Genomic DNA, 57,671 nt, shown 5'->3' on the forward strand with positions numbered 1-57,671 from the left:
GTTGGGCATGCAATTAGTCAAAGCAGCATGATTTTTAGAAGCAAAAACAATGGGTTATTTTTTGTTTGATAAGAGCTTGCTCCCGCTGGACCGCGCAGCGGTCCCAATTCTGGTGGGCGCTTCGCACCCAAGCGGGAGCAAGCTCCCTCGCCACAGGTTTATCGCCATCGCGATTGATCACCAACAAAATCCCATCCCCAGCGAGTCTGTATACTGCGCCCTCGTCTTGAACACTGAGGTCGCTGCATGCCATCCGTTATTTCCACCGACATCCTGATTGTCGGCGCCGGAGTCGCCGGCCTCTGGCTGAACGCGCGCTTGCGCCGCCTGGGGTTTTCAACCGTGCTGGTGGAAAGCGCCAGCCTCGGTGGCGGGCAGAGTGTCAAATCCCAGGGCATCATCCATGGCGGCGCCAAATATGCCTTGCATGGCGCCCTGACCGGGGCCTCGGAAGCCATCGCCGACATGCCGCGCCGCTGGCGCGAAGCCCTGACGGGTGACGGTGAGCTGGACCTGTCCGGCGTGCGCACGCTGTCCGATGCCCATTACCTCTGGTCCCCCGGCACCCTGGCCGGCAACCTCACCAGTTTCTTCGCCAGCAAGGCCGTGCGCGGACGGGTCGACCAGGTCAAGGGCGACCAATTGCCGCCGGCCCTGCAAGACAAGCGCTTCAAGGGCAAGGTCTATCGCCTCGCCGAGCTGGTGGTGGATGTTCCCAGCCTGATCGAGCGCCTGGCGGAACTGGCCGGCGACAGCCTGCTGGCCGGGCAGCACATCGAGCCACTGCGCGAAGCGGGTGAATGGGTCGGGCTGAAGGTCGACGACCGTGAGATTCGGGCCCAGCGCATTGTCCTCAGCGCGGGCGCAGGCACCGCTGACCTGCTCAAAGCCCTGGGCCTGGACAAACCGGCCATGCAGACCCGGCCGTTGCACATGGTCCTGGCCAAGGGGCCGAGCCTCAAGCCGCTTTACGCCCATTGCCTGGGCGGCGGGCCGAAGCCACGCGTCACCGTGACCACCCACCCGGCCGCCGATGGCCAATGGGTCTGGTACCTGGGGGGCGACCTCGCCGAGGGCGATGCCATCGCCCGCGAGCCCGCCGAGCAGATCGCCGTCGCGCAGAAAGAACTTGGCCAATTGCTGCCGTGGATCGACCTCAGCACCGCGCAATGGGCCACGTTGCGGGTTGACCGCGCCGAACCGTTGCAGTCGGGCCTGACCCGCCCGGATAACGCCTTCCTCGCCGAGCAGGATCGCCTGCTGGTGGGCTGGCCGACCAAACTGGCCCTGGCCCCGGACTTCGCCGATCGGGTGGTCAACGCGCTGCAACGTGATGGCATCCAGCCCAGTCACCCGGCTCCGCTGCCGAACCTGCCGAAGCCGCCCATGGGCGTGCCTGCCTGGGAGCAACTGCTGCCATGAGCCAAGCGACCCTGCATGACCTCTATCGCCCTCTGGGCCATAACGGCCCGCGGGTTTCGCCCTTGGGCCTGGGCACCGTCAAGCTGGGCCGCGACCAGGGCGTCAAATACCCCAACGGCTTTCAGATCCCCGATGACGACGAAGCGCGCATGTTGCTCAAGCTCGCGCGCGACCTGGGTATCAACCTGATCGACACTGCGCCGGCCTATGGCCGCAGCGAAGAACGCCTCGGCCCGCTGCTGCGCGGCCAACGTCACGACTGGGTGATTGTCAGCAAGGTTGGCGAAGAGTTCAGTGACGGCCAGTCACGCCACGACTTCAGTGCCGCCCATACCCGACTCTCGGTGGAACGCAGCCTCACGCGCCTGGAAACCGACTATATCGACCTGGTGCTGGTGCATTCCGACGGCAATGACCTGGCGATCCTCAACGACAGCGAGGTCTACCCGACCCTGGCGGCGCTCAAGCGCGAAGGCAAGATCGGCGGCTTCGGCTTTTCCGGCAAGACCGTCGAAGGCGGCTTGAAGGCCTTGGAGCAAGGCGATTGCGCCATGGTCACCTACAATCTGAACGAACGAAACGAAAAGGCGGTCATTGACTACGCCAACAAGCACGGCAAAGCGATCCTGGTGAAAAAGGCCCTGGCCAGCGGCCACGCCTGCCTGAGCCCTGGGGTAGACCCGGTTCGTGCCAGTTTCGAACTGTTGTTTGAGCATCCTGGGGTCGCCAGTGCTATTGTCGGCACCATCAATCCGCTGCACCTCGCCCATAACGTCGCGACCGTAGCCACGGTCCTGCGTAAACACTGACGCCGCCCTACGCGGCCTGAAGGAAGGAGCCGACATGCCGCGTACGCTCATCAGAAAAAACCCCAGTAACTTCAAGACCCTGTCCCTGTTCGTCGAAGCGACCCCCGAAGGCCTGACTTACCAGAGTGTCGGGATGCCGCTGAATTTTGCCCAGACCTTGCAGCGCCGCCGTCCTGTCGCGGTGGCCGATGCCGAGCGTTTTTCCCTGGAGCTGGCGAACCTGGGCGTCTCGGTGCGCCTGACCCTGCATTGGCAGAACCGCGACTATTGGGTGCTGGTGCGCCAGCGTCGGCAGGATCGCGGCGACGTGGTGCTCAAGCTGATTTCCGGCTATGTCCCGGCCCACGAACTGAACCTGCCGCTGCTCACCGCCATCAACGAGATCGCCGAAGAGTGCCTGCTGGAAACCCCGGAAGGCTGGCTGGGCGGGCGCTTCAACGACACCTGGCTGCCCGCCCCCTACGCCACGGCCTTGCACTACCGCGAGGCCTTGCCGTTTCGCCTGACGCCCCTGTCGGGCTCGGCCCGCCCAGTGCGCAGCGCCAACCTGCAACTGATCGAACGGCCACGGGCCTACGTGCACCTGCCGACGGCATCGCTGCAATTGATCTACGACTTGCGCCTGGAGGTGCCCAAGGAAGCCAAGTCCTTGAGCCTGTTTCATGTCGATGAGCGACTTGAGGGCGATCAGTTGGTCGCGCGCCTGGATCGCAAACGCCCGGACTTGTACCTGATGCCACTTGAAGACGGCAAACCGGTGGGTGAGCTGTATACGCTCAAACGCGATCAGCTGGTGCCGGCCAGTACGCGCGGCCTGCACCTGGCCGAAAGCTTCGCCAGCCAGGACGGCTGGGTGGTTCGCGACGAGCGCATCCGCTGGAAGGATTGGACCGCGCAGCAAGGCCTGGAGCCCCCTTCTCCCCATCGCCAGGGGCTGACCAAACTACGCAAGAAGGCCCTGGGTCTCATGCGTTTGGTTCGCGGGACGCTGCAAAAATAGCGTCAGGCCGAACGCTGTTTATCGATATAGGTGCGCCACCGGGCAAGCAGATGGAAATAGCGATTTTCACGCTTGCCCATACCCCGTTTGGACGAGAACGACTCCTCGGCGAAGGCGCCGTCGATGCGCACCCGTGACGCAGTGGTTGGCAGGGTGCAAACCTTGACCCCTGACTGCTGCAGGGCATATTTGAGCAGTCGTTCGGAATGCAGCTTCCTGCCTGTCGCCTGGCAAAAATCGAAAATGCGCTCGATACGCTTGCCGTAGGCACGGTAGGCATCACGCCCGCAGATCGAGAAACGATCATTCAAACCACCCCACCATTGCCAATCGGGAATATAGGCATTGGCCCTGCGAGCAACGGGATGATCGAACACGTAAGCCGGAAGCGCCGTGTGGTAGAAATTGTCGGGCCGTACGAACACGACAAAATCCGGATCGAACGACTCCATCATTTCCGTCACGGTGTGCAGGGAGTTGAGCTGATAAATCAGGTTTCTGAGCGAAGCGTATCCGTCTGCCCAGGTATCGCCCTGGGCCTTGACCCGTTCGAAGTCCCAACGCTCCAGAACCCCCTCGGTGGAATGGAGTTGGCCGGTCATGGTGCTGAACGGTGCGTAGTTGTCGGTGCTCAGCTCACCCCGCTCGCCAGAACGCGGATTGTGCACTTCGTCGATTTTGTACAGGTGGTAGAAACACTGCACTTCGCTTCCCGGGGGGATCTGCCCCAGGACATTATCCCGGATGGAGGGAAAGCAAATCTGCGAGTTTCTCGGGATACCAAAAAATGCCACCGCAACTTTCAACACGCGTTCTGCCCTGTCGTATAAAAGAACTTGTCCCAACGGCGTCGCATCAGGTCATGGGACCTTGCCCGGCGATTCATCGACGACCAAACCAGCCTTGCCACCAACGTCTGGGCGTTAATGGCACTACGATCACATCTGCTTCAAGCAGCCACTTGCGCTCATAATCCCAGGCGTGCCCGCCCCAGAGTTTTCCAGCCTCGTTGGAGAACCCCAGGGTCATCATCTGATAGGTATAACCTGCATGAGTGCGCAGCCAATCGAATACAACCAGCGCATTGAACCCCGTCGAAGGCCCGACATAGCGCTTGCCTCCCGGCCTATCCACCGGGTAGTTCCACAAGGGCGGCAACGGGATGCGCTCCCGGTACAGGACCACACCCGGCAGCGGCGACATGGCTCCGGTAACCCCCACCAGCATCGTGACGCAGCGCGCACCGGGTCGCTCGAACAATCGCTGTACCTCGGGTTTGTATGGCAAGCCGAAAAAATAAGCGTCGGGGGCATTGAACCCGTGGACGAACACATTGACGCTTTGCGGGGTGAGCAGCGCCGACTTTACACAGGTATTGAACGTCACGACCACATCGTCGCTGCCGATATTAAGCGCCTGGAAGTCGGCAGCGGTGATCGCGGGATTATTCGCCACCAGCACCACCCGCGCGGCCTTGCCCAGGTAATCCTTCAATGCCTGGGGCAAGGCACCGAGTACCGACTGATCGCCGCCAGGCAGTTCGTCGAGCGCCATGTCTTCGCTCGGTTGAGACGCACCATCATCCATGTCGTCTACCCCGGTACCTTCATGCCGTAGCGCAGCTTGACCCACCAGCGGGTGAGCGTCGAAGGCGCTTGCCAAGGGCGCATTTCACGCTGGATTTCGGCTGCCAGGAGCTGTCCGACGCGGGCAAAGGAATATTGGCTCTCAGCGAACGCCTGGCCGTTACGGGCGATCCGCGCCGCCAGTTCCGGCTCACGCTGCAGCAGTTCAAGTTTTTCTACGGCTTCGTCCTCGGAGCAGTAGAAAACCGTGTTTTCCATGTCCTTGAAGCCCAACAAATGATCTTCTTCACCCTGACTCCAGGCCAATAACACGCAGCCACAGGCCATGGCTTCGAAGTTCTTGATCATGAACTCCCCCATACCCAAGTCAGCACTGACGAATATCTTGATGCGATTGAGTGTTTCCACGTACTCGCTGCCTGACTTGGTACGCGTCACCAGCATCCCGGTGCGCCGGGACAGGGACTCGAGCAGCGCCTTGCGCTGGGCGTATTCGGTACTCTTGAGGCTACCGAGGAAACCGACGGGGATATCGCGGACACTGTTGGTGTTACGCAACATCTGCTCGTCATAGCCCTTGGAAACAAACACGGCATCGATGTTCTCGGCCTGCATCCGACGAGCCACGACGGCGCCCGATACCAAGGCACGACAACTGGGTAACCGACTGTACAAACGCGAGTAAACGCCTTTGTACTTACTGTCGCCCATGTAGTTCTGATAAGCGTCGTGCTCCAGGAAGACCAACCCGGGAATGCACTTCAACACATTCAGTTGAGGAGCCAAGCGTTTGATCCGAGAGAAAATCACCACCCGATCGAAATCTTCGTGATTGACCGAAGCCAGGAACCTGCCAAGGTTCATCTGCTGCTGTTTGCTCAAGCGATAGATGATGCAGTCATTGCAGTTCTCCCGCACGACTTCATAGAGACGATCAAGTATCACTCTCTGTTCATCCATCACCAGCAGCATGACTTTCATAAACTAATCAACCAAGAAGCAAAAATGGGACCTGTAGGAGGATTCACTGCCCTGGACAGCCGCTCGCTGGAGCCCCAGGGGCTGGGGCATGACGCTGTCAACGGCCACGGATCTTCTCGACAATCGCCGTCGTCGAGCTGTTTTCCACCAGCCCCAGCACCTTCACGGTGCCGCCGTAGGCCGCAACGATGTCTGCCCCCACGACCTGGTCGATCCCGTAGTCACCGCCCTTGACCAGCACATCCGGTTTGACCTGGCGCAGCAGGTTTTCCGGCGTGCCTTCGCTGAAGCTGATCACCCAGTCCACCGCGCCAAGGCCGGCCAGGACCGCCATGCGCCGGTCGACGCTGTTGATCGGGCGACCCGGCCCTTTGAGGCGACTCACGGAGGCGTCGTCATTGACCGCGACGATCAGGCGATCGCCCTGGGCCCGGGCCTGCTCGAGGTAGGTCACATGGCCAGCATGCAGAATATCGAAGCAGCCATTGGTAAAGACGATCCTCTCGTTATGGGCACGGGCATCGTCCACGGCCAACAGCAATTGCTCCAGGCCCAGGACGCCGCGCTCGGAACCTTCTTCGCGCTGGATGGCACGCCGCAGTTCCGGGGCACTGATGGCCGCGGTACCGAGCTTGCCGACGACGATACCCGCAGCGAGATTCGCCAGGGCTACTGCATGGGGCAATTCCTCGCCGGCGGCAATCGCGGCGGCCAGGGTGGAAATCACGGTGTCGCCGGCACCCGTCACGTCGAACACTTCACGGGCACGCGCCGGCAAGTGCAGCGCGGGGTGATCAGGACGCAACAGGGTCATGCCATGCTCGCCACGCGTCACCAACAGGGCACCCAGATCAAGGTCGTGCATCAACTGCGCGCCTTTGCTCACCAGGTCGTGCTCATCGACGCAACCACCAACAATGGTTTCGAACTCGCTGAGGTTCGGCGTGATCAGACTCGCCCCACGATAGATGGAAAAATCCTTGCCCTTGGGATCGGCCACGACCGGAATACCACGGGCGCGAGCGGCCTGGATCAGCACCTGATGGTTTTTCAACGCACCTTTGCCGTAGTCCGACAACACCAACACCTTGATGCCCTCGAGCAGGCGATCAACCTCGGCACCGAGGGCCAGGGGATCGGTGGCAAAAGGTTCTTCGAAGTCGATCCGAAGCAGTTGTTGGTGACGGCTCATGACCCGCAGCTTGACGATCGTCGGCTGGTGCGCAATGCGTTGGAATATCGCTCGCACGCCCGCGCCCTTGAGGCTGTTGGTCAGGCTGTTGGCGGCTTCATCGTCGCCGGTTACACCCACCAGGGAGGCCGGCGCGCCGAGAGCCGCAATGTTCAGGGCAACGTTGGCGGCGCCACCGGGGCGATCCTCGATGTGTTCGACCTTGACCACCGGTACCGGCGCCTCAGGGGAAATCCGTGAGGTACCGCCATGCCAGTAGCGGTCGAGCATGACATCGCCGACCACCAAGACAGGGGCTTGATCGAATCGCGGCATGGACAACTTCATGGAGCATCCCACATACAAAATGAACAGGGGCGCGATATTAGCACAGGGTTGGTGAAGGCTTGTCCATGGCAGTAAACGGATGTATCGCTCAGCTTTGCAGCAATTCAACGAGGCGGGCGCTGGCTGCGGCCAACTCCAGTTCGCAAGTATTGATCACGCACTCAGGTGCCAGTGGCGCTTCATACGGACTGTCTAGCCCGGTAAAATTCTTCAGCCGCCCCGCGAGGGCCTCCCGATAAAGGCCCTTCGGGTCACGCTGGGCACAGACTTCGAAAGGGGTGCTCACATAAACTTCAAGAAAAGTACCCGGGGCAAACAATTGCCGTGCGTTCTCACGATCGACCCGAAACGGAGAAATGGCCGCGACAATCACAATCAGGCCCGCGTCCACCATCAATCGGGCCACCTCGGCAATACGCCGGACATTCTCTTTGCGAGCCTCGGGCCCCATGCCCAAATCGCGACACAAACCCTGGCGCAGGTTGTCGCCATCGAGCAGGCAGGTGTGCAAACCCTGTTCGTGCAGCCGTACTTCCAGCGCGTTAGCCAATGTCGACTTGCCCGCACCAGAGAGCCCGGTCAGCCAGAAACACTGCGGTCGCTGAGACTTGATCGTCGCTCGAGCCCGCGGGGAGACCGTCTGTGCGCATGGTGAGGTCGACGACTGCTGCGACAACACCTCTGACATCCTGTCCATACCGAGCATCTCCAGAAATCGAAATCGCCGTCATGGTCTACCCGTTCGCGCACCGTTGGATCACGCATGCCAACCTGTTCAACGGGCAAGCCATGGAATGAGTCATTTCAACCGATCGCCGATCAGGGGGTCAATGGTCATCCGACCGCGGGACGTCGAGGGAGCGTACCCAGAAAAGCTCATGCCGGCGCACTGCCTTGCGGAAAAACTCATCTTCCCCCGAGCGAGGCCAGCGACGTCCGGCCAGCAGCCGCTGGATCATTCGGCGCAGCCGCCGCTTGAACGGCGGACGGCCTTGCAGGTCGTGCTGCATGCCCAAGGCCATGCTCTTGTCCATCCGAGTGGACGCATCCAGCAAAGGGCTCCATAACCCATCGGCCGGCAACGGCTCGATGGCCGGCGGCAGGGCAATGCCATAGCCCGCCGGCCCCATGGGCCAACGATCGTTGTCGTGCAGATGGTTGGCATAGAGCAGCAGTGTACGCGGACGCCAGCTACCGAGTTCAATCGCCTCCATCAACGCGCGAGTGCTGGCGACATGATCGCTGTGGGGGTCCAGTTCGGGATGAGGCGTCAGGACTGCTTCAGGTCGATGATGCTCAAGCAGACGCGCCAGATCAGCCACCAGGTTGCGCCAGGACGGTTCACCATCGACATCCCCCGGCAAACTCAGGGCATTGAAACGTCGTACGCTACGGATATCGTTTTCGCCAGACTCCAGGGAACCGAAGCTTTGCTCCGGGTGCCTAGCCATGGCATTCAATTGCAGGCAGTAGTACCCCAACTGCGTGCATTGCCGTTGTGGCACGCCGCCCCACAGGGGGACCGCCAGGCTGTCCCAACTGCGCAAACGCCCCTTGAGCCGAGCAGCCTGAGTAGCATCCAGGCCCAGGTCACGATACCTTTCGGCCTCGATTTCACCTTGGGTCAGCGTGACGATAGCTACGTCGGACGCCCGGCTATAAAGACCGAAAGCCGCGAGTTCGGCATCATCCGAATGGGGCGCGATGATGAGCAAACGTTGCTGGCCAAAGTCTGGACAGCTCAAAACATGTAGCGTCGCCTGCGGCGCCAGGCTGCAAAAACGCCCTCGTATTTTCAGGCCACCAGCCATCAATACCGCGTCTTGTCCGGACAGGTTGAGAAAGCGCTCGCCCGCGACACCGCGCTCCATATCCTGCCGATCGTCGCCAATCCAGACCTGCGGATCAAGGAAACGCCCCAGCCAGTGGCTCTTGACCCGCACTTGCAAGATCAGGGTCCGCCCCGCATCGAACTCGCCCGCCACCTGCAGGAAGCCATCGACCAGTGTCGCGCAGAACTGCGGCGTACCCTCCGGAAAGTCGTAGCGATAATCATCGCCTGGAGCGTAGAACAAATGATCGGAAAACCAGGCTTCATGCACGACCCAGCCCAGCAGCAGAAACAATGGCAATGGCCACCAAGCCACAAGAATACCGAACAGCAATGCGATGGATAATGCACCGACCAGTAGTATCCGCTTGCGTTGGCGGTGGCGTTTAAGCAACTGTTGCTTGCGTCCACTCATGACGGCCTGACCTCGCTCACACCTGATAAACCGGAACCCGGTGACACCAACGATCCTTGTATTCGCGATCGGCGCGGCCGAAGGAATACCGCAGGGGCTTACCCAGCGCTCGCGCCTCTTCCCATGCCGTTTGGGTGTTGACGAAGCTGAGCACGCTGCCGGGACTGAATTCGCGGTTTTGTGGGTCCACCCCGCCGTTGATGTATTCCAGGCTGATCCACTTGGGCGCCTCGACCCGATACAGGATCTGCACGGCCATCGGCTCGTCATTCAGATAAACCAGCGAACCGGTCATGAATTCGCGCAACAGGCTGAACACTTCCTTCAGGTGGGCCTTTGCCGGCACCTCGAAGTTCCAACGGCGCTCGAACAGGTCGGCATAGATGGTCGCCTGTTCGCTGGCGCTCAGTTCCAGCATCGGACGGATGCTTCCACCGGCCTCTTCCAGCAGACGCTGTTCACGGCGCTGGTTGTAGCGGAACTTCTTGCTGTAATCCTCAGGCTCACGAGCCAGCGCCAGCCCTTCAGGCTGGGCCTTGAGGGTGATGACATTCGCCGCATTATGCTCCGAGACATAGCGCATGCGCTGGCGCACCGGGACTCGAACGTTCTCGGCGATGGGAAGGATGACCTCCGCATTACCCAGGTCGAACACGCCGCGCTTGCCTTCGCGCTTGAGTACTTCCTTGGACAAAGCCAAATGCCTACCCCAGCAAGGGATCGCCGCAACCATCTGGCCGTCGTGTTCCCAGCCCAGATAGCGGACCGGCAGCCCGGCAAGCCCGGCAAGTCGTTCAACCACCTCGGGATGCGTCGCCACGCTGCCGCCGAAACGATGCCAGGCCTGGGCATAAGCCGTGGAGTCGATCGGTGTCCAGCCCCGTTCACGCCACCAGCGCAGCCTCCTCAGCATATTCCGACCGAATGCGTGTCGGCTTCGTCATCGCGCTCTTTGAAATTGCGGGCATGCAAGCGCGAATAGAAGCCGTTCATGGCCAGCAATTCCAGATGGGTGCCGCGCTCGACGATCTTGCCCTGGTCCATGACCAGAATCAGATCGGCCTTTTCGATGGTCGTCAGGCGGTGCGCGATCACTAGCGTGGTCCGGTCGGTCATGGCGTTGTCGAGAGAAGCCTGGATGTGGTGCTCCGACTCGGTATCCAACGCGGAAGTCGCCTCGTCGAGGATAAGAATCGGGACGTTTTTGAGCAGTGCCCGCGCAATCGCGAGACGCTGCCGCTGACCACCCGAGAGCAGCACGCCATTTTCGCCAACCAGGGTTTCGTAGCCCTGGGGCATCGTCACGATGAACTCATCGGCATACGCAGCTTTCGCCGCCGCTTGGATATCGGCCAATGGCGCACCCGCCAAATCGCCATAGGCAATGTTGTTGGCCACCGTATCGTTGAACAGCGTGACCTGCTGGTTCACCAGGGCGATCTGACGGCGCAGGCTGCGCAAGGTCAAGTCCTGGATAGGCATCCCATCAAGCAGGATCTGCCCTTGTTCATGCTGATAGAAACGCGGCAGCAGATTGGCCAGGGTCGACTTGCCACTACCGGAACGTCCTACCAGTGCGACCACCTGCCCGGCCTCGACGACAAAGCTGATGTCATCGAGCACCTGCTTGTCGGAGCCTGGGTACTTGAAACTCAGATTGCGGACTTCCAACCGGCCGCTGGCACGATCCAGGAAGAGAGTGCCCTGGTCGACTTCCGGCGTCTCATCCAACTGTTCGAAGATGCTTTCGGCGCCAGCCACACCTTTCTGGATCGTCGAACTGACTTCCGACAGCTGGCGGATCGGCTTGGGTAGAAGCCCCGCCATGGTGATGTAGGCGACCAGATCACCGGCCGTCGCATCGCCACGAAGGAAAAGAACCAGAAACATGACGATGGCCATGCCTATGTAGGTAACCAGTTGCAGCATCGGCGTGTACACCGCGCCGGTCTTGGTCATCTTCAACTGTTTGTCGGTGTTGCTCTGGCTGGCGCGCTCGAAACGGTTCTTTTCGTACTCTTCACCGCCGAAACTGCGCACGACGCGATACCCCTGAACCGTTTCGGACACCACGTGAGTGATGTCTCCCATGGCTATCTGGATCTTCTTGCTCTGCTTGCGGAATTTCTTGCTGGTGCTGTTCACCATGATTCCGATCAAGGGCAGGATCGCCAGCATTACCAGCGTCAGCCGCCAATTCATCCACAACAGCGAGACGAACAGAAACACTACAGTCAATCCTTCGCGGATGACGACTTTGATCGCATCCGTCGCCGCGCCGGTGACCATGGTGACGTTGAAGGTGATGCGGGAAATCAGATGCCCGGAGTTATGGCTGTCGAAGTAGCGGTTGGGCAATTCCAGCAACTTGTTGAACAACACCACGCGCAGGTCGTGGACCAGTCCCAGGGAAACCCTGGCGAGAAAGAAGTTGCCCAGGTAGGACCCGACGCCCTGCCATAACGCAATGAGCACAATCATTATCGGTACGGCTTGAAGCAGTTGCAGGTCCTTGAGGTACGGGTTGTTCGGAAAGAGACTCGCCTCCGGGTTCGCCAACCCGTCGACGAAGTACTTAAGGATGTAAGCCAGAACCGGCTGGGTCGAGGCGAAGATCAAGAAGCCCAGGATGCTCAACAAAAAAAGACCCAAGTAAGGGCGCACGTAGGACAACAGGCGGAGATAGATCTTCAGCGTTGACTGAGCGGGAACATCAGGATTGCTCATGGGAATCCGTACTTTGAAAAAAGAAGCAATGCTACCACATCCCACCGCCCCTTTAATGAAGGCCACGACAGGTCAATCGGGACCAAGTCGGTTAAGATGCGGGTCAATTTTGGGGGATGACGAATGCAAACACTCAATCACTCTTCCTACCTCGCGCTTCGCGAAGGTGCGAAAGTGCTCGAGGCTGACGGCAGCGGCGACAAGGTATTGTTGCTGCGCGACGGGCGCTACCTGAAACTGTTCAGGCGCAAACGGCTACTCACATCGGCACTGCTGCGGCCATACGCTCAGCGCTTTGCCCACAACACCGATGCCTTGCTCAAACGTGGCATACCCTGCCCCACCGTACTCGGTGTCTACCGGATAGCCAGCATCGCCCGCGACGCGGTGTACTACAGCCCGCTGGAAGGCAAGACCATCCGCCAGTTGAAGGCCTCCGGGGAAGACGCGGATGCCTTGCGGTTCGAACTCGGCACTTTCATCGCCCTATTGCACGAGAAGGGCGTGTACTTTCGCTCATTGCATTTTGGCAATGTGGTGTTGACACCTGAACACACCCTGGGCCTCATCGACATTGCCGACCTGCGCTGCCAGCGTCGTGCGCTGAGCGACGGCAAAAGGCTGCGCAACTTTGCTCACGTGTTGCGCTACAAGGAGGATCGCCACTGGCTGCTCGAACAGGATGGCGGGACCGCCTTCATTGAAGGCTACAGCCAAGGCCTGCCAGCCAATCGACGAACATCGCTGACGAATGCCTTGCGCCTGTTGCTGGCATGAGGCTCAGGGACCGATGACCAGCACCGTAGCGCCTTTGCGATTGGCAAATCGGGCGATGACTTTGCGCTTGTGCTGCGCCAGCCACTCAACCAGCCATGGCTCGTTTTCACGGGCCTCGATCAAAAAATAACGAAACTCACCGGCGTGCTCGCTCATCGCCTGCTCGCGGGTCAACACTGGCAACGAGTACCCTCGGCCAGCGTAGTAGCTGATGCGTCCATCTTCGAAGTAGGCCGGGGCGCCTGCCTCCGTATTCGCCGCCATCCAACGGCCGGCCTCCACGAAATGTTTTTTTCCAGGGCCGGTGGAGATCACGTTGGAGAGCATCACCAACAAACCCAACACTACGACGACCTTGCCCAGGCGTGGAAACTGTCCAACGAAGGCCGACAGTGCCAGGGCCAGGAATGGCATGCACAATAGATTCAGGAAGCTCATGTACCGTGTATTCATGAACTGCTGGCGCATGAAGAACAACAGCAACACCAATACGTACAACAACGCCGCCCAGGCAAATGGACGATAGTCGCGCCAGTACACCCGCAATACACTCCAATTGCGCCGCAGGACAAAAGGCGCAGCAAAAGGCCCCATCAGCTTGACGAATGTGATAGTCAGCGTCGCCAGAATACCGAAGAAAATGATCCGCCCCGCCTCGTCCTGGGAGTACTTGGAAATAAGGGAGTTGGCGAACTGCTCGCTCAGGGCGTTGAACGAAGCGAAAACCGTGCGAACATCGATCATGCTCAGATAGGCAACCAGCCGGGGCGACGAAAATACGTCGAGCATGGACAGCGCGATGCCCCCCACCGCCACCGGAATCAGACTGAACTGGACGAAACGGTGGCGCTGCGTGGACGAAAACAGGTTGGGCAGCTGCCACAGCCCCAGCGCGGGAAGTAGCAGAATCGCTTCCAGACGGAACAGTACCGCCGCGGCAATAGCCAAATGAATCATGCCAGCGCGAACCCAGCCGCCGCGCGCTTGCCAACGCAAGGCCAGCCAGAGCGCCAGGGCACAGAAAAACCAGAAACCGAATTCACGAATGATGTCGTTTCGAAAAGCGTTGACCGCCGGCATCGCCAGCATCACCAGGCAAGCCCAGCCGGCAGCGTGTGGCGTCTGTCGACGGACGCAGTCCACCATCAGCGCGCAGGTGCCGGCAAGAAACAGTCCGCACCAGAGATAGGCGCTCAGCTCCAATGGAAGATGCAGAACGGAGTGTGTACCGGCAAGGAGAAAGGAAAACCAGGGCCAGTCGAATGACTGCCAAGCGACTTTGCTCCCCTGCTGAGTAACATGCTGGGCGATATCGATATATAGCGCGGCGTCACGCCCGACCGTTGCAGTCCCCCAAACCGCGATCAGCGAAAGCAACAGGCTGCCCCAAAACGCAACCTGGACAGGATACTCGGAAACTACTTGTCGAACCCGGGCTCTCACATCACCGCCACGATCAACCACTGAACCCCCTTAAAATCAAACCCGCACCATGCAAAGCTATCCAGCCCATGGCTCGTGGCAGCACAAAAAACCGCTCGACACTTCAGGCGCTCGCCTGATGTTGCTGCCTACTTGATAAGCAGGCGCGCCGCCTTTCGCGTGTAAGACCAGCGCATGACGGCGCGCCAATCCGTCTGCAACGCCTGCAGGTAAAACTGCCTGGCCAGCTTGTATCTACCGCCAACATAACAGTCGCGAAACAGCGACAGGCAACGCTGCGCCAAAAAACGCTGACGCAAGTCATGCAGGTCCGCCGGCATGCGCTCAAGAGAAAAGACCTCGTCGACAATATCCGTACCTGCGGCAAGACTTTGGACCAGGTCATTGCGCATGCTATCGGCATGCTTGTGAATATAGGCCAGGGGCAGATCCAGAACCGTGCAGGTAAATCGCGCCAGCGCCTGAGCAAACACGGGAATATCTTCGACGTTGCGAAAGCGCTCGGGATACGTTCCGGGGCCGAATACCTCCCGGTGCATCGCGCAGGCGCCATTGGAAATCGGCAGGGTTTTGTCCAGCAGATACCCGCGGACCCTCTGGCGCGCCGTGGCCGGCAAATGCTTCACGCACTGCAAACTGCGCTTGCCATCCGGGAACACCGACCAGTATCCGCCAATGATCATCCGGCTCTCAGGATGCAGGTCGATATGCTGTTTCAGTACCGCCAACGCATTTTCCGTCATCTCATCGTCGGCATCGAGAAAAACCAGGAAGTCTCCAGTGGTTTCTTCTATGCCTCGATTCCGAACGGAAGATAACCCGCCATTAGGCTTGCGCAGGAACCGAAACCGCCCGGCATGCTTGATCGACAACGCTTCCAGTACCTGCGGCGTTGTATCAGTGGAACCATCATCGATCACCAGCAATTCAGCCTGGGCATCCCCCAACTGTTTCATTACCGAGTCGACTGCCCGCGGCAATGTTCCAGCGTAATTGTAAGCGGGGATGACGACGCTGATCAGCACTTCAGTCATAAGCATCCACGCCGTCTTTGACGACCAGGATATCTTCCATGATCAAGTACTGCAGGTCGGAGCCATAGAACATATTCAGCGCATCGGTCGGCGAACAGATCATCGGCTCGCCACGACGGTTGAGCGAGGTGTTCAGCGACACGCCGTTGCCGGTCAGCACTTCCAGGGCCTTCATCATGTCGTAGTAGCGCGGGTTGTATTCGCGCTTGAGCACCTGGGCCCGGGAGGTGCCGTCTTCATGGACGACTTCCGGCACGCGGGTTTTCCATTCTTCGGCGACTTCGAAGGTGAAGGTCATGAACGGTGCCGGGTGATCGACCTTGATCATCTGCGGCGCAACGGTGTCGAGCATCGACGGGCAGAAAGGCCTCCAGCGCTCGCGGAACTTGATCTGTTCGTTGATCCGATCGGCCACGCCGCTGGCGCTTGGGCACCCGATGATCGAACGACCGCCCAAGGCACGCGGGCCAAACTCCATGCGGCCCTGGAACCAGGCCACCGGGTTGCCGTCGACCATGATCCTGGCAATGCGCTCGGGGGTGTTGTCGATCTTGCGCCAGGCAGGCTTGCTCGGATGACGGGCGCACGCGGCGATCACGTCTTCGTTGCTGTAGGCCGGGCCGAGGTAGACGTGCTCCATCTTTTCCACGGGCACGCCACGGGCATGGGACACATACGCCGCCGCGCCCACCGCCGTACCGGCGTCACCGGAAGCCGGTTGCACGAACAGCTCCTTGACGTCGTCACGGGCGATGATCTTCTGGTTCAGCTTGACGTTCAACGCACAGCCGCCGGCGAAGGCCAGCTTGCCGGTTTCCTTGAGCACGTCGCCCAGGTAGTGGTCGATCATTTGCAGCGCGAGCTTCTCGAACAGCGCCTGCATGCTCGCCGCGTAGTGGATGTACGGCTCGTCGGCGATGTCGCCTTCGCGCTTCGGGCCGAGCCATTCGATCAGCTTCGGCGAGAAATAGAAGCCCTTGCCCTTCTCTTTATAGCGGCGCAGGCCGATCACGTTGGCGTAGTCGGTATTGATCACCAGCTCGCCGTTTTCGAACGAGGCCAGGCGCGAGAAATCGTACTTGGTGGCATCGCCGTAGGGCGCCATGCCCATGACCTTGAATTCGCCGTCGAGCATTTCAAAGCCGAGGAACTCGGTGATCGCACCGTACAGGCCGCCCAGGGAATCCGGGTCGAAGAATTCCTTGATCTTGTGGATCTTGCCGTTTTCGCCATAGCCGAAGAAGGTCGTGGCGTATTCGCCCTTGCCGTCGATGCCCAGGATCGCGGTTTTTTCCTGGAAGCCCGAGCAGTGGTAGGCGCTGGAGGCGTGGGCCAGGTGGTGCTCGACCGGCTCGATCTTGATTTTCTTCGGATCGAAGCCCAGTTGCTCCAGGCACCAGACGATCTTGCGGCGATAGCGCTTGTAGCGACGGTTGCCCATCAGGATCGCGTCGAGGGCCCGGTCCGGGGCGTACCAGTAACGCTTGGCGTAGTGCCAGCGCGCCTCGCCGAACAGGCTGATCGGGGCGAACGGAATCGCCACCACATCCACGTCGGAAGGCTTGATGCCGGCTTGTTCCAGGCAGAACTTTGCCGACTCGTAGGGCATGCGGTTCTTTGCATGTTTATCGCGTACGAAGCGCTCTTCCTCGGCCGCCGCGATCAGCTTGCCGTCTATGTACAGCGCTGCGGAAGGATCATGGCTAAGGGCGCCGGACAGGCCAAGAATCGTCAATGCCACAGGGTCTAGCCTCTTATGTCTGCATACGGGCGACAAGCGCCGCGAAAAATGGATGTGCCCGCGCGCCAGGGGTGCGGGGCAGCTAAAGGGCGGGATTATAGCTTAAAAGCAATCTTAAGCCTCTAGCGGTGAGTGGCGGGCCGCTGTCCGGTGTTAATTGGGAAGGCAGAGCACCGCCCCAGTGGCGAGGGAGCTTGCTCCCTCGCCACTGGACTCTACGAGGCGCTATCGACTGTTTTGGGCAACCGCTGGTCAATCACCCGATACAGCGCACTGTCCTCAGGCCAATTACGCATGAACCGTGCCCGATCCCGCGCATACGCCGGGGCGAAGCTGGCCTGGGTGCGGTGTTGGCACATCGAGTCGAGGTCGATCAGCGCCCAGCGGTCATGCTGCCAGAACAGGTTGTGGCCCTTGAAGTCGCCATGGCTGATACGCTCGCGGATCAGTTCGGCGAACAAGCGATCCAGCGCCAGCAACTCAGCTTCGGGGGCTTCACCGCTTTCCACGTAAGGGCCGAAGCGCTCGATGATGTCCGGCCCCGACAAGTGCTCGGTGACCAGGTAGGCGCCACGGCGCAGCCACAGGAAACGCTTTTCCAGCAAGGCCAGTGGCTTGGGCGTGGCAATGCCGAGGAAGGCCAGGCGATGGCCTTCGCGCCACGAATACCAGGCCCGGCTCGGGCGCCAGAAGCGCTTGAGCCAGTGGGCGAAGTTCTTGATGTTGTAGCGCTTGATCACCAAGGTGCGACCGTTCGCCTCGACTTTGCCAACGCTGGCCGCGCCGCCGGTCTTGTACAGATGTCCCTGGTCGAGCAGCGCATCGGCCTGCTCCAGCACCGGCGTCATGGCCGCTTCTTCATCCCGACGGATCGCCCGCAAACCGAACGCCCCGCGCTGTACGCTGAACAGGCTGCACTCGCGCCCGACTTTTTCGAGAAAATCCTTCAGGCGCCAGGCCTGCACCTTGTCGATCTGTTTTTGCAGTGCTTCCATGGGCAGCGCGTGTTCGGCGTTGCCCAACAGGTAATACACCAACAGCTCTTCATTGAACGGCTGGAGGGCCTTGGGAAGCTGGGCGAAAAACACCCCCAGGTTTTCCAGGACTTTCTGCCGCGACAATGGTTGCCCCGGGGTTTCAGCGCGGATGCCGGCACCGTCGATCAAGTAGAGCTTGCCGTCGTGGCGCAGCAGATTGTCCAGGTGCAGGTCTTCCTGCCACAGGCCTTTGCCGTGCAGTTGCGCAATGGCGCCCAGGGCTTCGGCCAGCACCGCCGTCTGTTCGTCGGCCAGCAAGGGCAGGTGTTCGACCCGTTGCCAGGCATCCCCCAGGCTCTCGGCGCCTTCGAGCAATTCGAACAACAACCAGCCGCCTTCAGCCTCGTTCAAGCCATCGGCGAGCAACAGCGGCGTCGTCAGCCCCTGTTCCGCCAGCAAGCGCACGCCTTGCAGTTCCCGCTGGAAGTGCCGGGCGGCTTTGTTGCCCACCAACAATTTGGCCAGCACCGGCCGACCACGCCAGATGCCCGCCCCGACATAACGCTGCCCCGGCAACACCCGCAACAGCGAAAGTAGCTGCAATTGCGCCGGTCCGGCGGCGTCGGCCAGTTCCAGGCTCAATGGCAGGCTGGGACTGCGGCCGGCATTCTTCAATTCGGACAAATGCATCAACGGGCTCCCTTGTGGCTGCGCCGGGCGCTCAGGCGCTCCATCCAGCTGTCGACCAGCCCGGCGTCGAGCGGTTGGGCCAGGTAGACAGACAACAGCTGGCGTACATCGGCCTCACTCCAGATGGACGCGCGCCGCAACAACGGCTCCAGGTCCTTGACCCGATCACGCCGACCAAACAGCAGCGGCCGAGTCTTTTCCAAGTCGATCAATTGCGCTTGATAACCGTCGGCGGTGGCTTGCAGGAAGATGTGTTTGGGATAGAAGCAACCGTGCACCTGATGCATGCCATGCAGGCGCCGCGCCAACTGCCCGCAGGCGTCGAGGACGGTGGTGCGCTGCGTCGCCGTCAGGCTCGGCCAGCGTTGCAACAGCGAGTCTAGGTCGTCCCAGCCATCCAGGGCTCGGGTCAGCAGGATCGCCCGCACCTCGCCCTCCACCTTGCGCTGGCCATAGAACACCGCTTGCAGGGCCGGAATCCCCAACTGCCGATAACGGCTGATGTTGCGAAACTCCCGGGAAAAACTCGGCTCGCCAAAGGGGTGGGTCCAGGTCCGGGTCAGGTAATTGCTCTGGCGCTTGAGGTAATAACCCTGCCCTTCCAGTTCAAGCCGGAACACGCTGCTCCAGCCATCGCCCGACGTATTGGGCTCGTCCACCGCGTCCAGTTGGCGAGCCCACAAGGCTTCGAAGCTGTCCAGGCCATGGCGTTGCAATAACGCTCGGTCTTCAGCGGCCAGAAAGTCAGTCATTCACGCCCCTCGAAAAATCTCACCACGTGACGGATGCGTTTCTTGTCGCACGCATCGAGCCGGTCGCGTTGGCGGTATTGCAGGTAAAAACGCAGGCGCTGGGTGGCCGACAAATGGTATTTGGCCACTTTATCCAGGCATGCCAAATCCTTGGTGATGCGGTACTTGAGCCAGAAACCACGCCAGAAGTCCCCGTTCGGGCAATCGATCAGAAACAGTCGCGACTGGTCATCGATCAGCAGGTTGCGCCACTTCAGGTCGTTGTGGGTGAAACGATGGTCGTGCATGGTCCGCGTGTAGCCGGCCAGTTGCCGACTCACGCCATCGACCCAAGTGCGGTCCGCCAGCCTCGGATCACGACGCTCGGCCAGGGCGGAGAGGTCTTCGGTATGGGGCAGCTCACGAGTGATCATCGCGCCACGGGCATAGGTGGCGCCGTTTCGCTCCAGTCCCCAGCCCACGATATCAGCAGTGGGAATGCCCCATTTGGCGAATCGCTTGAGGTTCTGCCACTCGGACTTGACCCGCGGCTTGCCCAGATAACGGCGCAAGCCCTTGCCGGCACCGACGTAGCGCTTAACGTAGTAGTTCACGCCGCTGCGCTGCACCCGGATCACCTCCGACAACGGGTCACGGGTCAAGCGCTCCCCTTGCAGGGCAAACACCGCGTCGAGACTGCCAAAGTCCCGCGCCAGGTCGGCATAGGCCGGTTCCAGATTCCAACCCGACATCAGAGCGCGTCCCCGTACCGCTGCTTGCGGGCATACAGCTTGTTGGCCTTGCCTTCGAGCCAGGCCAGCAACGAAGCCTCTTCGGCGAGGATCCGCCGCAGCGGCTGTTGGAAATACCCCTTGAGAAAACGCAGCTTGTCGCGGCGGGTCAGACCGATGTCCAGCGCAGAGAAATACAGCGCCGCCAGGTCCTTGTTGCGCCAGCGAGTGGTGATGGCGGGACGGGTCTGGGCGCGGTGCAGGTCGATCACCGAGAGTTTGAAATCCCCAGGGGTCACCGGCTTGTCGGTGTGCAGCAGAAAGTGGCAGATGTAGCAGTCACGATGGTTGACACCGGCGCGGTGCATCATGCTGGTCATACGCGCCACTTCGGCAATCAGCGCACGCTTGAGCGTCGGTTGCGGCGGCTGCTTGACCCAGTCGATGCTGAAATCTTCGAGGCTGACGGTCGGCGCCAGCTCTTCGGTGACGATGAACGAGTGCTGGTCCGCCGGGTTGCTGCCCTTCTCGCCGTAGGCGACAGCGGTCATGGTCGGCACGCCGGCTTCCTGCAAACGCTGGATAGCCTTCCACTCCTGCCCTGCGCCGAGGACCGGCAGCTTGGCGGTGAACAGGTTTTTGAAGATCTCGCCCCAACCGATGCCACGGTGGATCTTCACGAAAAAGCCGCGACCGTCCACCTCCGTGCGCAAGGTGCGCCGGGCCTCCAGTTCACGATAGACCTCGCCCTTGAGCGCTTCGACTTCGGTGAACGCATCGCGCCCGGCCCAAAGGCTCTTGAACGGTTCGGCCAGCATCAACTTCATTGTGCGTGCTCCGCCAATATCACATCGGCCGCGTGCTGCGGCATGCTGTAGAGGTCGGCCGTCTCGGCGAAGGCCAGACCGTTGCGGCTCCAGGCCGCCCGGGCATCGGCATCATTCAACATGCGGCCCAGGTATTCGTTGAGCTGGGCTTGTTCGAACGGCTCATCCAGCACCAGGCCACTGTCGGCCTCGGCGATGTAATGGGCGTACCCACACACCGCGCTGACCAGTACCGGCAACCCGGCCACCAGCGCTTCGAGCAGTACGGTGCCGGTGTTCTCGTTGTACGCCGGATGGATCAACAGATCGGCGCCCAGCAGGAAACGCGGGATGTCGCTGCGGCCCTTGAGGAACCGCACATTGTCGCCCAGACCCAGCGCGGCGCTCTGCAATTGGAATACCTTGGGGTCGTCCTGGCCAATTACAAATAGCCGGGTGCGTTTTCGCAGCTCGGCTGGCAACGCGGCCAGGGCCTTGAGGCTGCGATCCACGCCCTTGGTCTTGAACCCGGAGCCAATCTGCACCAGCAGCAGGTCGTCGTCGGCCAGCTCGAATTCGGCCCGGAACGCGGCGCGGATCTCATCGGCATCGGCGGGCCGCCGGCGGTCCTGGGCAATGCCCGGTGGCAGCAGGTGAAAGCGTTCCAGCGGTGTGCCGTAGTGCTTGATGAACAGCGGCTGCTGGACTTCGGAAATCATCAATACGTCGGTTTTTGCATCCTTGGCGAACACGGCCCGCTCGTACTCGGCGAAATGCCGGTAGCGGCCCCAGCGCCGGTACAGCGAGTTGCGCAGATTCTGCGCCTTGTCTTCGAAGCAGCCGTCGGCGGCGTAGTACACGTCCAGGCCGGGCATCTTGTTGAAGCCGATCAAGCGGTCCACCGGGCGCCTGGCCAGGTCGGCCTCCATCCACGCACTGAGTTTCTCGTTGCGGCGATGATTGAACAGCGCCTTGACCGGCGCCACCAGCACCTCGAAGCCGGGCGGCACGTCACCTTCCCAAATCAGCGTGTAGACACGGATCTGGTGACCGCGTCGCTGGCATTCCAGGGCGATGCGCATGAAGTCACGCTGCAGGCCACCGAAGGGGAAGTACTTGTAAAGGACAAAAGCCAATTGCATCAGCGCGGCTCCTCAGCCAATAACGTGCTCAGGTGGCTGGCAACACGCTCGGGGTTCAGACGCGTGAAGCACAGGGGCTGCTCGCGTTTCAGGTCAAACCGCCGGGCATCTTCGGCGGTCGGCGGATAAGTGCAATGTTTCTGCATGCACGGCGCGCAAGGGAAATCACTGGCGAGGTGAATCTGGCCCTTGCCATAGGCACCGGTCAGCACCGGATTGGTCGGGCCGAGCAGCGAAATGGTCGGCACGTCCAGGGCCGCGGCCAGATGCCCGAGGCCGGTGTCCACGGCCACGCAGGCCTGGGCGCCGGCAAGTACCTTGCCCATGCCGCCGAGGTTCAGCTTCGGCAGGACCAAGGCGTTGCGCAGCCCGCTGGCGATGCGTTCGGCCCGGGCCTTTTCGGCCGGGTTGCCCCACGGCAGTTTGACGACCACGCCGAACTGCCCCATGCGCTCAGTGAGCTGGCGCCAGTAAAGTTCGGGCCAATGCTTGGACTCCCAGGTGGTGCCGTGCAGGAACACCACGTAGGGATAGGGGCGTGGCAACTCCACCAGCCGGTCGACATCGAGGCCGTAGTTACCCAGCGTCTGCGGCAAGTCATACCCCAGCGCCACGGCAAACAGCTGGCGCACGCGCTCGACCGCATGCTGACCACGAGCCACCGCCAGGCGCCGGGAATAAAAGCGCGCCGCCAGGGGCTCACGCGCCGAGTTTTTATCCAACCCGGCCACTGGCGCCTTGATGTAACGGGTCAGCCAGGCGCTTTTCAACAGGCCTTGGGCGTCAATCACCAAGTCATATTTTTCGGCGCGCACGCTCTGCTTGAAACGTCGCCATTCGCCGCTCTTGATGGTTTGCCAGAGGTTCTTGCGCCAGCGCCGGATCGCCACCGGGATGACCTTGCCCACGGCCGGGTGCCAGGTGGGGATTTCGGCGAAGCCTTCTTCCACCACCCAATCGAACTTGATACCCGGCATCGCCCGTGCCGCATCGGTCAGCGCCGGCAGGGTGTGGACCACATCCCCCAGCGAAGAGGTCTTGATCAGCAATACCCGCAAGTTACCGAACCTCCACGGGTGTGCCCTGCAAACGCTCCAGGGCCTCGCTCACCGACGGCGGCATGAGCTGGCGCAGGCAATTGTAATGGCCGAAACGGCAGGTACGGTCGAAGCACGGGCTGCATTCGATGCCCAGACGCACGACTTCGACCTGGTCGGCCAGCGGTGGCGTGAAACCTGGCGAGGTGGAACCGTAGACCGCCACCAGGGGGCGGTTAAGGGCTGCGGCCACGTGCATCAGGCCCGAGTCGTTGGACACCACCGAATCGGCGCAGGACAGCAGGTCGATGGCCTCGGCCAGGGATGTGTCGCCACTGAGGTTCACCGACTCTTCCCGAAGGCCCGGGATCAACCGCGAGCGGATGTCCTCGCCCACCGGGTGATCTTTTTTCGAGCCGAACAGCCAGACTTGCCAGCCTTCGCGAATCTTCGCCTCGGCCACCTGGGCGTAATGCTCCGCCGGCCAGCGCTTGGATTCGCCGAACTCGGCCCCTGGACACAGGGCCAGCACCGGACGGTCCAGGCTCAGGCCGAACTTGGCCAGCGCCGCGTCACGGGTCACCGGGTCGATCCGCAGGCTCGGGCGCGGATACGGCTTGGGCAACTCGGCCCCCGGCGCGTAGGCCAGGGCCATGAAGCGCTCGATCATCAGCGGGTAGCGGTCTTTATCCAGGGCGCGCACGTCGTTGAGCAGGCCGTAGCGAAACTCGCCGCGCCAGCCGGTGCGTTTGGCAATACCGGCGAAGAACGGCACCAGCGCCGATTTCAACGAATTGGGCAACAGGATCGCCTGGTCGTACTGACCGGCCAGGGATTTGCCGATGCGTCGACGGGTCGCCAGCTCCAGCACGCCGTGGCCGAGCGGGAAGCTCAAGGCCTTGCGCACTTCGGGCATGCGCTCCAGGATCGGCCGGCTCCACTCGGGGGCCAGGACATCGATTTCGCACTGCGGATGACGCTGCTTCAGGCACTGGAACAGTGTCTGCGCCATCACCATGTCACCGACCCAACTGGGCCCAACGATCAGAATATTCATGTGCTTTCCAAAAACGATACGGGGAGGCCTACGCCTCCCCGCCTCGAGAATCACTGTGGCTTAGGTCGTTGCCTGTTGCCTTCAATCTACACTGTGGGAGCGAGCTTGCTCGCGATGAGGCCAGCCCATTCAACATCAATGTCGCCTGACATTCCGCTATCGCGAGCAAGCTCGCTCCCACATTTAAAGCCTCAGCTCAGCCCCAGCTCCCGCCAGATCCGCAATACCTGCCGACGCTCATCCACGAACTGGTCGCCTGCGATCACCCCGGCATCTTTCTGCAAGGCCTGGCGGTGGGCGGCGGAGCGGTAGGCTTTGTAGGCTTCGCGCAACAGCGTGGCATCTTCGGCCGACATCAACCCGAGCGCTTGCAACCCGTCCAGGATGCGGATGTTATCGGTATAGCGCACCAGCGATGGATGCTCTTGCGACCACGCCAGGGCCGCGTATTGCACCATAAATTCAATATCGACGATACCTCCGGCATCCTGCTTGAGGTCGAAGGGCGCCGTGGCCTCGAAGGCATTCGCCGCGGTCCCGGCGGCAGTGGCCTTGCTGCCAAGGTTGTCGCGCATCTTGGCGCGCATCTCGCTGACTTCCTGGCGCAGCGTCGGCAAGTCACGCTTGCGTCCCAGTATCTGGACGCGGACCTTCTCGAACGCTTGGCCCACATCCTGGCTGCCCACCAGCACGCGCGCTCGCACCAGCGCCTGATGCTCCCAGGTCCAGGCTTCGTTCTCCTGGTAACGGGCAAACGCCCCGAGGGAGCTGACCAGCAACCCCGACGCCCCGGAAGGCCGCAAGCGCATGTCCACTTCATACAGCTGCCCGGAGTTGGTCTGGGCCGTCAACAGGTGAATGATCCGCTGACCGAGCCGGGTAAAGAACTGCGCGCCGTCGATGGGTTTCGGGCCGTCGGTTTCCGCCTGTGGGTCGCCATCGTGGATGAACACCAGGTCCAGGTCGGAACCATGCCCCAATTCCAGGCCGCCGACTTTCCCATAACCGACAATAATGAAGCCCGGATCGCACAGGCTGCCGTCGGTGCGCAATGGCACGCCGTGCTTGGCGGCCGTCTGGCGCCAGGCCAGGGCCAGCACTTGCTCGAGAATCGCCTCGGCCAGCCAGGTCAGATAATCGCTGACCTTCATCAGCGGCAGGCTGCCGGCGATTTCCGAAGCCGCCACCCGCAGGCGGTGCGCCAGCTTGAAATGCCGCAACGCCTCCATTTGCTGCTCCAGGTCATCCTCGGGAATGCGTGTCAGGCGCTCACGCAACTCCGCGGCCAACTCCGGCGCCAGGGGTGGCTTGAACAGCCGACCCTCGTTGAGCAACTCATCGAGCAGCAACGGGAAACGGGTGATTTGCTCAGCAATCCACGGGCTCGCCGCGCACAGCGTCAGCAAGCGTCGCAGGGCGCCAGGGTTTTCCGTCAACAACACCAGATAGGCCGAACGGCGAGCCACGGCCTCCACCAAGGGCAGCACTCGCTCCAGCACCAGGTCCGGATCGGCATGTTCCACGGCCTGGGCCAGCAGGCGTGGAATGAACGCATCCAGGCGCTCGCGCCCCAAGCGCTGCATGGCGCGCAATTGCGGGCTGCCGCGCAGGGCAGCCAGGGCCTTGAGGGCTTTGGGCGCATCGGCGAAGCCGCCCTCTTCCAACTGACGGCACGCCGCCCCTTCATCCTGGCTGTCTTCCCACAACGGCAACCATTCGCCGCCCACCACCACTTCGCTTTCGCCGCCCTCGTCTTCATCCGGGTCGGCGATGACCTGGCCGAAATGCCAGGCCACGCGTCCGCGCCAGTGCATCAACTGCTCATGAAAGGCCGACCAGTCGGCGAACCCCAACATGAATGCAATGCGTGCCTGATCCTGCGGGCTGTCCGGGAGCATCTGGGTCTGGCGGTCGGCGATGGCCTGGATCGCATGCTCGGTGTAACGCAGAAACTCATAGCCCTCGCGCAGCTCGTCGATCACCTTGGCCGGCAGGTAGCCCTGGCCCTCCAGGGTGCCCAACACTTTGAGCAACGGGCGCTGCTGCAAGCTCAAGTCCCGACCGCCATGGATCAGTTGGAATGCCTGGGCAATGAACTCCACCTCGCGAATGCCGCCCGAGCCCAACTTGATGTTGTCGGCCATGCCCTTGCGCCGCACCTCCTGCTGGATCAGTTGCTTCATGGTGCGCAGCGCTTCGATGGCGGAAAAATCCAGGTAACGGCGATAGACGAACGGGCGCAGCATGTCGAGCAACTGGGCACCGGCCACCTGGTCGCCCGCCACCACCCGCGCCTTGATCATGGCGTAGCGCTCCCAGTCGCGCCCCTGATCCTGGTAATACTGCTCCAGGGCATTGAAGCTCAGGACCAGCGCACCGGCCGAGCCGTAGGGGCGCAGGCGCATGTCGACGCGGAACACGAAGCCGTCGACGGTCATCGGGTCCAGGGCCTTGATCAGGCGCTGGCCGACACGGATGAAAAATTCCTGGTTATCCAGCGGCCGCTTGACGCCCACGGTTTCGCCGCCCTCGGGGTAGGCGAAGATCAGGTCGATGTCCGACGACAGGTTCAGCTCCATGGCACCCAGCTTGCCCATGCCCAGGATGACCATCTGCTGCGGCTCGCCGCTACGCCGTCCGGTGGGCGTACCGAATTGCTGGCTGAGGCGCTGGTACAACCAGTGGTAAGCCTGGTCGATGCAGGTGTCGGCCATGTCCGAAAGATCGCGACAGGTCTGGACCAGATCGGCCTGACGGGTCAGGTCGCGCCAGATGATCCGTACCTGCTGGCGGGTACGCTGGCGGCGCAGGACGCGGCCCAGTTCGTCTTCGGTTTCGGCGGCCTGCACGGCGGCGGCAATCTGCGCGCGCATTTCACCGGGCGCCAGGCTGCGGTCCAGTTCGCCGCTGCGTACCAGCTCCAGCAGCATCGCCGGGTCACGGACACTCTGCTCGATGACAAAGTCGCTGGCGGCGGCAATACGATTGAACGCTTCCCAGCGTTGAGGGGTCCAGGCCGACAGCCCCCGGTCGTCGTCGAGGGAGGCGACCGCCGCACGGAACGACTGCTCGGCACGGTTGACCAATGACTGGAGAATGGCCGGTACCATTTCCGGTATTGGGACAAGCGAGGGCAGGCTCATGGTCTATCCTTGATCGGCGCGGGAGAAGCTGGATGTAGTGTTTTTTCACAAGACACTACCTGATCGACTGTCGAACAAAGATGATAAATAGCTGAAAATCTGATTTTATTGGCAGCCGGCATCAAGTTTTTACCTGTTCGAGTTGGCTAAAGACCAACAGTAACGATTATTCTCACAACGAAATGAGGGGCCATACGCCGCTCATGTGTAGTTTCACTACTCGTCTATACATTCGAAAGGCTGAAACGGCCGACGATTTGTAGTAAAACTACACGCCGCCGAAACAACCTTCGGCAATCCAAGAATTTATACCGTCTGCCCACAAGGCCAGTCGCAAACTCAGGCAACCGATTCTGGTAGCCTTTCCGCCCTGGAGCAAGCCATGCAAGACCTCGATCCCGTCGAAACCCAGGAATGGCTGGACGCCCTGGAATCGGTTCTCGACAAAGAAGGCGAAGACCGCGCTCATTATCTGATGACCCGCATGGGCGAACTCGCGACCCGCAGCGGCTCGCAACTGCCCTACGCCATCACCACGCCGTACCGCAACACGATCCCCGTTACCCACGAAGCACGCATGCCTGGCGACCTGTTCATGGAACGCCGCATTCGCTCGCTGGTACGCTGGAACGCGTTGGCCATGGTCATGCGTACCAACCTGAAAGATTCTGACCTGGGCGGTCACATCTCCAGCTTCGCCTCCAGCGCGACGCTGTATGACATCGGCTTCAACTACTTCTTCCAGGCCCCGACCGACGAACACGGTGGCGACCTGATCTACTTCCAGGGTCACGCATCGCCAGGCGTCTACGCCCGTGCGTTCATGGAAGGCCGCATCACCGAAGAGCAGATGAACAACTTCCGCCAGGAAGTGGACGGCAACGGCCTGTCCTCGTACCCGCACCCTTGGCTGATGCCGGATTTCTGGCAGTTCCCGACCGTGTCCATGGGTCTGGGCCCGATCCAGGCGATCTACCAGGCGCGTTTCATGAAGTACCTGGAAGCCCGCGGTTTCATCCAGCCAGGCAAGCAGAAAGTCTGGTGCTTCATGGGCGACGGCGAGTGCGACGAACCGGAATCCCTGGGCGCGATCTCCCTGGCCGGCCGCGAGAAGCTGGACAACCTGATCTTCGTCATCAACTGCAACCTGCAGCGCCTTGACGGCCCGGTTCGCGGCAACGCCAAGATCATCCAGGAACTCGAAGGCGTGTTCCGTGGTGCCCAGTGGAACGTCAACAAAGTCATCTGGGGCCGCTTCTGGGACCCACTGCTGGCCAAGGACGTCGACGGCATCCTGCAACGCCGCATGGACGAAGTCATCGACGGCGAGTACCAGAACTACAAGGCCAAGGACGGCGCGTTCGTCCGCGAGCACTTCTTCAACTCGCCTGAACTCAAGGCCATGGTTGCCGACTTGTCCGACGACGAGATCTGGAAGCTCAACCGTGGCGGCCACGACCCGTACAAGGTCTACGCGGCGTACCACCAGGCGGTCAATCACAAAGAACAGCCGACCGTCATCCTGGCCAAGACCATCAAGGGTTATGGCACCGGTGCCGGCGAAGCGAAGAACACTGCGCACAACACCAAGAAAGTCGATGTCGAGAGCCTGAAGTTGTTCCGCGACCGCTTCGACATTCCGGTCAAGGACAGCGAGCTGGAAAACCTGCCGTTCTTCAAGCCTGAAGAAGGCAGCGCCGAAGCCCGTTACCTGGCCGAGCGCCGCGCCGCACTGGGCGGTTTCGTGCCCCAGCGTCGCGCCAAGAGCTTCAGCGTTCCGACCCCGCCACTGGAGACCCTCAAGGCGATCCTGGACGGTTCGGGCGACCGTGAAATCTCCACCACCATGGCCTTCGTGCGAATCCTCGCGCAACTGGTCAAGGACAAGGAAATCGGCCAGCGCATCGTCCCGATCATCCCGGACGAAGCCCGTACCTTCGGTATGGAAGGCATGTTCCGTCAGTTGGGCATCTACTCGTCCGTCGGCCAGCTCTACGAGCCAGTCGATAAAGACCAGGTGATGTTCTACCGCGAGGACAAGAAGGGCCAGATCCTCGAAGAAGGCATCAACGAAGCGGGCGCCATGAGCTCCTTCATTGCCGCCGGTACTTCGTACTCCAGCCACAACCAGCCGATGCTGCCGTTCTACATCTTCTACTCGATGTTCGGCTTCCAGCGCATCGGCGACCTGGCCTGGGCCGCTGGCGACAGCCGTACCCGCGGCTTCCTGATCGGCGGCACCGCCGGCCGCACCACCCTCAACGGTGAAGGCCTGCAGCACGAAGACGGCCACAGCCACATGCTGGCCGGGACCATCCCGAACTGCCGCACCTATGATCCGACCTACGGCTACGAGCTGGCGGTGATCATCCAGGACGGCATGAAGAAGATGATCGAAGAGCAACAGGACGTCTTCTACTACATCACCGTGATGAACGAGTCCTACCAGCAGCCAGCCATGCCGGCCGGTGTCGAGGCAGGCATTGTCAAGGGCATGTACCTGCTCGAGGAAGACACCCGCGAAGCGGCGCACCACGTCCAGTTGATGGGCTCGGGCACCATCCTGCGCGAAGTGCGCGAGGCAGCGAAGATCCTGCGTGAAGAGTTCAACGTCGGTGCCGACGTCTGGAGCGTCACCAGTTTCAACGAACTGCGTCGCGACGGCCTGGCCGTAGAGCGCAGCAACCGCCTGCACCCTGGTCAGAAGCCAAAGCTGAGCTACGTCGAAGAGTGCCTGAACGGCCGCAAAGGTCCGGTCATCGCCTCTACCGACTACATGAAGCTGTTCGCCGAGCAGATCCGCCAGTGGGTTCCTTCCAAGGAATTCAAAGTGCTGGGCACCGACGGTTTCGGCCGTAGCGACAGCCGCAAGAAGCTGCGTCACTTCTTCGAAGTCGACCGTAAGTTCGTTGTGTTGGCAGCCCTGGAAGCCCTGGCTGACCGTGGCGATATCGAACCTAAAGTGGTGGCCGAAGCCATCGCCAAGTTCGGCATCGATCCGGAAAAACGCAACCCACTGGACTGCTGAGGAGAATTTTCGTGAGCGAACTCATTCGCGTACCTGACATCGGCAGCGGTGAAGGTGAAGTAATTGAACTGTTTGTGAAGGTCGGCGACCGTATCGAAGCCGACCAGAGCATCCTGACGCTTGAATCGGACAAGGCCAGCATGGAAGTGCCCGCGCCGAAGGCCGGTGTCATCAAGAGCCTGAAAGTGAAGCTGGGCGACCGCCTGAAAGAAGGCGACGAACTGCTGGAGCTGGAAGTCGAGGGCGCCGCTGCGGCGCCTGAAGCGGCCGCCCCCGCTGCTGCCCCTGCCGCAGCCACGGTCCAGGACATTCATGTCCCGGACATCGGTTCGTCGGGCAAGGCCAAGATCATCGAAGTGCTGGTCAAGGTCGGCGACACCGTCGAAGCCGACCAGTCGCTGATCACCCTGGAATCCGACAAGGCCAGCATGGAAATCCCATCGCCGGCCGCCGGCGTGGTGGAAAGCATCGAGATCAAGCTGGAAGACGAAGTCGGCACCGGTGACCTGATCCTGAAGCTCAAAGTGGCAGGCGCCTCGGCACCTGCCGCGCCAGCTCCGGCCGCGGCACCTGCCGCCAAGGCTGAAGCAGCTCCAGCGCCAGCCGCCGCGCCTGCCGCCAAGGCCGAAGCAGCGCCTGCGCCTGTCGCCGCCGCGCCTGCGCCAAGCGGTGCCAAGGTGCACGCCGGCCCGGCGGTGCGTCAGTTGGCCCGTGAATTTGGTGTCGAGCTGTCGGCCGTTGGCCCAAGCGGCCCGCACGGTCGTGTGCTCAAGGAAGACGTGCAAGCCTACGTCAAGGCCATGATGCAGAAGGCCAAGAACGCACCGGCCGAAGGCGCCACCGGCGGCGCGGGCATCCCGCCGATCCCGGCGGTGGACTTCAGCCGCTTCGGTGAGACCGAAGAAGTGGCCATGACTCGCCTGATGCAGATCGGCGCGTCGAGCCTGCACCGCAGCTGGCTGAATATTCCCCACGTGACTCAGTTCGACCAGGCCGACATCACCGAGCTGGAAGCTTTCCGCGTCGCGCAGAAAGCCGTGGCGGAAAAGGCCGGCGTGAAGCTGACCGTGCTGCCACTGCTGCTCAAGGCTTGTGCGCACCTGCTCAAGGAACTGCCGGACTTCAACAGCTCCCTGGCCCCAAGCGGCAAGGCTGTGATCCGCAAGAAATACGTGCACATCGGCTTTGCCGTCGACACCCCGGAAGGCCTGCTGGTACCGGTCATCCGCAACGTCGACCAGAAGAGCTTGCTGCAACTGGCTGGCGAAGCCGCTGCCCTGGCCGAAAAAGCCCGGAACAAGAAGCTCACCGCCGACGACATGCAGGGCGCCTGCTTCACCATCTCCAGCCTCGGCCACATTGGCGGCACCGGCTTCACGCCGATCGTCAACGCGCCGGAAGTGGCGATCCTGGGTGTTTCCAAGGCCACCATCCAGCCGGTCTGGGACGGCAAGGCCTTCCAGCCCAAGCTGATGCTGCCACTGTCGCTGTCCTACGATCACCGTGTGATCAACGGCGCCGCCGCTGCACGCTTCACCAAGCGCTTGAGCGACTTGCTGGGCGACATCCGCACCATCCTGCTGTAACACCGGACGGCCCTCCCTTGGGGAGGGCCATTCGGAGCACCGTTTTCCGAGCGCCACGCTCGTACCTCAACCCCGTCCGTTTGGCGGGGCTTTTTTTGCCTGGCATTCAAGCCAGGTGCAGGGATGTGGCGGCCTCATCGCGAGCAAGCTCGCTCCCACAATTGATTTGCGGTGTTCCTGTGGGAGCGAGCTTGCTCGCGATAGCGGTATTTCCTACCCCGCAAGTTTTAAATGACTACACCCCCCGTTAGTCATTGCCCACAACTTGCGCCCCCTTCCCCGTCGATATTTATGACGCGCCGGGCTTTAGCATCAAAGCCACCAAGGCCACTTGATGCTTGCACCCACCGACTAAAACTTCGAATGGATTCGAATATGTTCAAACCTACCGTCGGCCCCATTGTCGGGCACACGACCACTGACCACGCCCGGATATTCCTGCGGGGCGATCACGGCAACAACCGGGTATTCGCCGGTATCCGACACCGGCGCCGAGGAGATACACGCTGGTCAAAAGGGCACTTCGTCCAATTGAAGGCCTACCGCGACATGTCCGATGTGATCGTGTTGAAAGACCTTGAACCCGACACCGCCTACGAATATCAGGCCGGCTGGCTCAGCCCCTTGAGCCCGACCCATACCGTGGAAACCATCCAGGAACTGCCACTGCAATGGCCTCGACACACCTATTGTTTGCACACGCCGGCCGACAAACCCGATGCGCCACGGGCTTATATCGTGGGCTCATGTCGCTACTTGCGGATCGCCGCCAGTACCCCGTTACTCCCCAGCCTTGGGGATCGCACCTTTGCCGGCATCAATCGCATCGTCGAACAGGCCGACCCGCCGATCAGCGCGGTGTTGATGACCGGAGACCAGGTTTATCTCGATGACCTGAATATCATCGGCCCGGACCGCACCTATAAGCGCATCCTCTTCAGATACCGAACGGTATTTACCCAGCCACACATCAGAAAGCTGATGTCTGGCACGCCGACCTACATGATCCTCGACGACCACGAAATCGAAGACAACTGGCCCGCCAGGAAAACCGGCCACGACGACGTCCTGTATGCCAACGCCATGAGCGCCTACGGGCTTTACCAGGCCAGCCATGGGCCCGCCCATGAACTGTCGAGCGACGGAACATTGAACAAGTCGTTGGCCCGCTACTGGTACACCTTTGCCCATGGCGATATCCACTGGTTCGTCACCGACAGCCGGACGCAACGCAACCTGTCGGCGGACGATCGGCGCATCCTCGACGCGGACCAGGAACAATCCCTGCTCGAATGGCTCGTCAGCAGCCCCGCCCGGGTCAAGCTCGTCGTCACCAGCGTGATGTTTTTCCCTGACAGCCAGCGCAATGACGGCGATGCCTGGCAGGCCTTCCCGGAACAACGCCTACGCCTGCTGGAAACCATCCGCCGCCATCGGATCAAAAACGTGGTATTCATCTCGGGTGACGTCCACGGTTCCATGACCAGCCGCCTGCGTCACACTCAGGATCCTGATTTCGAGGTCAACACCGTCGTTGCCTCGCCGTTCTACAACAGCAAATTGTTGCCTTTTGCAAAAGCCGCGGATTTTATTTTCCACAGCCCCATGGCCCGCACGGACAGCGGTGAGTACCGCTATGAACTGACCAGCGAAGTGGTGAGCCAGGACAACTTCGCCCGCCTGCAGGTCACGGCCCAGAGCCTTCACGTTACGTTCCACGACCGTGACGGCGAGCCCTTGCAGACGCTCGATATCGCGCTGCGATGAACTTGCGTGCCCTCTGATCGGCTGGCGACTGGAGAAATCCCTTTGTCGGCCGATAAAAGGTTTATAGCACTTGGCCTTCATCTCTCTTGTCAGCCAGTGCCGCAATGATGCAACCTTGCGCCAATCCGTAATAACGAGGGCGTCAGCCCGGCGCGATCAGCATTTTCGAAGCGAGTTTCCCCATGAAAAGCCAACCCGATGCCGCCAGCCGTATGGCGGCCGAGGTAGTGACGCAGTTACCGGTGCCCGCGCGGCTCGGTATGCTGCGTTTCGAACGGCTGAATGAAGCTAGCTGGGCGCTGTTGTTTCTCGATCCCAATTGCGAGCGACACTTCGGCCTGCCGGCGGTAGAACTGTGCTCGCTGGTCAGCTCGCCCTACGCCAGCCTGATGGAGCCCGAAGCGCGCTATCAATTGCACGACGCCATCCAGCAGCAACTGGCCCAGGCCGCGCATTACCAGATTCGCTACACGCTCCACACCGCCAAGGGCCCGATGAATGTGCTGGAGACGGGCGAAGCCTACAGACAGCACAATCGTCATCTGCTGCGCGGTTACCTGCTGGTGGTGGACAATTTGCTGCAAAGCGAACCCTCCCTGCCGGCCCTGGACCTGGAAACCCAGAACTCGCGCCTGCAGATCGCCCTGGAACTGAACCAGCGTGCCCAGCAAGAGCAGCTCCAGCACCTGGACCGGGTACGCGCCCAACAAGACCTCATCCTGCTGCTGACCCGCCAACGCTACAGCGCCAACAACTCCCTGCTCGAAGCGGCCGAACTCATCACCCGCAGCGCCTGCGACATCTACCAGATCGACTCCGCCAGCATCTGGAACCTGGACGACGGCAAACTGGTGCCGATTTCCGCCTACAACCGCGCTTCCCAGGAATACTTCCTGCCGGCGGTCATCGACGTCAACGAGTTTCCCGACTACATGGAGGCACTGCAGACCTGTCGCGCCATCGACGCCCACAATGCGATGCGCGACCCGCGCACCCGGGAAATGGCCGAGAGCCTGCGCGCCCGTGACGTCAACGCCATCCTCGACGCCAGCGTGCGCATCGACGGCCAAGTGGTGGGCGTGCTGTGCCTGGAACAAGTGGGGGCCACCCGCGCCTGGCAGTCGGATGAGATCGCCTTTGCCGGGGAGCTGGCGGACCAGTTCGCCCAGGTCATCAACAACCACAACCGCCGCACCGCCACCAGCGCCCTGCACCTGTTCCAGCGCGCCGTGGAGCAAAGCGCCAACGCGTTCCTGCTGGTCAATTGCGACGGTGTGGTGGAGTACGTCAACCCAAGCTTCACCGCCATCACCCAGTACACCACCGAGGAAGTCCACGGCCAGCGCCTCTCGGAACTGCCGGCCCTGGAGAACCTCAGCGAGTTGCTGTTCGACGCGCCCTCGGCGCTGGCCCAGAGCAACAGTTGGCAGGGCGAGTTCAAGAGCCGGCGCAAGAACCTGGAACCCTACTGGGGCCAGTTGTCGATCTCCAAGGTCTACGGCGACAACCGTGAGCTGACCCACTACATCGGCATCTACGAAGACATCACCCAGACCAAACTGGCCCAGCAACGTATCGAGCGCCTGGCCTACACCGACAACCTGACCAACCTGGGCAACCGTCCGGCGTTCATTCGCAACCTCGATGAGCGCTTTGCCCGGGACAGCGACTCGCCCATCAGCCTGCTGCTGGTGGACATCGACAATTTCAAGCGCATCAACGACAGCCTCGGTCACCAGACCGGTGACAAGCTGCTGATCAGCCTGGCCCGGCGCCTGCGCAACAGCCTGAGCCCCAGCGGCAGCCTGGCGCGCTTCGCCAGCAACGAGTTCGCCGTGCTGCTGGACGACACGAGCCTGGAAGCCGGGCAGCAGATCGCCAGCCAATTGCTGATGACCCTCGACAAACCAATGTTCGTCGATAACCAGTTGATCAGCGTGACCGGCTCCGTAGGCCTGGCCTGCGCGCCGCTGCACGGCCGTGATCCGCAGACCCTGATGCGCAACGCCGGCCTCGCCCTGCACAAGGCCAAGGCCAACGGCAAGCATCAGGTCCAGGTGTTCACCGAGGCGCTGAATGCCGAGGCCAGCTACAAGCTGTTCGTCGAGAACAACCTGCGCCGCGCCTTGACCCAGAACGAACTGGACGTGTTCTACCAGCCCAAGCTGTGCCTGCGCAGCGGCCGTCTGCTGGGCATGGAGGCACTGCTGCGCTGGAACCATCCGGAAAAGGGCATGATCCGCCCGGATCAGTTCATCAGCGTGGCCGAAGAAACCGGCCTGATCATCCCCATCGGCAAATGGATCGCCCGCCAGGCCTGCCGGATGAGCAAACAGCTGACCGCGGCCGGCCTGGGCAACCTGCAAGTGGCGATCAACCTGTCGCCCAAGCAGTTCTCCGACCCGGACCTGGTCGCCTCCATCGCCAGCATCCTCAAGGAAGAACAACTGCCGGCCCGCCTGCTGGAACTGGAGTTGACCGAAGGCTTGCTGCTGGAGGCCACCGAAGATACCCACTTGCAGCTCGACCAGCTCAAGCGCCTGGGGCTGACCCTGGCCATGGACGACTTTGGCACGGGGTATTCGTCCCTGAGCTACCTGAAAAAATTCCCGATCGACATCATCAAGATCGATCGCAGCTTCATCCATGAGATCCCGGACAACCAGGACGACATGGAAATCACCTCGGCGGTGATCGCCATGGCTCACAACCTGAAACTCAAGGTCGTGGCCGAAGGCATCGAAACCGCCCAGCAACTGACGTTCCTGCGGCGTCACCGCTGCGACGTCGGCCAGGGCTACCTGTTCGACCGGCCAATCCCCGGCGCGGAGCTGATCGAAAAGCTCAGGCGCTACCCTCGCGGGCCTCTGGTCTGACAGCTGCGTATAGCTTGCGGCGGCTTTTCTGAGGCACACTGGCGGTCTATTTCCCTCAATTCAATCTGACTGAGAGGACTGATAATGGTCTTGCGCTCGGAAATCCTGGTGAATAAAAACGTGCTTCCTACTCAAGAACAAGCCCTGCCTGGCCGTGAAACCCCGATGACCGTGCCGGACAAACACTTCGTCCTCGACGCGCCCCTGCTGGGCCCGTTCGCCATGGACGTGGATTTCGCGATCTTCGGCCTCGGCTGCTTCTGGGGCGCGGAACGCAAGTTCTGGCAGCGAGAAGGCGTGGTCAGTACCGCGGTGGGTTACGCCGGTGGTTTCACACCGAACCCGACGTACGAAGAAGTCTGCTCCGGCCTTACCGGCCACAGCGAAGTGGTGCTGGTGGTCTACGAGCCCGCGAAAGTCAGCTATGAACAGCTTCTGAAAATGTTCTGGGAACTGCACAACCCGACCCAGGGCATGCGCCAGGGGAACGACATCGGCACCCAGTACCGTTCGGTGATCTATACCACCAACCCGGCCCAACTGGCGGCGGCCGAACACAGCAAGCAAGTCTTCCAGGCTGAATTGACCAAGGCCGGCAAAGGCACCATCACCACCGAAATCGAAGAGGCACCGACGTTCTACTTCGCCGAGGCCTATCACCAGCAGTACCTGGCGAAGAACCCGGAAGGCTATTGCGGGATTGGCGGGACCGGCGTGACCTGCCCGATCTGACTAATAGCGGTGGACCTGGGGCGGTGATGTTGAATGTGCCGCCGTCATCGCGAGCAAGCTCGCTCCCACAGGTGCGTACACCCTAGACCCCATGTGGGAGCGAGCTTGCTCGCGATAGCGCCCTTCCGGACGCCAGCAAAACCTCACTCAGCGATCAACCAATCCATCTGCCACCCGCCCTGGGTCTGCCCCAGCTTTTTCGACAGCCACGGCAGCAGCTCACGCAACTCTTCTTCCAGCCCCCACGGCGGATTGGCAATCGCCAGGCCGGAGCCATTCAGGCTGTTGGGCGTCGCCAGCGGGTGCACCAGCAGTTCCACGCGCAACAGCTTCGGCGCTCCCGTGCCGGCCAGGTCCTGGTAGAAGCGGCGCAACATCCGCTGGTCCTTCACCGGGTACCAGATGGCCGCCACCGTCTGGCGCATCCGGCCAACGGCTTCCTTGAGCGAGGCGGCGCAGCGCTGCATCTCGTCAAGCTGCTCGAAGGGCGGATCGATCAGCATCAGGGCACGCTTTTCGGCCACCGGCAGCAACGCCCGCGGCACATGCCAGCCTTCACCCAGGTGCACCGCCACGCGACGGTCGCCTTTCATGTTGTCCTTGAGCAACACGCCGTCTTCAGGGTGCTTTTCGTTGAGCAGCACACGGTCCTGGGGCCGAGTCAGGCGCCGCGCCAGTTCCGGCGAGCCCGGGTAGTAGCGCAGTTGTCCGTCCGGGTTCATCTCGTGCAGCACCTTCATGTAATCGGCGGTCAACGGCGGCAGGTCGCCCTCGCCCCACAACCGCGCAATGCCTTCCAGGTACTCACCGGTACGGTTGGCCTGGTCACCCTGCAAGTCGTACAGCCCGATGCCCGCGTGGGTGTCGAGGTAGGCGAAGGGCTGTTCCTTGCGCGACATCAGCGCGATGAGGCGGGTCAAGGTCAGGTGTTTGAACACGTCGGCGTGATTGCCGGCGTGGAAGGCGTGGCGATAATTCATGGCGGCTCCTGCGAAGGGCGACGAGTTTACCTTGAAGCGCGTCGAACGTCAGGGGTTGGCAGCCCGGCGGACGCGCCACGATCAGCCCAGCTCCCGCAGCAAGTACGCCTGCAAGGGCGCCTTTGGCGCGACAACCGGCTTCGATCGCTCAAGAAAGTGAGCAATCTTGCGCCGCAGGATGCGGTGGTCGACGCGCTCGTACAGAGACGGATGCTCTTGGCCAAGCCACGTGAGCAAGTTATCCACCAGACAATTCGCCGGGGCCTCGGTCATGGCATCCAGCAGCGCCACCGGCACTTCCCACCAAGGAAAAATCCGCGCCGGCCGCTGGACGTTTCCGACTAACTCAAGGGATTGACCGTTGATCAGGCAACGATTGATGACCGGCAAGAGTTCCCCGGCATCCACCGCCGTCGATTGCAGGATCGGCCCCATGAAGCGCCCATCCCAAAAACGCAGGAAAACCGACTTGCCACCCGGCAACAGCACCTGCGTCAACCCACGCAAATGCTCGGCAAGGGTTTCCTGGCTGGCACACGACACCACCAGCCAACCCCAATCGAGCGAGTCGGTGGCCGCTATCCAATCAAGAAACCCACAGTCTGCGCGAACAAGCCCTACATAGGGCATGACCGCTTCCCACTCGGCATACGGCGTGTCGGCCCAGATCGCCGTGGGTGTCGTGGCCATCGAACGCCGCCAGGCCGCCAACGCCCCAGGACCGCTGGCGTTGCAGAAAATGGCGAAAAGTTGCTCGGCCGCCTGCAACGGATGGCTCTCAAGCCAGGCGCGGGGCGTTTGACCGCTGTTCATGGGCGCTCCTGTGTGTCGACCGTTTTGTGGAAGGCCGAAGGCCCTGCGCAGACGCCGTTTCTGCAACGCTCGCACTCCTCGCAGAACGGCGCCGAGCCTTGGAAGCTGAGGATTTGCGCCAGGGAAAGCCGAGGGGCCGGCACAGCGACCTGCTGCCCGGAGCTGACCGGCGAACCCGCCTCCGCCCCCATGACCGCCATCGGCGCCCCACCGACCTCGATCGGCACGCTGCTGAAAATCCCGTCGGCGCCAATGTTGATCCAATGACCGCCAGCCTGGAGGGTCACACTGGCGCCAGCCTCCAGGACCACTTGCTGGCCGGCGCTGACATGAAACTGCCGGCTGGCGCTCAGGACCTGGCTGGTCACGCGAACATGCCGCTCGCCGCCCACCAGCAGATGATCGTCCTGGCGGACCTCAGCCTGGCGCCGGCCATGGGTAACGCGCTGCTCATCGGCCTTGAGTTCGTGCCGTGCCGTACCGGTGACGACGATGCTGCGCTCGTGATCGACCTGCACCCGCTGGTCGTGCAGCACGTGTTGGGTCCAGTTGCGCTGGGCCCGCAGGTAGATTTCCTCGGCCCCCTTGCGGTCCTCGATGCGCAACTCGTTGTAGCCTGCCCCACCGGGACTGCTCTGGCTGCGCCATACACTGCAGGTCTTGTCCGCGGGCAGGTCCAACGGCACCGGGTTGGCGCCGTTGGGCAGACAGCCCACCACCAATGGCTTGTCCACGTCACCATCGATGAACCCCACAAGGACCTCCATGCCGACCCGGGGAATCATCACTGCACCATAGCGATCATGGGCCCAACCCGAGGCCACTCGCAGCCAGCAACTGGAATGCTCGTCGCGCTGGCCGTCGCGATCCCAGGCCAGTTGCACCTTGACCCGCCCGAATTCATCGCAATGGATCTCGCTGTCCACCGGCCCGGTCACCACCGCTGACTGATAGCCGTTGGCACGGGGCTTTTCAGGGTGCAGGGGCGGCCGAAAAAACACCTCCCACGGTGTGGCGAGAAAAGTGTTTCTGTAGCCCTGGAATCCATCCGGGCCGGCGGAGGCTGTTTCTTCCAGCACCTGGGGCTGGCGGCCATGATGGTCGATATGCGTCAGGAGCCAGAGATCGTTCCACTGCTCCCGGGGGTGGCCCTCGATACGCATGAAATGCCCGCTGACGAAAGCGCTGTCATCACTGCTGCCCTGCGCCACGCGATGATCGGCGCCGTGACGCTCAAGGGCACGCCGGGCCAGGTGCTTGCCATCGTCCCGGTCGCAGAACCCTCCGGGGTAGCGATAGTCCTCGAGCGCTGGCAGCTGCCGATTGTCGAGGTGGGTTTGCAACAACAAGCCGGGCTTGCGGAAGTCGTAGTCACGCAACGTTACGGCCGTGGCGCGGGTCTGGAGTCGCACCGCCAAACGCTTGATGGCCGGCGCATCGGCAGCCATGCCGCTGTCCGCCAGGTACAGCGTCGATTCGGGCAGGCGGGAGAACCCGGTCTGATCGTCACCGAACACCAGCAAGTGGCCGTCAGGGCGGTGCCGAAAGTGATAGTGGATACCAACTTCGGCACAAATCCGCTCGATGAACGCCAGGTCGCTTTCGGCGTACTGCACACAGTATTCACGCTCGGGATAGTGCACTGCGAGGATGAACTGGAAGGCCCCCTCCAGGATCCCGTGTTCCTTCAGCACCTGGGCGACGATACCAGGCACGCTCAAGTGCTGGAAAATCCGCTGGTTGATGCGGTGGCGCAAGTAGGCCAGGCGTGGCACCAGGCTGATCTGGTAACGGGTCAGGCGTCTGCCCGAATCACCCTGGGCTACGCTGTAGACCTGACCATGTATGCCCCTTCCCCGGCCATCGAACCGCAGGAATGCCTGGCGATGCAGAAGTTCTTCCAGTACCAGGTCGCAGCGCTCGCTGACCAGTTCCACGTCGAAGCGATAGGGCTGGCTGATGGTTTCCTTGCCCTTGAACTCAAGCACCCTGAGTTCATTCGGCCCGCTGTCGAAGGTCAGCGTGAAACGCGGTGGATTGGCAGGCGGGAACATCCGATGTGCCTCTGCTGAATGGAGGCGGGCGATTCTGCACGAGCAGTGGGGGACGTGTATGGGAGGTCAGGAAAAACAGATTTCCCCTACATCCAAGAAGCTATAAAGCTGCAAATCGTGATGCATTTTCCGATAGACGTTCGAAGCATCGCAACGCACTCGATCTGGCGGCGGATGGTTCCGGGGGTGGCAGTCAGAGATCAGGAACGGCCAGGACGCTGTGTTCAGGCTCTATATAACTCGCGAGCCCAGCGGTAGGAGCTGTCGAGCGGAGCGAGGCTGCGATCTTTCTCCAAACACTTGAGCCTCAAGTGAAAGATCAAAAGATCGCAGGCTTCGCCAGCGCCTACAGAACTCAGCGGGAGCGAGCTCCCTCGCCACAATGGATCGCCCGCGGGCTCGAAGCCGCTGAAGGCCTTACTGGTTCAGACGAAAATCTTTTTCCGCCGCGTCGAAGCGCTGCAACATACCTGCGGTAGGCGAGCCCATCTTGCTGACGAGGTAGATGGCCAGGCTGGCGAAGAGGAAGCCCGGGATGATTTCGTACAGGCCCAGCAGCGCGAAATGCTTCCAGACGATCACGGTGATCGCCCCCACCAGAATGCCGGCGAGCGCGCCATTGCGGGTCATGTTCTTCCAAATGACGGAGATCAGCACAACCGGGCCGAAGGCAGCACCGAAACCGGCCCAGGCGTAGCTCACCAGACCCAGTACGCGGTTTTCCGGGTTAGCGGCCAGGGCAATGGCGACCAAGGCCACCAGCAACACCATGGCGCGACCGACCCAGACCAGTTCCAGCTGGGAAGCGCTCTTGCGCAGGAAGGTCTTGTAGAAGTCTTCGGTCAGGGCGCTGGAGCACACCAGCAATTGGCAGCTCAGGGTACTCATCACCGCGGCCAGGATGGCCGACAGCAGTACACCGGCAATCCATGGGTTGAACAGCAGTTTTGCCAGCTCGATGAACACGCGTTCATGATTCTCGGTCACGGGGCCGGCCACTTCCGGGTGTGCCGAGAAGTACGCGATACCGAAGAAGCCGACGGCCACGGTGCCGCCCAGGCACAGGATCATCCAGGTCATGGAGATGCGACGGGCGTTGGCGATGGACTTGACCGAATCCGCCGCCATGAAGCGCGCCAGGATGTGCGGTTGACCGAAATAACCCAGGCCCCAGCCCATCAGCGAGATGATGCCGATGAAGGTGGTGTTCTTGAGCATATCGAACGAAGTAGGGTCTTTCGCTTCGATGGCCAGGAAGGTGGTGTCCACGCCGCCAGTGGCCAGCAGCACGATGATCGGCGTGAGGATCAGCGCGAAGATCATCAGGGTCGCTTGTACGGTGTCGGTCCAGCTCACGGCCAGGAAACCGCCAACGAAGGTGTAGGCGATGGTCGCGGCAGCACCGGCCCACAGCGCGGTCTCGTAGGACATGCCGAAGGTGCTTTCGAACAGACGGGCACCGGCCACGATGCCGGAAGCGCAGTAGATGGTGAAGAACACCAGGATCACCACCGCGGAGATGATCCGCAGCAGGCCGCTCTTGTCTTCGAAACGGCTGGAGAAGTAATCCGGCAGCGTCAGGGCATCACCGTTGTGCTCGGTCTGCACCCGCAGGCGACCGGCCACGAACAGCCAGTTCAGGTAGGCGCCGACGATCAGGCCGATGGCGATCCAGCTTTCCGACAGGCCAGACATATAGATGGCACCCGGCAAACCCATCAACAACCAACCGCTCATGTCGGAGGCACCGGCGGACAACGCCGTGACCACGCTGCCCAGGCTGCGACCGCCCAGGATATAGTCGGATAGGTTATTGGTGGAGCGGTAAGCCATCAGGCCGATCAGGACCATGGCTGCGATGTAGATCACGAAAGTGATCAAGGTGGGATTACTAACACTCATGAGTTACGCCCTGGCTTTGTTTTTATGGTGCGGTGGCAGTTGGAAGCGCCGACAACGCAGACGTTGTAGCGACGATTTGCAATCCCGCGAATTTATGACTGATGTTTCCCCAGGAAAGTCATCAGCCGATGCCCCTTGGCTTGGAGCCGGTTGCACCTTGGCCGCGAATGCTATTCAACAAATCAAATAAGGTGCAACCAGTTTCGCTCAATAAGTTGCACCTTATCGTTTTTATCGCGAAATCGCCGTTTTTTGCTCCCTTTTAGTGCAGTCCGTAGGGCATCGCTAGAAGCCAAAGCACTAAGCCGGTGCAGGATTGACGGGGTCGTCCTGGCTTCCGGATGAGCTGTCTGTCGTTTCAAGAAAAAAAGGGTTGCACCCGGTTGCACCTCAATCATCGCGCAGCTAATCTTGCCGCCAGCTGATGCCACGCCATACGTGGTAAACATGAGGATACAAATATGGCTACCACCACCCTTGGGGTCAAACTCGATGACCCGACCCGCGAACGCCTCAAGGCGGCCGCAACCTCGATCGATCGCACGCCGCACTGGCTGATCAAGCAGGCAATTTTCAATTACCTGGAAAAACTCGAGGGTGGTGCAACCCTGACCGAGCTGAACGGTTCACCTCGCGCCGACAGCGAGGATGCCGGCGACGTACAGGTCGACCACGCTCACCAATGCTTCCTCGAGTTTGCCGAGAGCATCCTGCCGCAATCGGTCCTGCGCGCCTCCATTACCGCCGCTTACCGTCGCCCTGAGCCGGAAGTGGTGCCGATGCTGATCGAGCAGGCCCGCCTGCCGGTGGAAGTGGCCGATGCCACCAACAAGCTGGCGGCGTCGATTGCGGAAAAACTGCGTAACCAGAAAAGTGCCGGCGGCCGTGCCGGTATCGTTCAGGGCTTACTGCAGGAATTTTCCCTGTCGTCCCAGGAAGGCGTAGCCCTGATGTGCCTGGCCGAGGCGCTGCTGCGCATCCCGGACAAAGGCACTCGCGATGCGCTGATCCGCGACAAGATCAGCACCGGCAACTGGCAGCCGCACCTGGGCAACAGCCCGTCGCTGTTCGTCAATGCCGCCACTTGGGGCCTGTTGCTGACCGGCAAGCTGGTCGCCACCCATAACGAAACGGGCCTGACCTCCTCCCTGAGCCGCATCATCGGCAAGAGCGGCGAGCCGATGATCCGCAAGGGCGTCGACATGGCCATGCGCCTGATGGGCGAGCAGTTCGTCACCGGCGAAACCATCGCCGAAGCCCTGGCCAACGCCAGCAAGTTCGAAGCCAAGGGTTTCCGCTATTCCTACGACATGCTGGGTGAAGCCGCGCTCACCGAACATGACGCCCAGAAGTACCTGGCCTCGTACGAACAAGCCATTCACTCGATCGGCAAAGCGTCCCATGGCCGTGGGATTTATGAAGGCCCGGGCATTTCCATCAAGCTCTCGGCCCTGCACCCGCGCTACAGCCGCGCCCAGTATGAGCGCGTCATGGACGAGCTGTACCCGCGCCTGCTGTCGCTGACCCTGCTGGCCAAGCAATACGACATCGGCCTGAACATCGACGCCGAGGAAGCCGACCGCCTCGAACTGTCCCTGGACCTGCTGGAGCGCCTGTGCTTCGAGCCGCAGCTGACCGGCTGGAACGGCATCGGCTTCGTGATCCAGGCCTACCAGAAGCGTTGCCCGTATGTGATCGACTACGTCATCGACCTGGCCCGGCGCAGCCGCCACCGCCTGATGATTCGCCTGGTAAAAGGCGCGTACTGGGACAGCGAGATCAAGCGCGCCCAGGTCGAAGGCCTGGAAGGCTATCCGGTCTACACCCGCAAGGTGTACACCGACGTGTCCTACATCGCCTGCGCGCGCAAGCTGCTGTCGGTGCCGGAAGTCATCTACCCGCAATTCGCCACGCACAACGCCCATACCCTGTCGGCCATTTACCACATCGCCGGTCAGAACTATTACCCGGGCCAGTACGAATTCCAGTGCCTGCACGGCATGGGTGAACCGCTGTACGAACAAGTTGTAGGCAAGGTCTCCGAAGGTAAGCTGAACCGTCCGTGCCGTGTGTACGCCCCGGTCGGCACCCACGAAACACTGCTGGCCTACCTCGTACGCCGCTTGCTGGAAAACGGCGCGAACACCTCGTTCGTCAACCGCATCGCCGACCAGTCGATTTCCATCCAGGAACTGGTGGCCGATCCTGTGGCCAGCATCGAGCAGATGGCAACCCTGGAAGGCGGTTTCGGCCTGCCGCACCCGCGTATTCCGCTGCCGCGCGACCTGTACGGCAGCGACCGCGCCAACTCCAGCGGCATCGACCTGGCCAACGAGCATCGCCTGGCGTCGCTGTCCTGCGCCCTGCTGGCCACCGCCCATAACGACTGGAAAGCCGCGCCGATGCTCGGTTGCGCTGCCAGCGAAGAAACCCCGGCAGCGGTGCTGAACCCGTCCGATCACCGCGATGTGGTCGGCCATGTGCAGGAAGCGACGGTTGCCGACGTTGACAACGCCATCCAGTGTGCCCTCAACGCTGCACCGATCTGGCAGGCCACGCCACCAGCCGAACGCGCCGCGATCCTCGAGCGTGCCGCCGACCTGATGGAAGGCGAGATCCAGCCCCTGATGGGCCTGCTGGCCCGCGAAGCCGGCAAGACCTTCGCCAACGCCATCGCCGAAGTGCGTGAAGCCGTGGACTTCCTGCGCTACTACGCGGTGCAGGCGCGCAACGATTTCACCAACGACGCCCACCGCCCACTGGGCCCGGTGGTCTGCATCAGCCCGTGGAACTTCCCGCTGGCGATTTTCAGCGGCCAGGTCGCCGCCGCACTGGCCGCCGGCAACCCGGTTCTGGCCAAGCCCGCCGAGCAAACGCCGCTGGTGGCGGCCCAGGCGGTGCGCCTGATGCTCGAAGCCGGCATTCCGGAAGGCGTGCTGCAACTGCTGCCGGGTCGCGGCGAAACCGTCGGCGCCCGCCTGGTGGGTGACGAGCGGGTCAAAGGCGTGATGTTCACCGGTTCCACCGAAGTCGCCCGCCTGCTGCAACGCAACATCGCCGGTCGCCTGGACAACCAGGGCCGGCCGATCCCGCTGATCGCCGAGACCGGCGGCCAGAACGCGATGATCGTCGACTCCTCGGCCCTGACCGAGCAAGTGGTCATCGACGTCGTGTCCTCGGCCTTCGACAGTGCCGGCCAGCGTTGCTCGGCCCTGCGGGTCCTGTGCCTGCAGGAAGATTCCGCCGACCGCGTCATCGAAATGCTCAAGGGCGCCATGGCCGAATCGCGCCTCGGCAACCCCGAGCGCCTGTCGGTGGACATCGGCCCGGTGATCGACGCCGAGGCCAAGGCTGGCATCGAGAAACACATCCAGGCCATGCGCGACAAGGGGCGCACCGTCTACCAGATGGCAATCGCCGACAGCGACGAGTGCAAGCGCGGCACCTTCGTGATGCCGACCCTGATCGAGCTGGAAAGCTTCGACGAGCTGCAGCGGGAGATCTTCGGCCCGGTGCTGCACGTGGTGCGCTACAAGCGCAAGGAACTGGGTCAGTTGATCGACCAGATCAACGCCTCCGGCTACGGCCTGACCCTGGGCGTACACACACGTATCGACGAGACCATCGCCAAGGTGATCGACAACGTCCATGCCGGCAACGTCTACGTCAACCGCAACATTGTCGGCGCCGTGGTCGGTGTACAGCCGTTTGGTGGCGAAGGGCTGTCGGGCACCGGTCCCAAGGCCGGTGGCCCGCTGTACCTGTATCGTCTGCTGTCGACTCGTCCTACCGATGCGATCCAGCAGTCCTTCGTGCGCGGCGATGCCTTGGTTGCGCCGGACCTGCGCTTGCGCGATGCCATGAGCAAACCGCTGACCGCCCTGCAAGCCTGGGCCGACAGCCAGAAGCTCGCCGAACTGAGCGCCCTGTGCGTGCAGTTCGCGGCCCAATCGCAAAGCGGCATCACCCGCCAGTTGACCGGCCCGACCGGCGAACGCAACAGCTACGCCATCCTGCCGCGCGAGCACGTGCTGTGCCTGGCCGACGTGGAAGGCGACCTGCTGACGCAACTGGCGGCCGTACTGGCCGTGGGCGGCTCGGCCGTGTGGCCGGAAACCGACACCAGCAAGGCTTTGTTCGCCCGCTTGCCGAAAGAGATTCAGGCACGCATCCGGCGGGTTGCCGACTGGACCAAGGACGATGTGCTGTTCGACGCGGTCCTGCACCACGGCGATTCGGACCAACTGCGCGACGTTTGCCAGCAGGTGGCCAAGCGTGCCGGCGCCATCGTCGGGGTGCATGGTTTGTCCCAGGGCGAAACCAACATTGCGTTGGAGCGTCTGGTGATCGAGCGGGCCTTGAGCGTCAACACCGCTGCGGCGGGGGGTAACGCCAGCCTGATGACTATCGGTTAAGCGCGACATTCGCTGAGCATCGGCAATAGATGCTCAGCCCACCGACCCTGTGGGAGCGAGCTTGCTCGCGATAGCGACCTGACAGCCAACATCTTTGTTGTGTGTGAAATCGCTATCGCGAGCAAGCTCGCTCCCACATTTTATCCGCATCAGATCACCCCCTGCGTTCTGCCACTCCATCACCCAAATCAATCTTGCTGTTCACCCTCCTGCCTCGCACCTAGACTCGGCCCATTCCAAAAAAAGGTAGGCCGCCATGTCCGAGACGCTGCTCAGTTCCCGCAATCTGGCTTTCGAGCTGTACGAAGTCCTCGATGCCGAGGGCCTGACCCAGCGCGAGCGGTTTGCTGAACACAATCGCGAGACCTTCGACGCAGCCCTCGGCACGGCCCGCAGCATCGCCGAAAAATTCTTCTCGCCCCACAACCGCAAGAACGATGAAAACGAACCGCGCTACGAGAACGGCCAGGCGGTCCTGATTCCCGAGGTAAAGCCGGCGGTGGATGCCTTTCTGGAGGCCGGTTTTCTCAATGCCGCGCGCAGCTTCGACGCCGGAGGTATGCAGTTGCCGACGCTGCTGTCCCAGGCTTGCTTCGCACACTTCCAGTCGGCCAATGCCGCATCGACCTCTTACCCGTTCCTGACCATGGGCGCGGCGAACCTGATCGAAAGCTTCGGCAGCGATGAGCAGAAGCAACGCTTCCTGCAACCGATGATCGACGGCCGCTTCTTCGGCACCATGGCCCTGACCGAGCCCCATGCGGGTTCTTCGCTGTCGGATATTCGTACACGGGCAGAGCCAGCGTCCGATGGCACCTATCGACTCAAGGGCAACAAGATCTTCATCTCCGGTGGCGATCATCCGCTGTCGGAAAACATCGTGCACATGGTCCTGGCGAAATTGCCGGACGCGCCGCCGGGCGTGAAGGGCATTTCGCTGTTTATCGTGCCCAAGTTCCTGGTCAACGACGATGGCAGCCTCGGCCCGCGTAACGATGTGCTGCTGGCCGGGCTGTTCCACAAGATGGGCTGGCGCGGCACCACGTCGACGGCGTTGAACTTCGGTGACAACGGCGAATGCGTCGGTTACCTCGTGGGCAAGCCGCACCACGGCCTGAGCTACATGTTCCAGATGATGAACGAGGCGCGCATCGGCGTCGGCATGGGCGCGGTGATGCTGGGTTACGCCGGCTACCTATATTCCCTTGAATACGCCCGCGAACGTCCGCAGGGCCGAGTGCCCGACAGCAAGGACCCGACCACCGCCCCGGTGGCGATCATCCAGCACGCCGACGTGCGCCGCATGCTCTTGACCCAAAAAGCCTACGTCGAGGGTTCGTTTGACCTGGGCTTGTACGCAGCACGGCTGTTCGACGACACCACCACCCTGGACAGCGAAGCCGAGCGTCGGCGCGCCCATGAACTGCTGGACCTGCTGACCCCCATCGTCAAATCCTGGCCCTCGGAGTTCTGCCTGAAAGCCAACGAACTGGCGATCCAGATCCTGGGCGGTCACGGCTACACCCGCGAATACCCGGTGGAGCAGTATTATCGCGACAACCGTCTGAACCCGATCCATGAAGGCACCCACGGCATCCAGTCCCTGGACCTGCTGGGGCGAAAGCTGGCGCAGAATGGCGGCGCCGGGCTCAAGCAGTTGATCCGCCTGGTGGCCGACACCACCGAACGGGCCCAGGCGCACCCATCATTGACGCCATTACGCCAGCCGCTGGAAGCGTTGGTGGCGCGCCTGCAAACCGTCACCCTGGGCCTGCTGACGGACCTGGCCCAGGGCAAGGTCAACAGCAGCCTCGCCAACTCGGCGCTGTACCTGAAAGTGTTTGGGCACATGGTGATCGGCTGGCGCTGGCTGGAACAGGCGATTCGTGCCGAGGAAGGCCTGGCCAGGGGCAATGCCGCGGACAGCGACTTCTATAAAGGCAAGCTGCAAGCGGCGCGCTACTTCCTGACTTGGGAAGTACCGGGGTGTCACCATGAGCTGGCGATTCTCGAGGCGCGGGATGATACGTGCCTGGGGATGCGGGATGAGTGGTTCTGAGGCGGGTCTTGCGGTGCAGCTGAAAACCAATCGCGAGCGAGCTCGCTCCCACAGGGGGTTCCAAGTGAACACGACCTCTGCGTTCACCACCGATCCACTGTGGGAGCGAGCTTGCTCGCGATAGCGGTGTTTCAGCCAACACACAGGCCACTGTGCTGACGCCATCGCGAGCAAGCTCGCTCCCACACAAGCCCCACAGTCAATATTCGTTAACGGTTTCAGGCCTGCTGGATCGTCTTGGCAATCACCTCGACCGTGGCGCTGACTTGCTCTTGGTAACGGTCGAGTTCCGCCTGATGGCTCTTCTGCATGTCGATCTGTTGCGAACACAGGTTCATGGCCGCCAGTACCAGAAGGCGATCGCCGATCAGCGTCGGGTATTTCCTTTTCGTGTCGGCCAGTGCGGCCTTGAGCATCGAAGCGGCGTCCAACAGGGCCTGTTCCTGCCCGGCCGGCGCTTTGATTGAATAGTCTTCTCCCAGGATCGAGATGACCGTCACCCCATCGGCGCCGTGCTTCATGCGCTGACAGGACCGGCGCTGGCGCGCTCGATCAGGGCCTGGATGCGGGCGGCGGTGGCGCCGTGCAGTTCTTCCTGTTCCATCAGGCTCAGTTGCAGGCTTTCGTTTTCATCCTTGGCCCTGGCAAGTTCGGCGCTCAGGGTTTCGTTCAGGCCGGTAAGGTGCAGGTTCTGTTGCACCAGGTCGTTGACCAGTTGCTCCAGTTGGCTGAGGGATGTTTCCAACATATTGATTTCCAGGCTTTTTCAAGGGGCGCGTACGATAAAGAAAAGTCACCGCCGATGCCACGCTTTACACGGTGGCGGTGCTTGGCTCGCGAGCTGTAGAGACTGCGATTCATGCATCGGGTTCCTACCCTTCGTCGCGTGGCAGGCCTTGTCCTGCGACAAAAGCCCACAACGCCTCAAGACTTCAGGCCCATGACCGATAAGCCAGCTAACAGCAGTCTCAGCCCCGCACGGACGCCTCTATTTTCTTTCGGTATTTTCCATGTCCCTACGTAATATGAACATCGCGCCGCGGGCGTTCCTCGGGTTTGCCTTGATTGGCGCCCTGATGCTGGCCCTTGGGGTATTCGCTCTGACCCAGATGAGCAAAATCCGCGGGTCTGGCGAAATCATCGCCCAGAACAGCGTGCCCAGTATCAAGGCCCTGGATGAGTTCACCCAACTCACCCTGCGCCTGCGCGTCTTGTCCTATCGCTTGCTGGTCAACCGCGAGCCGGACATCCAGCAGAAAACCTACGATCTGCTGGAACAACGCGGCCAACAGATCCGCGTGGCCCAGGCCGCCTACGAAAAGCTCATCAGCGCTCCGGAAGAGCGGGCCGCCTACGATCAGTATGTGCAACTGCTCGGGCAGTACCGTCAGCTCGAAGAGCGCATGAAAACCCTGTCACGCAACAATCAGGTCGATGAACTGCGCACGTTGCTCAACACTGAACTGCTGAGCAACTCCGATGCCATCAATGTCGCAATCGGCCGCTTGCTGGAGATCAACAACCTGCAAGCCGAGGCGCTCAATAAGGGCGCGGCGCAACAATATTCAAGCGCTTTCAACTGGGTGGTCACCCTGCTGGTCATCGCCACCGGCCTGACCCTGCTGTTCGCCTGGCTGCTGACCAACAGCATCACCAAGCCGATCGCCAACGCGTTGGATGCCGCCGAAGAAATCGCCAAGGGCAACCTGACCCGGCCGATCACCGTGGACGGCAGCGACGAAGCCGGTCGCCTGCTGCGGGCGATGTCGACCATGCAGGAAAAACTGCGCGATACCTTGCAACGGATCTCCGGTTCGGCCACACAGCTGGCGTCGGCGGCCGAAGAGCTCAACGCCGTCACTGACGAAAGCGCCCGGGGCCTGACCCAGCAGAACAACGAAATCGAACAGGCCGCGACAGCGGTCAACGAGATGACCAGCGCCGTGGAAGAGGTCGCACGCAATGCGGTCAGCACGTCGGAGGCGTCGAAGCACGCCACCACATCCGCTGGCGACGGCCGCGACCTGGTGCAGGAAACCGTCGGTGCCATCGAACGCATGAGTGCCGACGTACAAAGCACCGCCACGCTGATCGGTAACCTGGCCAATGAGTCCCGCGATATCGGCAAAGTGCTGGACGTGATCCGCGGCCTGGCCGACCAGACCAACCTGCTGGCTCTGAACGCCGCCATCGAAGCCGCCCGTGCCGGTGAGGCCGGTCGTGGTTTTGCCGTGGTGGCCGACGAAGTCCGCGCCCTGGCCCACCGTACCCAGCAGTCGACCAGCGAGATCGAACGCATGATCGGCAGCATCCAGAGCGGCACCGAACACGCCGTGGATTCGATGCGCAACAGCACCGAGCGCGCCGAGTCGACCCTGAACATCGCCCGTGGCGCCGGCCTGTCCCTGGACACCATCAACACGGCCATCGTCGAAATCAACGAACGCAACCTGGTGATCGCCAGCGCCGCCGAGGAACAGGCCCAGGTGGCCCGTGAAGTGGACCGCAACCTGGTGAACATCCGCGACCTGTCGGTGCAGTCTGCCACCGGCGCCAACCAGACCAGTGCCGCCAGCGCCGAACTGTCGCGCCTGGCCGTGGACCTGAACAGCATGGTCGGGCGGTTCAGCCTTTAACCGCTCCCCGCCGATCGTTGATGATCGTTCCCACGCTCCGCGTGGGAATGCAGCCGGGGACGCTCTGCGTCCCTAAAGCCGAACGCGGAGCGCCCGTTGAGGCATTCCCACGCAGAGCGTGGGAACGATCAACTCCCCTCCCTCCCAACCTTTTTTGACAGCATCACATTTCAACAGGTTAGAATCGCTGGCACGCAGACTGCATGGTCAGTCTGTGCCCGCCCCTCAGTTTTCCCGGAGTAACGCCTTTGACTGCAGCGACCATCAACAGCCTGTTCTTGATCGGCGCGTTGCTGGTAGGTGCGAGCATCCTGGTCAGTTCTCTTTCGTCCCGCCTGGGCATCCCGATCCTGGTGATCATCCTGGCCGTGGGCATGGTGGCCGGTGTCGACGGTGCCGGTATCCTTTTCGATAACTACGCCACGGCTTATCTGGTCGGCAACCTCGCCTTGGCCGTCATCCTGCTGGACGGCGGCTTGCGCACACGGGTCTCGAGTTTCCGCGTGGCGCTGTGGCCGGCGTTGTCCCTGGCCACGGTCGGTGTGTTGATCACCACCGGGCTGACCGGGTTGGCGGCGGCCTGGCTGTTCAATCTGAACCTGATCCAGGGCCTGCTGATCGGTGCCATCGTCGGCTCGACCGATGCCGCGGCGGTGTTCTCGCTGCTGGGCGGCAAGGGCCTGAACGAGCGGGTCAGCGCCACCCTCGAGATCGAGTCCGGCAGTAACGACCCCATGGCGGTGTTCCTCACCGTCACCCTGATCGGCATGCTCGCCAGCGGTGAAACCGGCCTGCACTGGAGCCTGCTCGGGCACCTGGTGCGTGAGTTCGGCATCGGTTCGGTACTCGGCCTGGGCGGTGGCTGGCTGATGCTGCAGTTGGTCAATCGCATCAATCTGGCCAACGGCCTCTACCCGATCCTCGTCATCAGTGGCGGCCTGGCCGTGTTCGCCCTGACCAACGCCCTGCACGGCAGCGGTTTCCTGGCGGTGTACCTGTGCGGCCTGGTGATCGGCAACCGCCCAGTGCGCAGCCGCCACGGCATCCTGCACATGCTCGATGGCATGGCCTGGCTGGCCCAGATCGGCATGTTCCTGGTGCTGGGGCTGCTGGTCACGCCCCACGACCTGCTGCCGATCGCCCTGCCGGCCCTGGGCCTAGCGCTGTGGATGATCCTGTTTGCCCGTCCGTTGTCGGTCATGGTGGGCCTGCTGCCGTTCAAGGCGTTCCATGGTCGCGAGAAAGCCTTCATTTCCTGGGTCGGCCTGCGCGGCGCGGTGCCGATCATCCTGGCCGTGTTCCCGCTGATGGCCGGCCTGCCCCACGCCCAGCTCTATTTCAACCTGGCGTTCTTTATCGTGCTGGTCTCGCTGCTGGTACAGGGCACGAGCCTGCCGTGGGTCGCCAAGTTGCTGCACGTGACCGTCCCGCCCGAACCGCTGCCGATTTCCCGGGCCGCGCTGGAAGTGCACGTCACCAGCGAGTGGGAGCTGTTCATTTATCGCCTGGGCGCGGAAAAATGGTGCATCGGCTCGCCCCTGCGGGACCTGAAAATGCCCGAAGGCACCCGCATCGCCGCCCTGTTTCGTGGCCAGCAACTGCTCCATCCGTCGGGTAGTACGGTGTTGGAAGTCGATGATTTGCTGTGTGTTATCGGCCATGAACACGATTTGCCGGCCCTTGGAAAACTGTTCAGCCAAGCGCCGCAACGGGGCCTGGATCTGCGCTTCTTCGGCGACTTCGTACTCGAAGGAGACGCCCAGCTGGCCGCGGTTGCCGCGCTGTACGGGTTGAAGCTGGACGGCATCGATCCGGACATGTCCCTGGGCCGCTTCATCGCCCAGAAAGTGGGCGGCGCACCAGTGGTCGGCGACCAGGTGGATTGGAACAACACCCTGTGGACCGTCGCGGCCATGGACGGGAACAAGATCGGCAAAGTGGGCGTCAGATTCCCCGAAGGAAGTCGCCCGGGTCCCGGCTTGTTCCTCTAAACTGCTCCCACTCTCATTTGCTTGACCGGTCTCTATGCCTACCCTGCGCTCCTTTTTCGCCACCGCCCTGCTGGGCCTGAGTCTCTCCATCTGCACGCTGCAAGCCGCGGATCTTCCCACCAGCGCTTCGGTGCAGGCCAGCCTGGACAAGATCGCCGAAAGCAAACTGCCGGAGGCCGACCAGAAAGCCCTGCAGGCCGTCTTGCAGGGCACGCTGACCCAGCTCAACAACAAGGCCGACTACGAACAGAAGCTGCAGGCGCTCAAGCAGCAACTGGCCACCGCGCCCAAGCAGAACATCGAGAACCAGCGCGAACTGGCGCGGCTCAAGGGCACCACGGTGGTGCCGGTGGCGCAACGCTACGCCAACCTGCCGATTCCCCAGCTCGAGCAAATGCTCTCGGATCGCTCCACCCAGCAGGGCGATCTGCAAAAAGCCCTGGCCGACGCCAACAGCCTGATCATCACCGCCCAGACCCGTCCCGAGCGTGCCCAGGCGGAAATTTCCAGCAGCCAGACCCGCATCCAGCAGATCAATGCCATCCTCAAGGCCGGCCGGGACGCCGGCAAGACCCTGAGCAACGAGCAACGCGACCAGCTCAACGCCGAGTTGGCGGCGCTCAATGCACTGATCCCGCTACGCCGCCAGGAACTGGCCGGTAACAGCCAACTGCAGGACCTGGGCAACGGCCAGCACGACCTGCTGATGGAAAAAATCGCCCGCATGGAGCAGGAAATCCAGGACCTGCAGAACCTGATCAACCAGAAGCGCCTGGCCCAATCCCAGGAGACGGTGACCCAGCAATCCATCGAAGCCCAGAAGGCTGGTGGCAGCAGCTTGCTGGCGACCGAAAGCGCGGCCAACCTGAAGCTTTCCGACTACCTGCTCAAAAGCACCGACCGCCTCAACGAGGTCACCCAGCAGAACCTGCAGACCAAGCAACTGCTGGACAGCGTGACCCAGACCGACGCGGCCCTGGACGAGCAGATCAGCGTGCTCAAGGGCAGCCTGCTGCTCTCCAAGATCCTCTACAAGCAGCGCCAGACCTTGCCGCGCCTCAAGCTCGACCAGAACCTGGCCGACCAGATCGCCGACATCCGCCTGTACCAGTTCGAAGTCAGCCAGCAACGTGAGCTGCTGAACAACCCCAGCGCCTACGTCGACAGCCTGCTGGCCTCCCAGCCCTCGGAACAAGTCACCCCGCAACTGCGCAAAACCTTGCTGGAACTGGCCCTGACCCGTGTCGACCTGCTGGAACGGCTGAACCGCGAATTGAGCGCGGTGCTCAACGAATCGATCACCTTGCAGCTCAACCAGAAACAACTGCTCAGCACCGCCCAGAACCTGCGGGCGACCCTCGAAGAGCAGATGTTCTGGATTCCCAGCAATAAACCGCTGGATTTCGAATGGATGCGTGCCGTACCGACGCGCCTGGAAAAACAGATCGACTCGTTGCCCTGGGCCTCCAGCCTCAGCGAGCTGGCCGATGGCCTGACGCAGCGGCCGCTGCTGTTCCTGCCCCTGGCGCTGCTGATCGGTGCGCTGCTGTGGCGGCGCAAGCATCTCTATGCCCGCCTGAACAAGGTTCACCAAGACGTTGGCCACTTCAAGCGCGACAGCCAGTGGCACACTCCCCAGGCGATCCTGATCAATATCCTGCTGGCCATGCCGGTGGCCCTGGCGCTGACCCTCTGCGGCTATGCCTTGCAGATCGACGCCCGCGGTCAGAACGCCAACCTCGGCGCGGCGCTGCTGCAGATCGGCCAGGCCTGGCTGGTGTTCTACACCGCCTATCGAGTGTTGTCGCCGGGCGGCGTGGCCGAGTTGCATTTCCGCTGGGAGAAACCCCAGGTCGAATTCCTCCAAGGCTGGATCCGCCGGCTCGGGCTGGTGGTGCTGGCGTTGGTGGCCGTGGTGGCCGTGGCCGAGTTGCAACCCGCGAGCCTGGCCGATGACGTGCTCGGCATGCCGGTGGTGCTGACCTGCTACGCGCTGATGGCGTGGTTGCTCAGCCGCCTGTTGCTCAGCAGCCCGACGCACAGGAACACTTCGCTGTTCCGCAAGGCCGTCGGGGTACTGTTCACCGCGCTGCCCATCGCACTGTTCGTGGCGGTGTGCTTTGGCTACTACTACACCGCGCTGAAACTCAGCGACCGCTTGATCAATACCCTGTACCTGCTGATGTTCTGGCTGGTGATCGAGGCGACCTTCGTCCGCGGCCTGTCGGTGGCGGCGCGGCGCCTGGCCTACCAGCGCGCCCTGGCCAAGCGCCAGGCGGCCAAGGAAGCCGGCGATGGCGAAGCGGTGGTCGAGGAGCCGACGCTGGACATCGAGAAGGTCAACGAACAGTCCCTGCGCCTGATCCGCCTGGCCCTGCTGGGTGGTTTCATCGCCGCGCTGTATTGGGTCTGGTCGGACCTGATCAGCGTGTTCTCGTACCTGGACAACATCACCCTCTACGAATACACCAGCGGCACCGGCGCCAACATGAGCATGGTGCCCATCAGCATCGGCGACATGCTCGGGGCGCTGATCATCATCGGCATCACCTTCGCCCTGGCGCGCAACCTGCCGGGCCTGCTGGAAGTGTTCGTGCTGTCGAAGCTGAACCTGGCCCAGGGCAGTGCCTATGCCACCACCACGCTGCTGTCCTATGTGATCGCCGGCGTCGGTTTCGTCACCACCCTGTCCACCCTGGGCGTGAGCTGGGACAAACTGCAATGGCTGGTGGCCGCGCTGTCGGTGGGCCTGGGCTTCGGCATGCAGGAGATCTTCGCCAACTTCATCTCCGGGATCATGATCCTGTTCGAGCGCCCGGTGCGCATCGGCGACACCATCACCATCGGCAACCTGTCGGGCACGGTGAGCAAGATCCGCATTCGTGCGACCACCATCACCGATTTCGACCGCAAGGACATCATCGTCCCGAACAAGACGTTCATCACCGGGCAACTGATCAACTGGTCGCTGACCGACACCGTCACCCGGGTGACCCTGAAACTGGGCGTGGACTACGGCTCGGACCTGGACCGGGTGCGTGAGTTGCTGCTCAAGGCCGCCCGCGAGAACCCACGGGTGCTGAAGGAACCGGAGCCGATCGTGTACTTCCTGAACTTCGGTGAAAGCACCCTGGACCATGAGTTGCGCATGCACGTACGCGACCTCGGTGACCGCAACCCGGTGCTGGACGAGATCAACCGCTTCATCAATCGGGAATTCAAGAAGGAGCACA

Annotated in this window: 39 protein-coding genes (1 of these 39 running past the window's edge); 14 read left to right on the top strand and 25 right to left on the bottom strand. The window is 61.9% G+C overall.

What is annotated here, in order from left to right:
- The first annotated feature begins 246 nt into the window (after positions 1-246).
- From BM321_RS21390 to BM321_RS21400, 3 genes are read left to right on the top strand one after another with little or no spacing between them, the layout of a single operon-like run.
- The gene (locus BM321_RS21390; RefSeq protein WP_092444601.1) at positions 247-1,422 is read left to right on the top strand and encodes an NAD(P)/FAD-dependent oxidoreductase; all 1,176 of its coding nucleotides are present in this window, start codon (positions 247-249) and stop codon (positions 1,420-1,422) included.
- The gene (locus BM321_RS21395) at positions 1,419-2,231 is read left to right on the top strand and encodes an aldo/keto reductase (RefSeq protein ID WP_092444603.1); all 813 of its coding nucleotides are present in this window, start codon (positions 1,419-1,421) and stop codon (positions 2,229-2,231) included. The genes BM321_RS21390 and BM321_RS21395 overlap by 4 nt, the downstream gene beginning before the upstream one ends.
- 34 nt (positions 2,232-2,265) lie before the next feature.
- The gene (locus BM321_RS21400) at positions 2,266-3,231 is read left to right on the top strand and encodes a metal ABC transporter ATPase (protein ID WP_092444605.1); all 966 of its coding nucleotides are present in this window, start codon (positions 2,266-2,268) and stop codon (positions 3,229-3,231) included.
- A 2-nt stretch (positions 3,232-3,233) separates the two neighbouring features.
- On the opposite strand, the gene BM321_RS21405 is transcribed toward BM321_RS21400, so the two are convergent.
- The 8 genes from BM321_RS21405 to msbA form a co-directional block, all read right to left on the bottom strand.
- Positions 3,234-4,040, bottom strand: a complete 807-nt coding sequence (locus BM321_RS21405) for a hypothetical protein (protein ID WP_092444607.1) — start codon at positions 4,038-4,040, stop codon at positions 3,234-3,236.
- Positions 4,041-4,113: 73 nt separating this feature from the next.
- On the bottom strand, positions 4,114-4,785 hold the full coding sequence (locus BM321_RS21410) for a hypothetical protein (protein ID WP_256573466.1): 672 nt from the start codon (positions 4,783-4,785) through the stop codon (positions 4,114-4,116).
- Positions 4,786-4,823: 38 nt separating this feature from the next.
- The gene (locus BM321_RS21415; protein WP_092444611.1) at positions 4,824-5,798 is read right to left on the bottom strand and encodes a glycosyltransferase; all 975 of its coding nucleotides are present in this window, start codon (positions 5,796-5,798) and stop codon (positions 4,824-4,826) included.
- A gap of 97 nt (positions 5,799-5,895) precedes the next feature.
- The gene (hldE, locus tag BM321_RS21420) at positions 5,896-7,317 is read right to left on the bottom strand and encodes a bifunctional D-glycero-beta-D-manno-heptose-7-phosphate kinase/D-glycero-beta-D-manno-heptose 1-phosphate adenylyltransferase HldE (protein ID WP_092444613.1); all 1,422 of its coding nucleotides are present in this window, start codon (positions 7,315-7,317) and stop codon (positions 5,896-5,898) included.
- Between the two features lie 88 nt (positions 7,318-7,405).
- The gene (cysC, locus tag BM321_RS21425; RefSeq protein WP_371856644.1) at positions 7,406-8,005 is read right to left on the bottom strand and encodes an adenylyl-sulfate kinase; all 600 of its coding nucleotides are present in this window, start codon (positions 8,003-8,005) and stop codon (positions 7,406-7,408) included.
- Between the two features lie 139 nt (positions 8,006-8,144).
- Positions 8,145-9,563 carry a PIG-L deacetylase family protein gene (locus tag BM321_RS21430; RefSeq protein WP_092444617.1) on the bottom strand — a complete coding sequence of 473 codons (1,419 nt, stop codon included), beginning with the start codon at positions 9,561-9,563 and terminating at the stop codon, positions 8,145-8,147.
- A gap of 16 nt (positions 9,564-9,579) precedes the next feature.
- On the bottom strand, positions 9,580-10,476 hold the full coding sequence (locus BM321_RS21435) for a GNAT family N-acetyltransferase (protein WP_092444619.1): 897 nt from the start codon (positions 10,474-10,476) through the stop codon (positions 9,580-9,582).
- Entirely contained in the window at positions 10,470-12,290 is a 1,821-nt protein-coding gene (gene msbA / locus BM321_RS21440) for a lipid A export permease/ATP-binding protein MsbA (RefSeq protein ID WP_092444621.1), read from the bottom strand. Before msbA ends, BM321_RS21435 begins: the two co-directional genes overlap by 7 nt.
- 123 nt (positions 12,291-12,413) lie before the next feature.
- On the opposite strand from msbA, the gene BM321_RS21445 reads away from it, so the two are divergent.
- Positions 12,414-13,067, top strand: coding sequence for a BUD32 family EKC/KEOPS complex subunit (locus BM321_RS21445; RefSeq protein ID WP_092444623.1), 654 nt, complete (start codon positions 12,414-12,416; stop codon positions 13,065-13,067).
- Between the two features lie 3 nt (positions 13,068-13,070).
- On the opposite strand, the gene BM321_RS21450 is transcribed toward BM321_RS21445, so the two are convergent.
- From BM321_RS21450 to glnE, 11 genes are all read right to left on the bottom strand, one after another.
- Complete coding sequence (locus tag BM321_RS21450; protein WP_092444625.1) at positions 13,071-14,531, bottom strand: hypothetical protein; 1,461 nt, start codon at positions 14,529-14,531, stop codon at positions 13,071-13,073.
- Between the two features lie 107 nt (positions 14,532-14,638).
- A complete protein-coding gene (locus tag BM321_RS21455; RefSeq protein WP_092444627.1) occupies positions 14,639-15,544 on the bottom strand; it encodes a glycosyltransferase family 2 protein in 906 nt (301 codons plus the stop codon).
- The gene (locus tag BM321_RS21460) at positions 15,537-17,285 is read right to left on the bottom strand and encodes a carbamoyltransferase family protein (RefSeq protein WP_092444629.1); all 1,749 of its coding nucleotides are present in this window, start codon (positions 17,283-17,285) and stop codon (positions 15,537-15,539) included. The genes BM321_RS21455 and BM321_RS21460 overlap by 8 nt, the downstream gene beginning before the upstream one ends.
- A gap of 215 nt (positions 17,286-17,500) precedes the next feature.
- Entirely contained in the window at positions 17,501-18,952 is a 1,452-nt protein-coding gene (locus tag BM321_RS21465; RefSeq protein WP_092444631.1) for a lipopolysaccharide kinase InaA family protein, read from the bottom strand.
- Positions 18,952-19,704, bottom strand: coding sequence for a lipopolysaccharide kinase InaA family protein (locus BM321_RS21470; RefSeq protein WP_092334022.1), 753 nt, complete (start codon positions 19,702-19,704; stop codon positions 18,952-18,954). Before BM321_RS21470 ends, BM321_RS21465 begins: the two co-directional genes overlap by 1 nt.
- Positions 19,701-20,435: a lipopolysaccharide kinase InaA family protein gene (locus BM321_RS21475; protein ID WP_092444633.1), complete on the bottom strand. Its 735-nt coding sequence runs from the start codon at positions 20,433-20,435 to the stop codon at positions 19,701-19,703. Before BM321_RS21475 ends, BM321_RS21470 begins: the two co-directional genes overlap by 4 nt.
- The gene (rfaP, locus tag BM321_RS21480) at positions 20,435-21,241 is read right to left on the bottom strand and encodes a lipopolysaccharide core heptose(I) kinase RfaP (protein ID WP_092444635.1); all 807 of its coding nucleotides are present in this window, start codon (positions 21,239-21,241) and stop codon (positions 20,435-20,437) included. The genes BM321_RS21475 and rfaP overlap by 1 nt, the downstream gene beginning before the upstream one ends.
- Complete coding sequence (locus BM321_RS21485; protein WP_092334028.1) at positions 21,238-22,362, bottom strand: glycosyltransferase family 4 protein; 1,125 nt, start codon at positions 22,360-22,362, stop codon at positions 21,238-21,240. Before BM321_RS21485 ends, rfaP begins: the two co-directional genes overlap by 4 nt.
- On the bottom strand, positions 22,362-23,420 hold the full coding sequence (waaC, locus tag BM321_RS21490; protein ID WP_092444637.1) for a lipopolysaccharide heptosyltransferase I: 1,059 nt from the start codon (positions 23,418-23,420) through the stop codon (positions 22,362-22,364). The genes BM321_RS21485 and waaC overlap by 1 nt, the downstream gene beginning before the upstream one ends.
- Position 23,421: 1 nt before the next feature.
- Entirely contained in the window at positions 23,422-24,456 is a 1,035-nt protein-coding gene (waaF, locus tag BM321_RS21495) for a lipopolysaccharide heptosyltransferase II (protein WP_092444639.1), read from the bottom strand.
- A gap of 191 nt (positions 24,457-24,647) precedes the next feature.
- Positions 24,648-27,599 (bottom strand): bifunctional [glutamate--ammonia ligase]-adenylyl-L-tyrosine phosphorylase/[glutamate--ammonia-ligase] adenylyltransferase, encoded by a 2,952-nt coding sequence (glnE, locus tag BM321_RS21500; RefSeq protein WP_092444641.1) that lies wholly within the window; start codon positions 27,597-27,599, stop codon positions 24,648-24,650.
- A 382-nt stretch (positions 27,600-27,981) separates the two neighbouring features.
- On the opposite strand from glnE, the gene aceE reads away from it, so the two are divergent.
- The 5 genes from aceE to msrA all read left to right on the top strand — a co-directional run bounded on the left by aceE (position 27,982) and on the right by msrA (position 37,588).
- On the top strand, positions 27,982-30,627 hold the full coding sequence (aceE, locus tag BM321_RS21505) for a pyruvate dehydrogenase (acetyl-transferring), homodimeric type (protein WP_092328986.1): 2,646 nt from the start codon (positions 27,982-27,984) through the stop codon (positions 30,625-30,627).
- An 11-nt stretch (positions 30,628-30,638) separates the two neighbouring features.
- Positions 30,639-32,213 (top strand): dihydrolipoyllysine-residue acetyltransferase, encoded by a 1,575-nt coding sequence (gene aceF / locus BM321_RS21510; RefSeq protein ID WP_092444643.1) that lies wholly within the window; start codon positions 30,639-30,641, stop codon positions 32,211-32,213.
- A gap of 375 nt (positions 32,214-32,588) precedes the next feature.
- On the top strand, positions 32,589-33,980 hold the full coding sequence (locus BM321_RS21515; protein ID WP_092444645.1) for an alkaline phosphatase D family protein: 1,392 nt from the start codon (positions 32,589-32,591) through the stop codon (positions 33,978-33,980).
- Between the two features lie 182 nt (positions 33,981-34,162).
- Positions 34,163-36,856: a putative bifunctional diguanylate cyclase/phosphodiesterase gene (locus BM321_RS21520; RefSeq protein WP_092444647.1), complete on the top strand. Its 2,694-nt coding sequence runs from the start codon at positions 34,163-34,165 to the stop codon at positions 36,854-36,856.
- Positions 36,857-36,940: 84 nt separating this feature from the next.
- On the top strand, positions 36,941-37,588 hold the full coding sequence (gene msrA / locus BM321_RS21525) for a peptide-methionine (S)-S-oxide reductase MsrA (RefSeq protein ID WP_092203469.1): 648 nt from the start codon (positions 36,941-36,943) through the stop codon (positions 37,586-37,588).
- 143 nt (positions 37,589-37,731) lie between these two features.
- Here the strand turns inward: msrA and BM321_RS21530 are convergent, their stop codons facing one another.
- The 4 genes from BM321_RS21530 to putP form a co-directional block, all read right to left on the bottom strand.
- Positions 37,732-38,568, bottom strand: a complete 837-nt coding sequence (locus BM321_RS21530; RefSeq protein ID WP_092444649.1) for a 23S rRNA (adenine(2030)-N(6))-methyltransferase RlmJ — start codon at positions 38,566-38,568, stop codon at positions 37,732-37,734.
- Positions 38,569-38,649: 81 nt separating this feature from the next.
- Complete coding sequence (locus BM321_RS21535; RefSeq protein WP_175534955.1) at positions 38,650-39,381, bottom strand: DUF4123 domain-containing protein; 732 nt, start codon at positions 39,379-39,381, stop codon at positions 38,650-38,652.
- Positions 39,378-41,435 carry a type VI secretion system Vgr family protein gene (locus BM321_RS21540; protein WP_092444651.1) on the bottom strand — a complete coding sequence of 686 codons (2,058 nt, stop codon included), beginning with the start codon at positions 41,433-41,435 and terminating at the stop codon, positions 39,378-39,380. Before BM321_RS21540 ends, BM321_RS21535 begins: the two co-directional genes overlap by 4 nt.
- 417 nt (positions 41,436-41,852) lie before the next feature.
- Complete coding sequence (gene putP / locus BM321_RS21545) at positions 41,853-43,337, bottom strand: sodium/proline symporter PutP (protein WP_092444653.1); 1,485 nt, start codon at positions 43,335-43,337, stop codon at positions 41,853-41,855.
- A gap of 461 nt (positions 43,338-43,798) precedes the next feature.
- Between putP and putA the strand changes: the two genes are divergently transcribed.
- Together putA and BM321_RS21555 are read left to right on the top strand one after the other, a co-directional pair.
- A complete protein-coding gene (gene putA, locus BM321_RS21550) occupies positions 43,799-47,752 on the top strand; it encodes a trifunctional transcriptional regulator/proline dehydrogenase/L-glutamate gamma-semialdehyde dehydrogenase (RefSeq protein WP_092444655.1) in 3,954 nt (1,317 codons plus the stop codon).
- Positions 47,753-48,008: 256 nt separating this feature from the next.
- Positions 48,009-49,811, top strand: coding sequence for an acyl-CoA dehydrogenase (locus BM321_RS21555; protein ID WP_092444657.1), 1,803 nt, complete (start codon positions 48,009-48,011; stop codon positions 49,809-49,811).
- Positions 49,812-50,029: 218 nt separating this feature from the next.
- Here the strand turns inward: BM321_RS21555 and BM321_RS21560 are convergent, their stop codons facing one another.
- Both BM321_RS21560 and BM321_RS21565 read right to left on the bottom strand, forming a co-directional pair.
- Complete coding sequence (locus BM321_RS21560) at positions 50,030-50,332, bottom strand: cell division protein ZapA (protein ID WP_092444658.1); 303 nt, start codon at positions 50,330-50,332, stop codon at positions 50,030-50,032.
- Positions 50,329-50,559: a hypothetical protein gene (locus BM321_RS21565; protein WP_053117769.1), complete on the bottom strand. Its 231-nt coding sequence runs from the start codon at positions 50,557-50,559 to the stop codon at positions 50,329-50,331. Before BM321_RS21565 ends, BM321_RS21560 begins: the two co-directional genes overlap by 4 nt.
- Positions 50,560-50,821: 262 nt before the next feature.
- Here BM321_RS21565 and BM321_RS21570 point away from each other — a divergent pair, with 262 nt between their 5' ends.
- From BM321_RS21570 to mscK, 3 genes are all read left to right on the top strand, one after another.
- Positions 50,822-52,447, top strand: coding sequence for a methyl-accepting chemotaxis protein (locus BM321_RS21570; RefSeq protein WP_092444660.1), 1,626 nt, complete (start codon positions 50,822-50,824; stop codon positions 52,445-52,447).
- A gap of 248 nt (positions 52,448-52,695) precedes the next feature.
- Positions 52,696-54,438: a potassium/proton antiporter gene (locus tag BM321_RS21575; RefSeq protein WP_092203455.1), complete on the top strand. Its 1,743-nt coding sequence runs from the start codon at positions 52,696-52,698 to the stop codon at positions 54,436-54,438.
- A gap of 34 nt (positions 54,439-54,472) precedes the next feature.
- Positions 54,473-57,671, top strand: the 5' portion of a protein-coding gene (gene mscK, locus BM321_RS21580; protein WP_092444662.1) for a mechanosensitive channel MscK. Its footprint extends 164 nt past the window's final position; 3,199 of the gene's 3,363 nt are visible here — the first part of the coding sequence; the start codon lies at positions 54,473-54,475; the stop codon falls past the right edge of the window.

It is taken from the genome of Pseudomonas sp. NFIX10 (genome assembly GCF_900111955.1).
Classification (GTDB): Bacteria; Pseudomonadota; Gammaproteobacteria; order Pseudomonadales; family Pseudomonadaceae; genus Aquipseudomonas; species Aquipseudomonas fluorescens_AA.

Coding starts and splice junctions, on each gene's coding strand:
- BM321_RS21390 (WP_092444601.1), top strand. CDS start 247: ATGCCATCCGTTATTTCCACCGACATCCTGATTGTCGGCGCCGGAGTC.
- BM321_RS21395 (WP_092444603.1), top strand. CDS start 1,419: ATGAGCCAAGCGACCCTGCATGACCTCTATCGCCCTCTGGGCCATAAC.
- BM321_RS21400 (WP_092444605.1), top strand. CDS start 2,266: ATGCCGCGTACGCTCATCAGAAAAAACCCCAGTAACTTCAAGACCCTG.
- BM321_RS21410 (WP_256573466.1), bottom strand. CDS start 4,785: ATGGCGCTCGACGAACTGCCTGGCGGCGATCAGTCGGTACTCGGTGCC.
- BM321_RS21415 (WP_092444611.1), bottom strand. CDS start 5,798: ATGAAAGTCATGCTGCTGGTGATGGATGAACAGAGAGTGATACTTGAT.
- hldE (WP_092444613.1), bottom strand. CDS start 7,317: ATGAAGTTGTCCATGCCGCGATTCGATCAAGCCCCTGTCTTGGTGGTC.
- cysC (WP_371856644.1), bottom strand. CDS start 8,005: ATGTCAGAGGTGTTGTCGCAGCAGTCGTCGACCTCACCATGCGCACAG.
- BM321_RS21430 (WP_092444617.1), bottom strand. CDS start 9,563: ATGAGTGGACGCAAGCAACAGTTGCTTAAACGCCACCGCCAACGCAAG.
- BM321_RS21435 (WP_092444619.1), bottom strand. CDS start 10,476: ATGCTGAGGAGGCTGCGCTGGTGGCGTGAACGGGGCTGGACACCGATC.
- msbA (WP_092444621.1), bottom strand. CDS start 12,290: ATGAGCAATCCTGATGTTCCCGCTCAGTCAACGCTGAAGATCTATCTC.
- BM321_RS21445 (WP_092444623.1), top strand. CDS start 12,414: ATGCAAACACTCAATCACTCTTCCTACCTCGCGCTTCGCGAAGGTGCG.
- BM321_RS21455 (WP_092444627.1), bottom strand. CDS start 15,544: ATGACTGAAGTGCTGATCAGCGTCGTCATCCCCGCTTACAATTACGCT.
- BM321_RS21465 (WP_092444631.1), bottom strand. CDS start 18,952: ATGCATTTGTCCGAATTGAAGAATGCCGGCCGCAGTCCCAGCCTGCCA.
- BM321_RS21470 (WP_092334022.1), bottom strand. CDS start 19,704: ATGACTGACTTTCTGGCCGCTGAAGACCGAGCGTTATTGCAACGCCAT.
- BM321_RS21475 (WP_092444633.1), bottom strand. CDS start 20,435: ATGTCGGGTTGGAATCTGGAACCGGCCTATGCCGACCTGGCGCGGGAC.
- rfaP (WP_092444635.1), bottom strand. CDS start 21,241: ATGAAGTTGATGCTGGCCGAACCGTTCAAGAGCCTTTGGGCCGGGCGC.
- BM321_RS21485 (WP_092334028.1), bottom strand. CDS start 22,362: ATGCAATTGGCTTTTGTCCTTTACAAGTACTTCCCCTTCGGTGGCCTG.
- waaF (WP_092444639.1), bottom strand. CDS start 24,456: ATGAATATTCTGATCGTTGGGCCCAGTTGGGTCGGTGACATGGTGATG.
- glnE (WP_092444641.1), bottom strand. CDS start 27,599: ATGAGCCTGCCCTCGCTTGTCCCAATACCGGAAATGGTACCGGCCATT.
- aceE (WP_092328986.1), top strand. CDS start 27,982: ATGCAAGACCTCGATCCCGTCGAAACCCAGGAATGGCTGGACGCCCTG.
- BM321_RS21515 (WP_092444645.1), top strand. CDS start 32,589: ATGTTCAAACCTACCGTCGGCCCCATTGTCGGGCACACGACCACTGAC.
- BM321_RS21520 (WP_092444647.1), top strand. CDS start 34,163: ATGAAAAGCCAACCCGATGCCGCCAGCCGTATGGCGGCCGAGGTAGTG.
- msrA (WP_092203469.1), top strand. CDS start 36,941: ATGGTCTTGCGCTCGGAAATCCTGGTGAATAAAAACGTGCTTCCTACT.
- BM321_RS21530 (WP_092444649.1), bottom strand. CDS start 38,568: ATGAATTATCGCCACGCCTTCCACGCCGGCAATCACGCCGACGTGTTC.
- BM321_RS21535 (WP_175534955.1), bottom strand. CDS start 39,381: ATGAACAGCGGTCAAACGCCCCGCGCCTGGCTTGAGAGCCATCCGTTG.
- BM321_RS21540 (WP_092444651.1), bottom strand. CDS start 41,435: ATGTTCCCGCCTGCCAATCCACCGCGTTTCACGCTGACCTTCGACAGC.
- putP (WP_092444653.1), bottom strand. CDS start 43,337: ATGAGTGTTAGTAATCCCACCTTGATCACTTTCGTGATCTACATCGCA.
- putA (WP_092444655.1), top strand. CDS start 43,799: ATGGCTACCACCACCCTTGGGGTCAAACTCGATGACCCGACCCGCGAA.
- BM321_RS21555 (WP_092444657.1), top strand. CDS start 48,009: ATGTCCGAGACGCTGCTCAGTTCCCGCAATCTGGCTTTCGAGCTGTAC.
- BM321_RS21560 (WP_092444658.1), bottom strand. CDS start 50,332: ATGAAGCACGGCGCCGATGGGGTGACGGTCATCTCGATCCTGGGAGAA.
- BM321_RS21565 (WP_053117769.1), bottom strand. CDS start 50,559: ATGTTGGAAACATCCCTCAGCCAACTGGAGCAACTGGTCAACGACCTG.
- BM321_RS21570 (WP_092444660.1), top strand. CDS start 50,822: ATGTCCCTACGTAATATGAACATCGCGCCGCGGGCGTTCCTCGGGTTT.